The 53,665-nt window shown below is 71.5% G+C and carries 59 protein-coding genes (1 of these 59 only partly in view); 20 read left to right on the forward strand and 39 right to left on the reverse strand.

The annotated features are described in order from the left end of the window. From nudC to BLW78_RS17860, 5 genes are all read right to left on the reverse strand, one after another. Nucleotides 1–143, reverse strand: the 5' end (the start) of a protein-coding gene (nudC, locus tag BLW78_RS17840; protein ID WP_091681149.1) for an NAD(+) diphosphatase. The gene continues 760 nt to the left of window position 1, outside the view; only the first 143 of its 903 coding nucleotides appear in the window; it begins with the start codon at nt 141–143; the stop codon falls past the left edge of the window. 7 nt (nt 144–150) lie between these two features. Then, nucleotides 151–570: an HIT domain-containing protein gene (locus BLW78_RS17845; protein ID WP_091681151.1), complete on the reverse strand. Its 420-nt coding sequence runs from the start codon at nt 568–570 to the stop codon at nt 151–153. A 77-nt stretch (nt 571–647) separates the two neighbouring features. Beyond that, on the reverse strand, nt 648–1,241 hold the full coding sequence (locus tag BLW78_RS17850; protein ID WP_244526974.1) for a hypothetical protein: 594 nt from the start codon (nt 1,239–1,241) through the stop codon (nt 648–650). 145 nt (nt 1,242–1,386) lie between these two features. After that, a complete protein-coding gene (locus BLW78_RS17855) occupies nt 1,387–2,250 on the reverse strand; it encodes a universal stress protein (RefSeq protein WP_091681155.1) in 864 nt (287 codons plus the stop codon). A 27-nt stretch (nt 2,251–2,277) separates the two neighbouring features. Beyond that, nucleotides 2,278–3,426, reverse strand: coding sequence for an acyltransferase family protein (locus BLW78_RS17860; protein WP_091681212.1), 1,149 nt, complete (start codon nt 3,424–3,426; stop codon nt 2,278–2,280). Between the two features lie 322 nt (nt 3,427–3,748). On the opposite strand from BLW78_RS17860, the gene BLW78_RS17865 reads away from it, so the two are divergent. Beyond that, nucleotides 3,749–4,450, forward strand: a complete 702-nt coding sequence (locus BLW78_RS17865) for a DUF4142 domain-containing protein (protein ID WP_020094192.1) — start codon at nt 3,749–3,751, stop codon at nt 4,448–4,450. Nucleotides 4,451–4,664: 214 nt separating this feature from the next. Here the strand turns inward: BLW78_RS17865 and BLW78_RS17870 are convergent, their stop codons facing one another. From BLW78_RS17870 to BLW78_RS17880, 3 genes are all read right to left on the reverse strand, one after another. Then, nucleotides 4,665–5,330 (reverse strand): carbonic anhydrase, encoded by a 666-nt coding sequence (locus BLW78_RS17870; protein WP_020094193.1) that lies wholly within the window; start codon nt 5,328–5,330, stop codon nt 4,665–4,667. Between the two features lie 44 nt (nt 5,331–5,374). Further along, nucleotides 5,375–5,890, reverse strand: a complete 516-nt coding sequence (locus BLW78_RS17875) for an NUDIX hydrolase (RefSeq protein WP_020094194.1) — start codon at nt 5,888–5,890, stop codon at nt 5,375–5,377. 112 nt (nt 5,891–6,002) lie between these two features. Next, on the reverse strand, nt 6,003–6,746 hold the full coding sequence (locus BLW78_RS17880) for a DUF429 domain-containing protein (RefSeq protein WP_091681157.1): 744 nt from the start codon (nt 6,744–6,746) through the stop codon (nt 6,003–6,005). Nucleotides 6,747–6,872: 126 nt separating this feature from the next. Here BLW78_RS17880 and BLW78_RS17885 point away from each other — a divergent pair, with 126 nt between their 5' ends. Together BLW78_RS17885 and dut are read left to right on the forward strand one after the other, a co-directional pair. Further along, entirely contained in the window at nt 6,873–7,754 is an 882-nt protein-coding gene (locus BLW78_RS17885; protein ID WP_091681159.1) for an HpcH/HpaI aldolase/citrate lyase family protein, read from the forward strand. Continuing rightward, nucleotides 7,751–8,221 (forward strand): dUTP diphosphatase, encoded by a 471-nt coding sequence (gene dut / locus BLW78_RS17890; protein ID WP_020094197.1) that lies wholly within the window; start codon nt 7,751–7,753, stop codon nt 8,219–8,221. Before BLW78_RS17885 ends, dut begins: the two co-directional genes overlap by 4 nt. 157 nt (nt 8,222–8,378) lie before the next feature. On the opposite strand, the gene BLW78_RS17895 is transcribed toward dut, so the two are convergent. Next, on the reverse strand, nt 8,379–9,254 hold the full coding sequence (locus BLW78_RS17895; RefSeq protein WP_020094198.1) for an ATP-binding protein: 876 nt from the start codon (nt 9,252–9,254) through the stop codon (nt 8,379–8,381). A gap of 167 nt (nt 9,255–9,421) precedes the next feature. On the opposite strand from BLW78_RS17895, the gene BLW78_RS17900 reads away from it, so the two are divergent. From BLW78_RS17900 to BLW78_RS17920, 5 genes are all read left to right on the forward strand, one after another. Next, nucleotides 9,422–9,865: an OsmC family protein gene (locus BLW78_RS17900; RefSeq protein ID WP_020094199.1), complete on the forward strand. Its 444-nt coding sequence runs from the start codon at nt 9,422–9,424 to the stop codon at nt 9,863–9,865. Nucleotides 9,866–9,962: 97 nt separating this feature from the next. After that, complete coding sequence (locus BLW78_RS17905) at nt 9,963–10,328, forward strand: YybH family protein (RefSeq protein ID WP_091681161.1); 366 nt, start codon at nt 9,963–9,965, stop codon at nt 10,326–10,328. A gap of 100 nt (nt 10,329–10,428) precedes the next feature. Then, nucleotides 10,429–11,775 (forward strand): serine--tRNA ligase, encoded by a 1,347-nt coding sequence (gene serS, locus BLW78_RS17910; protein ID WP_091681214.1) that lies wholly within the window; start codon nt 10,429–10,431, stop codon nt 11,773–11,775. Continuing rightward, nucleotides 11,775–12,539 (forward strand): 5'/3'-nucleotidase SurE, encoded by a 765-nt coding sequence (surE, locus tag BLW78_RS17915; protein WP_091681163.1) that lies wholly within the window; start codon nt 11,775–11,777, stop codon nt 12,537–12,539. The genes serS and surE overlap by 1 nt, the downstream gene beginning before the upstream one ends. 62 nt (nt 12,540–12,601) lie before the next feature. After that, nucleotides 12,602–13,198 carry a protein-L-isoaspartate O-methyltransferase family protein gene (locus tag BLW78_RS17920; RefSeq protein WP_091681216.1) on the forward strand — a complete coding sequence of 199 codons (597 nt, stop codon included), beginning with the start codon at nt 12,602–12,604 and terminating at the stop codon, nt 13,196–13,198. 104 nt (nt 13,199–13,302) lie between these two features. Here the strand turns inward: BLW78_RS17920 and BLW78_RS17925 are convergent, their stop codons facing one another. The 6 genes from BLW78_RS17925 to BLW78_RS17950 all read right to left on the reverse strand — a co-directional run bounded on the left by BLW78_RS17925 (nt 13,303) and on the right by BLW78_RS17950 (nt 18,663). After that, entirely contained in the window at nt 13,303–14,181 is an 879-nt protein-coding gene (locus tag BLW78_RS17925) for a phytoene/squalene synthase family protein (RefSeq protein ID WP_091681165.1), read from the reverse strand. Beyond that, complete coding sequence (locus BLW78_RS17930; RefSeq protein ID WP_091681167.1) at nt 14,181–14,579, reverse strand: Mth938-like domain-containing protein; 399 nt, start codon at nt 14,577–14,579, stop codon at nt 14,181–14,183. The genes BLW78_RS17925 and BLW78_RS17930 overlap by 1 nt, the downstream gene beginning before the upstream one ends. Nucleotides 14,580–14,592: 13 nt before the next feature. Further along, nucleotides 14,593–15,534, reverse strand: a complete 942-nt coding sequence (secF, locus tag BLW78_RS17935; protein WP_012319245.1) for a protein translocase subunit SecF — start codon at nt 15,532–15,534, stop codon at nt 14,593–14,595. 122 nt (nt 15,535–15,656) lie between these two features. Beyond that, complete coding sequence (gene secD, locus BLW78_RS17940) at nt 15,657–17,261, reverse strand: protein translocase subunit SecD (protein WP_020094207.1); 1,605 nt, start codon at nt 17,259–17,261, stop codon at nt 15,657–15,659. A 56-nt stretch (nt 17,262–17,317) separates the two neighbouring features. Further along, a complete protein-coding gene (gene yajC / locus BLW78_RS17945; RefSeq protein WP_020094208.1) occupies nt 17,318–17,650 on the reverse strand; it encodes a preprotein translocase subunit YajC in 333 nt (110 codons plus the stop codon). A 131-nt stretch (nt 17,651–17,781) separates the two neighbouring features. Beyond that, nucleotides 17,782–18,663, reverse strand: a complete 882-nt coding sequence (locus BLW78_RS17950) for an alpha/beta fold hydrolase (RefSeq protein WP_091681169.1) — start codon at nt 18,661–18,663, stop codon at nt 17,782–17,784. A gap of 126 nt (nt 18,664–18,789) precedes the next feature. Here BLW78_RS17950 and BLW78_RS17955 point away from each other — a divergent pair, with 126 nt between their 5' ends. Next, nucleotides 18,790–19,182 (forward strand): YidB family protein, encoded by a 393-nt coding sequence (locus BLW78_RS17955; RefSeq protein WP_091681171.1) that lies wholly within the window; start codon nt 18,790–18,792, stop codon nt 19,180–19,182. A 9-nt stretch (nt 19,183–19,191) separates the two neighbouring features. Here the strand turns inward: BLW78_RS17955 and BLW78_RS17960 are convergent, their stop codons facing one another. Then, the gene (locus tag BLW78_RS17960) at nt 19,192–19,449 is read right to left on the reverse strand and encodes a hypothetical protein (protein WP_091681173.1); all 258 of its coding nucleotides are present in this window, start codon (nt 19,447–19,449) and stop codon (nt 19,192–19,194) included. A 163-nt stretch (nt 19,450–19,612) separates the two neighbouring features. On the opposite strand from BLW78_RS17960, the gene BLW78_RS17965 reads away from it, so the two are divergent. Beyond that, entirely contained in the window at nt 19,613–19,954 is a 342-nt protein-coding gene (locus tag BLW78_RS17965; protein WP_091681175.1) for a YidB family protein, read from the forward strand. 137 nt (nt 19,955–20,091) lie between these two features. On the opposite strand, the gene BLW78_RS17970 is transcribed toward BLW78_RS17965, so the two are convergent. After that, the gene (locus BLW78_RS17970) at nt 20,092–21,585 is read right to left on the reverse strand and encodes a peptidoglycan DD-metalloendopeptidase family protein (protein WP_091681177.1); all 1,494 of its coding nucleotides are present in this window, start codon (nt 21,583–21,585) and stop codon (nt 20,092–20,094) included. A gap of 191 nt (nt 21,586–21,776) precedes the next feature. On the opposite strand from BLW78_RS17970, the gene BLW78_RS17975 reads away from it, so the two are divergent. Further along, nucleotides 21,777–22,316: a GNAT family N-acetyltransferase gene (locus BLW78_RS17975; RefSeq protein WP_091681179.1), complete on the forward strand. Its 540-nt coding sequence runs from the start codon at nt 21,777–21,779 to the stop codon at nt 22,314–22,316. 111 nt (nt 22,317–22,427) lie between these two features. Here BLW78_RS17975 and BLW78_RS17980 read toward each other — a convergent pair whose 3' ends face one another. The 5 genes from BLW78_RS17980 to BLW78_RS18000 form a co-directional block, all read right to left on the reverse strand. Next, entirely contained in the window at nt 22,428–23,705 is a 1,278-nt protein-coding gene (locus tag BLW78_RS17980) for a porin (protein ID WP_020094215.1), read from the reverse strand. 223 nt (nt 23,706–23,928) lie between these two features. Next, the gene (rlmJ, locus tag BLW78_RS17985; protein WP_091681181.1) at nt 23,929–24,777 is read right to left on the reverse strand and encodes a 23S rRNA (adenine(2030)-N(6))-methyltransferase RlmJ; all 849 of its coding nucleotides are present in this window, start codon (nt 24,775–24,777) and stop codon (nt 23,929–23,931) included. Nucleotides 24,778–24,843: 66 nt separating this feature from the next. Then, nucleotides 24,844–25,518, reverse strand: coding sequence for a ribonuclease T2 family protein (locus tag BLW78_RS17990; protein ID WP_091681183.1), 675 nt, complete (start codon nt 25,516–25,518; stop codon nt 24,844–24,846). Between the two features lie 2 nt (nt 25,519–25,520). Beyond that, nucleotides 25,521–25,982 carry a hypothetical protein gene (locus BLW78_RS17995; RefSeq protein ID WP_020094218.1) on the reverse strand — a complete coding sequence of 154 codons (462 nt, stop codon included), beginning with the start codon at nt 25,980–25,982 and terminating at the stop codon, nt 25,521–25,523. Between the two features lie 185 nt (nt 25,983–26,167). Continuing rightward, a complete protein-coding gene (locus BLW78_RS18000) occupies nt 26,168–27,163 on the reverse strand; it encodes an extensin-like domain-containing protein (protein ID WP_091681218.1) in 996 nt (331 codons plus the stop codon). A gap of 111 nt (nt 27,164–27,274) precedes the next feature. Between BLW78_RS18000 and BLW78_RS18005 the strand changes: the two genes are divergently transcribed. Continuing rightward, nucleotides 27,275–28,507: an amidase gene (locus tag BLW78_RS18005; protein WP_091681185.1), complete on the forward strand. Its 1,233-nt coding sequence runs from the start codon at nt 27,275–27,277 to the stop codon at nt 28,505–28,507. 42 nt (nt 28,508–28,549) lie between these two features. On the opposite strand, the gene BLW78_RS18010 is transcribed toward BLW78_RS18005, so the two are convergent. Further along, on the reverse strand, nt 28,550–29,695 hold the full coding sequence (locus tag BLW78_RS18010) for an AI-2E family transporter (RefSeq protein WP_170855180.1): 1,146 nt from the start codon (nt 29,693–29,695) through the stop codon (nt 28,550–28,552). A gap of 209 nt (nt 29,696–29,904) precedes the next feature. Next, complete coding sequence (locus BLW78_RS18015) at nt 29,905–30,372, reverse strand: molybdenum cofactor biosynthesis protein MoaE (RefSeq protein WP_020094223.1); 468 nt, start codon at nt 30,370–30,372, stop codon at nt 29,905–29,907. A gap of 167 nt (nt 30,373–30,539) precedes the next feature. On the opposite strand from BLW78_RS18015, the gene BLW78_RS18020 reads away from it, so the two are divergent. Continuing rightward, on the forward strand, nt 30,540–31,559 hold the full coding sequence (locus BLW78_RS18020; protein WP_020094224.1) for a gamma carbonic anhydrase family protein: 1,020 nt from the start codon (nt 30,540–30,542) through the stop codon (nt 31,557–31,559). Between the two features lie 10 nt (nt 31,560–31,569). Here BLW78_RS18020 and BLW78_RS18025 read toward each other — a convergent pair whose 3' ends face one another. The 10 genes from BLW78_RS18025 to BLW78_RS18070 all read right to left on the reverse strand — a co-directional run bounded on the left by BLW78_RS18025 (nt 31,570) and on the right by BLW78_RS18070 (nt 41,034). Continuing rightward, complete coding sequence (locus tag BLW78_RS18025) at nt 31,570–32,298, reverse strand: amino acid ABC transporter ATP-binding protein (protein ID WP_056534124.1); 729 nt, start codon at nt 32,296–32,298, stop codon at nt 31,570–31,572. Nucleotides 32,299–32,450: 152 nt separating this feature from the next. Continuing rightward, complete coding sequence (locus BLW78_RS18030; RefSeq protein ID WP_091681187.1) at nt 32,451–33,143, reverse strand: amino acid ABC transporter permease; 693 nt, start codon at nt 33,141–33,143, stop codon at nt 32,451–32,453. A gap of 56 nt (nt 33,144–33,199) precedes the next feature. After that, the gene (locus BLW78_RS18035; protein WP_091681188.1) at nt 33,200–33,922 is read right to left on the reverse strand and encodes an amino acid ABC transporter permease; all 723 of its coding nucleotides are present in this window, start codon (nt 33,920–33,922) and stop codon (nt 33,200–33,202) included. Between the two features lie 89 nt (nt 33,923–34,011). Continuing rightward, the gene (locus BLW78_RS18040) at nt 34,012–34,935 is read right to left on the reverse strand and encodes an amino acid ABC transporter substrate-binding protein (protein ID WP_091681189.1); all 924 of its coding nucleotides are present in this window, start codon (nt 34,933–34,935) and stop codon (nt 34,012–34,014) included. A 391-nt stretch (nt 34,936–35,326) separates the two neighbouring features. Further along, nucleotides 35,327–36,448 carry a branched-chain amino acid ABC transporter substrate-binding protein gene (locus tag BLW78_RS18045; RefSeq protein ID WP_091681191.1) on the reverse strand — a complete coding sequence of 374 codons (1,122 nt, stop codon included), beginning with the start codon at nt 36,446–36,448 and terminating at the stop codon, nt 35,327–35,329. A gap of 49 nt (nt 36,449–36,497) precedes the next feature. Further along, nucleotides 36,498–36,866 (reverse strand): DUF6867 family protein, encoded by a 369-nt coding sequence (locus tag BLW78_RS18050; RefSeq protein ID WP_091681222.1) that lies wholly within the window; start codon nt 36,864–36,866, stop codon nt 36,498–36,500. Between the two features lie 172 nt (nt 36,867–37,038). After that, entirely contained in the window at nt 37,039–37,836 is a 798-nt protein-coding gene (locus BLW78_RS18055; RefSeq protein ID WP_091681193.1) for an ABC transporter ATP-binding protein, read from the reverse strand. Beyond that, nucleotides 37,833–38,723 (reverse strand): ABC transporter ATP-binding protein, encoded by an 891-nt coding sequence (locus BLW78_RS18060; protein WP_056533897.1) that lies wholly within the window; start codon nt 38,721–38,723, stop codon nt 37,833–37,835. The genes BLW78_RS18055 and BLW78_RS18060 overlap by 4 nt, the downstream gene beginning before the upstream one ends. Next, nucleotides 38,723–40,117 carry a high-affinity branched-chain amino acid ABC transporter permease LivM gene (livM, locus tag BLW78_RS18065; RefSeq protein WP_020094233.1) on the reverse strand — a complete coding sequence of 465 codons (1,395 nt, stop codon included), beginning with the start codon at nt 40,115–40,117 and terminating at the stop codon, nt 38,723–38,725. Before livM ends, BLW78_RS18060 begins: the two co-directional genes overlap by 1 nt. Continuing rightward, the gene (locus tag BLW78_RS18070; RefSeq protein WP_020094234.1) at nt 40,117–41,034 is read right to left on the reverse strand and encodes a branched-chain amino acid ABC transporter permease; all 918 of its coding nucleotides are present in this window, start codon (nt 41,032–41,034) and stop codon (nt 40,117–40,119) included. The genes livM and BLW78_RS18070 overlap by 1 nt, the downstream gene beginning before the upstream one ends. Nucleotides 41,035–41,276: 242 nt before the next feature. Between BLW78_RS18070 and BLW78_RS18075 the strand changes: the two genes are divergently transcribed. The 5 genes from BLW78_RS18075 (at nt 41,277) to BLW78_RS18095 (ending at nt 46,134) form a co-directional block, all read left to right on the forward strand. Beyond that, nucleotides 41,277–42,557, forward strand: coding sequence for a dicarboxylate/amino acid:cation symporter (locus BLW78_RS18075; RefSeq protein ID WP_026605096.1), 1,281 nt, complete (start codon nt 41,277–41,279; stop codon nt 42,555–42,557). Nucleotides 42,558–42,681: 124 nt separating this feature from the next. Next, nucleotides 42,682–43,587, forward strand: a complete 906-nt coding sequence (locus BLW78_RS18080) for an amino acid ABC transporter substrate-binding protein (protein WP_020094236.1) — start codon at nt 42,682–42,684, stop codon at nt 43,585–43,587. Nucleotides 43,588–43,698: 111 nt separating this feature from the next. Next, on the forward strand, nt 43,699–44,373 hold the full coding sequence (locus tag BLW78_RS18085) for a DUF1007 family protein (protein WP_020094237.1): 675 nt from the start codon (nt 43,699–43,701) through the stop codon (nt 44,371–44,373). Continuing rightward, the gene (locus tag BLW78_RS18090; RefSeq protein WP_091681195.1) at nt 44,364–45,356 is read left to right on the forward strand and encodes a nickel/cobalt transporter; all 993 of its coding nucleotides are present in this window, start codon (nt 44,364–44,366) and stop codon (nt 45,354–45,356) included. Before BLW78_RS18085 ends, BLW78_RS18090 begins: the two co-directional genes overlap by 10 nt. Nucleotides 45,357–45,417: 61 nt before the next feature. After that, complete coding sequence (locus BLW78_RS18095; RefSeq protein WP_091681197.1) at nt 45,418–46,134, forward strand: hypothetical protein; 717 nt, start codon at nt 45,418–45,420, stop codon at nt 46,132–46,134. Here the strand turns inward: BLW78_RS18095 and BLW78_RS18100 are convergent, their stop codons facing one another. Both BLW78_RS18100 and BLW78_RS18105 read right to left on the reverse strand, forming a co-directional pair. Further along, entirely contained in the window at nt 46,135–46,722 is a 588-nt protein-coding gene (locus BLW78_RS18100; RefSeq protein WP_020094240.1) for a histidine phosphatase family protein, read from the reverse strand. Nucleotides 46,723–46,766: 44 nt separating this feature from the next. Beyond that, nucleotides 46,767–47,162 carry a VOC family protein gene (locus BLW78_RS18105; protein WP_020094241.1) on the reverse strand — a complete coding sequence of 132 codons (396 nt, stop codon included), beginning with the start codon at nt 47,160–47,162 and terminating at the stop codon, nt 46,767–46,769. Nucleotides 47,163–47,561: 399 nt separating this feature from the next. On the opposite strand from BLW78_RS18105, the gene BLW78_RS18110 reads away from it, so the two are divergent. Beyond that, nucleotides 47,562–49,253: a methyl-accepting chemotaxis protein gene (locus tag BLW78_RS18110; RefSeq protein WP_091681199.1), complete on the forward strand. Its 1,692-nt coding sequence runs from the start codon at nt 47,562–47,564 to the stop codon at nt 49,251–49,253. A gap of 6 nt (nt 49,254–49,259) precedes the next feature. Here BLW78_RS18110 and recF read toward each other — a convergent pair whose 3' ends face one another. Beyond that, on the reverse strand, nt 49,260–50,414 hold the full coding sequence (gene recF / locus BLW78_RS18115; RefSeq protein ID WP_091681201.1) for a DNA replication/repair protein RecF: 1,155 nt from the start codon (nt 50,412–50,414) through the stop codon (nt 49,260–49,262). Between the two features lie 220 nt (nt 50,415–50,634). Next, nucleotides 50,635–51,756 carry a DNA polymerase III subunit beta gene (gene dnaN / locus BLW78_RS18120; protein ID WP_012319207.1) on the reverse strand — a complete coding sequence of 374 codons (1,122 nt, stop codon included), beginning with the start codon at nt 51,754–51,756 and terminating at the stop codon, nt 50,635–50,637. 218 nt (nt 51,757–51,974) lie between these two features. Between dnaN and BLW78_RS18125 the strand changes: the two genes are divergently transcribed. Then, the gene (locus BLW78_RS18125) at nt 51,975–53,303 is read left to right on the forward strand and encodes an MFS transporter (RefSeq protein ID WP_020094244.1); all 1,329 of its coding nucleotides are present in this window, start codon (nt 51,975–51,977) and stop codon (nt 53,301–53,303) included. A 24-nt stretch (nt 53,304–53,327) separates the two neighbouring features. Here the strand turns inward: BLW78_RS18125 and BLW78_RS18130 are convergent, their stop codons facing one another. Next, entirely contained in the window at nt 53,328–53,564 is a 237-nt protein-coding gene (locus BLW78_RS18130; RefSeq protein WP_020094245.1) for a hypothetical protein, read from the reverse strand. Nucleotides 53,565–53,665 lie beyond the last annotated feature (101 nt).

Below are 53,665 nucleotides of genomic sequence, written 5' to 3' on the forward strand. Positions count from 1 at the left end.
CGCAGCACGATCCGGTCGCCGCAGATCAGCACGAGGCGGGCTTCGGGCGTGTCGAAGGCGGGCACCGCCTCCTCGGGCTGCTCGGCCGAGTGCCGGTCGAGGCGGTTTCGGACGAAGCCGAGGGTGTCGCGGGGATCGGTCATGCGAGGGTCAGGCCGCGGAGAAGAGGGCGCCGGCGCGCTCGAGGAGCTGGGCGCGGGCGTGGGGCGGGTAGTGCTTGCGGGTCTCGAACCCCCAGACCGGCCCCGGCCAGGCGGGATCCGACCGGAAGCGGCCGACCACGTGGACGTGGAGCTGCGACACTACGTTGCCCAGGGCGCCGACATTCACCTTGTCGGGCTTGGACAGGGCCTGCATCACCCCCGTGGTGAGGCGGATCTCCTTCCAGAGCGCCGCGGCATCGGTCTCGGAGAGGTCGGTGATCTCGGTGAGGTTCGGGCAGCGCGGCACTAGGATCAGCCACGGGAACCGGGCATCGTCCATCAGCAGCACGCGGCACAGGGCGAGGTCGCCCACTTCGGCGGTGTCAGCCGACAGGCGCGGGTCGAGGGTGAAGGCGGGCTCGGTCATCGCCGACCGGTGTAGCGCAGCTTCCGCGTCGGCGCGCGGGTTTGCTGCGCCGTCGGTGACGCAGCGGCCCGATCGGCTCAGAGACCCGGCACGACGCCCTGGCGGCCCACCGCGATCGTCCCCGCCATCAGCCCGCCGTCCTCGTCCGGGCGCGCGAAGATCGTCACGGCGGCGCCCCGCTGGAGCATCGCCTTCTCACCAGGCGAGAACTGCGTCACCGGCGTGTCGTCGGGGATCGCGAAGGACGAATGGCCGCCGTTATAGGCGAGGGTCAGACGCATCGGCGCGCCCCGCTGCACGTCGGCCACCCAGCCGGCGGTGAGGCGCGCGCCCTGCGCGGTGTCCCAGGGCTGGCTGCCGGCCTCGAACCCGCGCTCGGACGGAGAGTACAGGGTCACGGCGGTCGCCTGCCGCGGCTCGGAATCGGACGCACCGAGGACGCTGACGTAGCTCTCCGGCTTGATCGCCCGCAGGCTGGCGCCGTTCACCGCGTAGATGCGGGTCCGGGGGCCCATCCGCACGGCCAGGGTGCTGCCGCTGGTGCGGCGGATCTCCACGCGCTCCGAATCGGCCTGGACCACGGTGCCGCGGAACCGGACGGTCGCCGGCTCAGCGCGGGCGGCGGGGATGGTCGCGATCGCCAGAAGGCCGGCGAGGAAGAGACGTCTCACGGGGCTCTTCACGGGGCTCCTTTCCGAGCGTGTGGACAATGGGCGTGCCGTCCGGCTGCGGGACCCGAACGCCGGGGACCGGGCAGGGTTCCCGGCGCCGAAGGACGTGCGGTGCCGCAATCCGTCGGCCGGGCTCGCGGAGCGCTCAATGCGCCATCAGCACCGGCATGTCGGCGTGGGCGAGAACGTGGCTGGTGACGCCGCCGAAGATCATCTGGCGCAGGCGGCTCTGGGTGTAGGCGCCCTTGATGAGAAGATCGCAGCCGAACGCCTTCGCCTCCGCCAGAAAGGTCTCGCCGGGCACGCGCCGGCCGGCCGGCAGGGCCCGGTGCGACGCGTCCACACCCTCGCAGGCCAGGGCCTGGGCGAGGTCCTGCGCGGTCGGGCCCGGCACCATGCCGCCCTCGACGCTGAGCACGAGCACCCGCTCGGCCCGCCGCAGGAACGGCATCGCGAAAGCCACCGCCCGGGCGGTCTCGGTCGACCCGTTCCAGGCGATGACCACGGCGTCACCGAGGCTGGCCGGTGCCGTAGGCGGCGCCAGCAGGATCGGGCGGCCGCTCTCGAACAGGGCCGTCTCGAACGTGGTCATGCGCGGGGCGTTATCGGTGGTGCCGGGACGCCCGACCACCGTTGCCGAGAACAGCCGCGCGTACTGCCCGAGGAACGCGTCGCCGGTGGGGACGTCCTGTCGCCAGCGGTAGCGCGGTCCGGCATCCGGCACCCGGTCCGGTATGCAGAGCCCGTCGCGGGCGTGCCGCGGGATGCCGGCGCCGTCCATGAAGGCCACGAAGCGGCCGCCCGCCTCCTCGGCCTCGGCCCGGTCGGCCTCCTCGTCGCGCAGCCACGTCATGCCGCCGACCATGTCGACCGGCACGTACTCGGCCAGCGCCGGGCGCAGGGACACGCCCTCGATCAGACTGCCGAAGCGCGCGGCCGCCAGCCGGGTCGTCTCGAAGACGGAGGGCAGGGCGTCGTGCATCGCGACGGGAACGAGCAGGGTCTTCATGCTGGCCTTCTCCTCGGGCAGGCGAGGCTAATCCTCCCGGCCGCGCGGTGGAACCGGGGCCGGCACGGCGCGCACACGGTTTTGCGGCGCGCCCGGATCGAGCCACCTCCGGAGGGCCCGGGTCAGGGGCCGCTCGACGAGGCGGTGGACCACGAGCGCGGCCGCGGCGCTGCCCGCGAGCATCAGCGCCATGCTGGCCCAGGGATGCAGGGCGGGGGCAAGGCCGAGCCGGAGCAGCGCCTCGCGCACGAGGCGCAGCGCGAACGGGTGCACGAGGTAGAGGGCGTAGGACGCGTCGCCGAGCGCGACGAGCCCGCGCACGGGGGACGGCAGCCGCGCGACCGCGGCCGCGTCGCGGGGTGGCCCGAGGGCGGCCGCCACCAGCAGGACGGCCGGCCCGCCGACGAGGAGCGGGCGCAGGAACCCGTCGGCCTCGCTGAGACCCGCGAGCACCCGCGCGGCCAGGATCAGCCCCAGCACGCCCAGCACCGCGAGCCCGACCCGCAGGGGGAGGGCCGGCCGGAACCCCGCGCCCCAGGCGAGGGCGAGACCGGCGCCGGCGGCGAATTCGAGTACGATCGGATCCGACCAGAAGCGCAGCGGCACCGGCAGGCCCGGCACGAAGGCGCCGACCGCCACGAGGACGGCCAAGCTCCCGCACAGCCACGCGACGGCGCCGCGCCGCCCGAAGCCGAGACCCGCGGCGAAGAGTGCGTAGAAGGCCGCCTCGTAGTTCAGGGTCCAGCCGAGGCCGTAGAGCGGCTGGACGGTGCCGTCGGGGCGGGCCGCCGGCCAGAACAGGAAGCTCGCCGCGAGGGCGACCGGGTCGCGCACCAGCGCGGCAGCCTCGCCCAGGAGGTCCGGCCGCGCCAGCGCCAGGACGAGGTAGAGCAGGCTCACCAGCCAGTAGAGGGGCACCACCCGGGCGACCCGGTGGGCGAGGAAGCGGGCGCGGCCGCCCGACCGGCCCGCGAGCCGGCCGCCGGCATGGACGATGACGAAGCCGGAGATCACGAAGAACAGGTCGACCCCGCCCCACCAGGGCAGCAGCGTCGCGGGATCGAGCGCCGGGCCGGCGCCCCGGTCAGCGAGGAGGCCCGCCTCGTGCCGCGCGTGGTGCCATGCCACCATGAGGGCGGCGGCGGCGCGGACGATCTGGACGGCGACGACGATCACGGGCTGCCCGCGCGCGTCGCGCTTCGAGCCCTGCCCGGAGGTGCGGCCGGAAGGACCCACCCGCCGAGGCCACCGTCCCGGAGGAGCGCGATCGGCATCCTGCGGGATCCACCGAGAGGGCACGCGCGCCGGATTAGATCCGCTCGGGAACCGTATTGTCCGATGCGAAAACGGCAGGAACCATAAGCCGATAGCCTCGTTGACGGACCAATTCGCGAACCCGCCGGCTCCGAGTTGCCTGCGACGTCGTATGCCGAGGCGTCCGTGCTGCACATGCGGCGTCCTTCCGCGGTTCGCGTGCCCATCTCGAACAGAGGTCCCGATGCTGAAGAACTACGCTGCCGCGTCCGCGCTCGTCCTGGCGCTGTCGACCCCGGCCATGGCCCAGAGCGCCAACGACTTCCGCATGCAGTCGATGCAGGCGAACGCCTTCGAGATCCAGTCTTCGCAGATCGCCCTGTCCAAGTCGCGCAACCCGCGCATCCGCTCCTACGCCCAGGAGGTGCTCCGTGACCACCGCGCCGCCAACGTCGCCCTGGCCGGCGGCCAGATGAACGGCGTCGCCGGCGATCCGGGCCTCGGTGGCCTGGTCACCGCCCCGATCGCGGTGGCGGGCAGCGCCGTGGGCGCCGGCGTCGGCGCGGCGACCGGCGTGGTCGGCGGCACCCTGGCGGGCGGCCCGGTCGGCGGCCTCGAGGGCGCGGGTGCCGGCGCGGCGCGCGGCGCCGCCGCGGGTGGCCAGATCGGCCGCGGCGACGTGATGGCGACCGGCGCCTCGACGATCGTCCCGCCGAACCCGGAGCAGCAGGCGATGCTGGCCCAGCTCTCGGCCGCCCCGGCCGGCGCGCGCTTCGACCGCTTGTACGCGTCGCAGCAGATCCAGGCCCATCAGATGACCATCGCGATGACCCAGGCCTACGCTCAGGGCGGCCCGAACCCGGCCCTGCGCAACTACGCCCAGCAGGCCCTGCCGGCCCTGCAGATGCACCTGCAGCAGGCCGAGCGTCTCCCGGGCGCCATGTAAGCGGCACGGATTTCGGCGGCCCGGCCTCGGCCGGGCCGAACGAGAAGGCGGCGGGCGCGAGCCCGCCGCCTTTCTCATGTCGATGGCTGTTCGAGCCAGGATGATCGCCGGCCGACCGCGGCGAACGACCTTCGCGGACGCGCCGGCGCGTCCCAGCATCATCGGATCCGGGACCGGCCGACCGGTCCCGAATCTCAGCGCCCGCGCCGTGCGCTCACTCGCACGCGATGGCGGCGACGGAACGGACCGACTGGCCGGTCGTGTCGATCGGCGGCTTGAACTCGCCGGACTGCGGATCGCGCACCAGCAGGGAGCCGCTGGCCACGCCGAAATGCGCGCCGTGGATCTCGAGGCGGCCGTCGTCGACCCGCTCCTTCACGAACGGGAAGGTCAGCAGGTTCTCCATGCTCTGGACGACCACGGCATGTTCCAGCTTGGTCAGGTAGTTCGGCGCGGCGGGATCGCCGGCCTTGTCCTCGGCCTGACCCACGAGCGAGACCCACTTGCCGATGAAGTCGCCGGGCGAGAGCGGCTTCGCCTTGTTGGCCCAGGCCTTGATGCCACCGCAGGTGGCATGCCCGAGGACGACGATGTGCTTCACCTCCAGGGCCTGGACGGCGAATTCCAGGGCCGCCGAGGTGCCGTGATACTGGCCGTCCGGCTGGTAGACCGGCACGAGGTTGGCGACGTTGCGGATCGTGAACAGCTCGCCCGGGCCGGCATTGAAGATCGCGCTGGGCGAGACCCGGCTGTCGCAGCAGCTGATGACCAGGATCTCCGGATTCTGCGTCGAGGCGAGCTGCGCGAAGCGCCGACGCTCGGTCGGGAAGCGGTCGAGGAGGAAGGACCGGTAGCCTTCGGTCAGGTAGACGGGGAACATAAAGTCGTCTCCAGTTAGACAAATCCGCGACAGCGGGAGTGAAATCAAAGTCCTCGCCAAGCAAGAACGCGCGGCTGGGCCGGAATAGTCCCGCGCGCGAGGTCCGACGCCAGATCCGCGAGACCGGCCGGCTCGACGTGCTCACCGCTGGCGCGCAACTCGTCGAGCGGCCACCAGCGCGTCCCGATCAGCGGGTTGTCCTCGGTCTCGGCGAGCCGGCTCGTGTCGACCCGGTCGTCGGGCAGGCGGACGAGGAAGTAGCGCTCCCGGGCGTCCCGTGCCTGACGGAACAGGTGGAACGGGCCGTCGCAGGCCGCGACCTGCGGGCCGATCGCGGCGTCGCCCCGGCCGATCTCCTCCTCGAGTTCCCGCCGGCAGGCGGTGACGTGGTCCTCGCCGGGCTCAAGGCCGCCGCCGGGCATGAACCAGAACCGGAGCGGCGCCCCGTCCGGCCCCCTCGCGTGGACCGACGTGTAGGCGATGAGCAGGATCCGGTCCCGCGGATCGAGGACGATCGCGCGGGCGATGTGTCGGACGGGCAGGGGGTTCGCGGCGCTCATGCAGCCAGAGCTAGAGCGCGCGCCGGGGACGGACACCGGCCGCGCGCGGGCCTGCGTGCAAAACAGCACGTTGCGGTCGCCGACGCGCCCGGCGGAGGTGCGGGGCGCCGGTTCAGGACGGCGGGCGGGGCGCCGGTGCCCAGATCACGACGGGGAGCCCGAAGGCGTCGCGCTCGGGCGGATCCGGCAGCGGCACGGCCTGTCTGAGGCTTATGTCGCGGGCCACCACGAGGGCAGCCAGCGCGTCGAGATGGTCGTCCTCCGGAACGCCCTTGACCCGGGACCCGATCAGCGCGTTCGGCAGGCCCGCCGCTGCGAGGAGCGCCCGCCGGAGGTCCAGCCCCTCGCGGGCGCGCCTGCCCTTCTTGGGCAGGCCGAGCGGCCGGCCGCCGTTGAGGGCGTGGAAGGCCACCTCGGGATGCACCTCGTGGACCCGCGCGCGCGCCTCCGGGCGCTCCCGCAGGAGCGTGTCGACCGCGCGGACGTAGCGGAAGATGTTGTAGCCCTGGATCGACGGCGCGAAGGGCGGGTCGCTCGCGGCCCGCGAGGCGGCCTTCGCGGCGGCGTAGTCGGGGGCGTAGACCGCGCTCCGCGGCGGCATCGGGAACACCGAGGCCCGCGCCGGCCCGAGCCGGGCGCGCGCGGCCCGGTCGGCGCCGCGGCCGCCGCCGGTGATCCGGTCGGGCAGCCCGATCGGCACGTCGATCCCGACGATGCCGGGCCGCTCCGGCGCGTCGAGGAGCGCGGCGACGTCGGGGAACAGGGCGCAGCGGTGCCGGTCGGGGTCGTCGAGGTCGAGGAGCGCGCCCGCCCAGGCGCCGCGGCAGCCGTCCAGTCCCGCGATCCAGCGCGCCATGCCGTTTCTCCGCCGCCGTCCGCGCGGCCGCTGTTCTCGCCGGGCGTTCTTGCTCGCGTTCTTGCCGGGATGCGCGCGGAAAGCTATCCGCGTCGCCGAGGGCGCCGCCGGCCCGGGAGAAGCGTGATGAGCGAGATCCGTCCCCGTCGCAGCGTGCTGGCGATGCCGGGCTCCAACGCCCGGGCGCTGGAGAAGGCGCGGTCGCTCCCCGCCGACGTGATCCTGATCGACCTCGAGGACGGCACCGCCCCCGCCGCGAAGGCGGCGGCCCGCGCCCAGGTCGCCACCGCGGTCGCCGCGCGGGGCTTCGGCCCGCGCGAGGTCGTGGTCCGCATCAACCCGCCGGAGACCGAGGACGGCGAGGCCGACCTCGTGGCGCTCGCGCCGGCCGCCCCGGACGCGATCCTGGTACCGAAGGTCCGGACCTCCGACGCGCTGATCGCCGTGGGCTCCCGCCTGCGCCGCCTCGGCGCGCCCCTGGCGACGCGGGTCTGGGCGATGATCGAGACGCCGATGGCGGTGGTGAACGCCGCCGAGATCGCGGGCGCGGCCCGGGACGTGGACGGCCGGCTCGGCGCCCTGGTGATCGGCCCGAACGACCTGCTGAAGGCGTCGCGGATCCGGCCGCCGGGGCGGGCCGCCCTGCTGCCCTGGCTGATGAACGTCCTGGCCGCCGCCCGGGCCTACGAGATCGATGCGATCGACGGCGTGTTCACCGACCTCAAGGACGCGACCGGGTTCGAGGCCGAGTGCGCGCAGGGCCGCGACCTCGGCTTCGACGGCAAGATGCTGATCCACCCGAGCCAGATCGGCCCGGCCAACGCCGCCTTCGGGCCGGATGCCGAGGAGATCGCGCAGGCCCGCCGGCTGATGGACGTGTTCGACGCGCCGGAGAACCGCGAGCGCGGGGTCATCGCGGTGGACGGCAAGATGGTCGAGCGCCTCCACGTCGAGGCCGCCCGGCGGACGCTCGCCATGGCCGAGGCGATCGCGCGGATGACCGCGTGAGCGACCTGCCGGAGGTCGGGCTGCGGCTGCTCGACCCGCGCCTTCCGGGCTGGGGCTTCCCGCGCTGGGGTTCGTCGGCCGCGGCCGGCCTCGACCTGCACGCCTGCCTCGACGCGCCCCTGGAGTTGCAGCCTCAGGGGAAGGCGGTCCTGATCCCGGCGGGGGTCAGCGTGCTGATCCGCGATCCCGCCTGGTGCGGGCTGATCTTCCCGCGCTCGGGCCGCGGACACAGGGACGGTCTGGTGCTCGGCAACGGCACCGGTGTGATCGACGCGGATTACGAGGGTCCGCTGCTGGTCTCCGCCTGGAATCGCGACGCATCCGAGCCCGTGCGGATCGAGCCGGGCGAGCGGATCGCGCAGCTCGTCTTCACGCGGATCACGCGGCCGGCGCTGACCGTGCTGGAGGGCGCGCCCGGCCCCGGCTCGGAGCGGGGCGCGGGCGGGTTCGGGTCGAGCGGGCGCTAGCGCGCCCTCCGTCATCACGAGCGGAGCGAAGCGACCCAGGGCAGCGCGACATTGCCAGGCGTGGCGCTGCCTGGATTGCTTCGCTCCGCTCGCAAAGACGGCGGGGCCGACGCCATCAACCAGGACGCGGATGACGACAGGAGCTCGGCGGCGCCCCTCAGTCCAGCGTCTTGCCGAGCCGCCCGGCCAGGTCCTGGATGAACTGGAACGCGGTCCGGCCCGAGCGCGAGCCGCGGGTGGTGGCCCATTCCAGGGATTCGGCGCGCAGCTGGTCCGGCGCCACGGCGAGGCCGTAGCGGTCGGCGTAGGCGCGGATCATCGCCAGGTACTCGTCCTGGCTGCACTTGTGGAAACCGAGCCAGAGGCCGAACCGGTCCGAGAGCGAGACCTTCTCCTCCACCGCCTCGCCGGGGTTGATGGCGGTCGAGCGCTCGTTCTCCACCATGTCGCGGGCGAGCAGGTGGCGGCGGTTCGATGTCGCGTAGAACAGCACGTTCCCCGGCCGCCCCTCGATGCCCCCGTCGAGCGCCGTCTTGAGCGACTTGTACGAGGTGTCGTCGGCGTCGAAGGAGAGGTCGTCGCAGTAGACGAGCCAGCGGTGCGGGTCCGGCCGCAGCAGGGCCATCAGGTCGGGCAGCGCCTCGATGTCCTCGCGGTGGATCTCGACGAGCTTCATCGGCAGGCTGCCGGCGGGCCGACGGGCGTTGATCTCGGCGTGGGCCGCCTTGACCAGCGAGGACTTGCCCATGCCGCGGGCGCCCCACAGCAGGGCGTTGTTGGCCGGCAGGCCGCGGGCGAAGCGCTCGGTGTTCTCCACCAGGGTGTCGCGCGCCCGGTCGATGCCGGTGAGCAGGCCCATCTCCACCCGGGCCACCTGCGGCACCGGGGTCAGCCGGCGCTCGGGCCCCCACAGGAACGCGTCGGCAGCGCTCGGGTCGAAGGCTGGCGGGACGGCGGGCGCGGTCCGCTCCAGCGCGGTGGCGATGCGCTCCAGGAGCGGCATCAGGGTGTCGAGGGTGGCGGGGCTCGTCATCGGATCGGGGGGTTCGCGTGCGGGTAGGTCAGGCGGCCGGTTCTACGGGGAAGAACCGGGGAAATCATCCGTTTCCGGACGCATGGCGCGGTCCTCCCGAACGCGAACCGGGATCGAGCGTTGGTATACCCGGCCGGTCGCGCCGAAACGTCCTCCGGGGAGTATCGATGGAAGCGGAACCGACGATCCGGATCACCCAGGTCGCGGATTACGTCTTCACGGTCGATTTCAGCGCGGCCCTCCCGGCGCTGCGCACCGACGAGGCGCCCCCGATCGGCGACGGGACCGGGCCGTTTCCCGAGCAGCTCCTGATCTCCGGCGTCGCGAACTGCCTCTGCGCCAGCCTCGTCTTCGCCCTGGGCAAGTTCCGCCAGGACGCGCGCGGCGTCGCGGCCGAGGCGTCCTGCCGGGTGGAGCGCAACGCCGGAGGGCGGCTGCGCCTCACCGGGATCGGCGTCCACATCCAGCTCGGCGCCGCCGCCGCCGACATGCCGCGGATCGACCGGGTGCTGGAGCAGTTCGAGCGGTTCTGCACCGTCTCGGAGAGCGTGAAGGCCGGGATTCCGGTCGCCGTGTCGGTGGCCGACCGCCACGGCACGCGCCTGAAATGACGCGCGTCGGGGAAAGATCGGCCGCCCGGCGCATTGCCGCAGCACCGAACGGCCGCGATGGCCGCAATGGCCGCAATGCCCGGAGTGAGGAGACGCCATGCAGGACCAGACGCGAGAGCCCGCCCGCGCCCCCGAGGCGCTCGCCGCCCTGTTCAATCAGCGCGCCAATGCCGGCGACGTCGAGGGCCTCGTCGCCCTCTACGAGCCCGACGCGGTGCTGGCGGCGGGTCGCGTCGTCGCCACGGGCCACGCCGAGATCCGGACCTTCTACGCCGACCTGCTGGCGCGCAAATCCGACTTCCCGGCGCCGGAAACGCCGCCGCCGCTGCGCAACGGCGCGCTGGCCATGACCTTCGCGCGGCTGTCCAACGGCGCGTTCTCGGTGGAGGTCGCCCGCGAGCAGGCGGACGGCACGTGGCTCTGGGCGATCGACCAGCTGAAGCTCGCGCCGCCGAAGGGCTGACGGCCGGCTCGGACGCTCCCGCGCGCTTGTCCCACCGGACGCGATGCGGCAAAGCGGGACCCGCGCGCTCGACGCCGCGCAGAAGACCCGAGCCGACTCGATGCACGACATCCGCGCCATCCGGGAGAACCCGGACGCCTTCGACCGCGACCTCCAGCGCCGGGGCCTCGCGCCGCTCTCGGCCGAGCTGATCGCCCTCGACGAGGCGCGGAAATCGTCCGTCTCGGCCGCGCAGGCCAACCAGGAGCGGCGCAACGCGCTGGCCAAGGAGATCGGCGGCGCCAAGAAGGCCAAGGACGAAGATCGCGCCGCCGCCCTGATGGCCGAGGTCGCGGCCCTGAAGGGCGCCGAGCCGCAGCTGAAGGCGGCGCAGGACGCGGCCGACAAGACCCTGGCAGACCGCCTCGCCGCGATCCCGAACCGGCCGAAGCCCGACGTCCCCGAGGGCGCGGACGAGCACGGCAACGTCCTCTATCGCAGCCACGCCGCGACCCGCGAGCGGCTGACCGAGGGCAAGGAGCATTTCGAGCTCGGCGAGGCCGCGGGCCTGATGGATTTCGAGGCGGCGGCCAAGCTGTCCGGCTCGCGCTTCGTGGTGCTGAAGGGCCAGCTCGCCCGGCTGGAGCGGGCGCTCGGCCAGTTCATGCTCGACCTGCACACGCAGGAGCACGGCTACCTGGAGGTGGCGCCGCCGGTGCTGGTGCGCGACGCCGCCATGTTCGGCACCGCGCAATTGCCGAAGTTCGAGGACGACCAGTTCTCGGTCTTCAAGGGCCTCGATTACGTCAGGTCGCTGCAGGGGCAGGCGGGCGCGGATGCCGCGCCGGTCAGCGACGAGCATTTCTGGCTCGTGCCCACCGCCGAGGTGCCGCTGACGAACCTCGTGCGCGAGGCGATCCTCCGCGAGGAGGAGCTGCCCCTGCGCTTCACCGCCCTGACGCCCTGCTTCCGGGCCGAGGCCGGGGCGGCGGGGCGCGACACCCGCGGCATGCTGCGCCAGCACCAGTTCAGCAAGGTTGAGCTGGTCTCGATCACGACGCCGGAGGAATCCGCCAACGAGCACGAGCGGATGCTGACCAGCGCCGAGGCGGTGCTGAAGAAGCTCGATCTGCCCTACCGGGTGATGACGCTCTGCACCGGCGACATGGGCTTCGCCAGCCAGAAGACCTACGACATCGAGGTCTGGGTGCCCGGCCAGCGCACCCACCGCGAGATCTCGTCCTGCTCGGTCTGCGGCGACTTCCAGGCCCGGCGGATGAACGCCCGCTACCGGGGCAAGGACGGCAAGCCGGCCTATGTCCACACGCTCAACGGCTCGGGCGTCGCGGTCGGCCGCGCGCTCATCGCCGTGATGGAGAACTACCAGAACCCGGACGGGAGCATCACCATCCCGTCGGTGCTCCACCCCTACATGGGCGGGCTCAACCGGATCGAGGGCACCCGCTGATGCGCATCCTGGTCACCAACGACGACGGCATCCACGCGCCGGGGCTCAGTACCCTGGAGGAGATCGCCAAAGAGCTCTCGGACGACGTCTGGGTCGTGGCGCCGGAGAGCGACCAGTCCGGCGTGTCGCACTCGCTCTCGCTCAACGACCCGCTGCGGCTGCGGCAGGTCTCGGAGCAGCGCTTCGCCGTGAAGGGCACGCCGTCGGACTGCGTGATCCTGGGCGTGCGCCACATCCTGGGCGATCACGGGCCGGACCTCGTCCTGTCGGGGGTCAATCGCGGCCAGAACGTCGCCGAGGACGTGACCTATTCGGGCACGATCGCGGCCGCCATGGAGGGGACGATCCTCGGCATCCGCTCCATCGCCATGAGCCAGGCCTACGGCGCCGGCGGGCGCGGCGCGCTCAAGTGGGACTGCGCCCGGACGCACGGCGCGAAGGTCGTCCGGAAGATCCTGGAGACCGGGATCGAGCCCGGCATCCTGGTCAACGTGAACTTCCCGGACTGCGAGCCGGCCGAGGTGCAGGGCGTCGCGGTGGCGGCGCAGGGCTTCCGCAACCAGGCGCTGCTGTCGATCGACGCGCGTGTCGACGGGCGCGGCAACCCGTACTTCTGGCTGGCCTTCGCCAAGGCCCGGTTCGAGCCGGGCCACGGCTCGGATCTCAAGGCCATCGCCGAGAAGCGGATCTCGGTGACGCCCCTGCGCCTCGACCTCACCGACGAGCCGACGCTGACGCGCTTCGCGCAGGCCTTCGCCGAGTGATCGAAAGGACGTCGATCGATCTGGGAAGCCTGGAGGAGGCTGCCGGCAACGCGGCCTTCGTGATGGCGCTCCGGGGTCGCGGCCTGCGGGACACCGCGGTGCTGCGGGCCATGGAGCAGGTCCCGCGGGACACCTTCGCGCCGCCGCCGCATCGGGAGCACGCGCGGCGCGACATCGCGCTGCCGCTGTCGTGCGGCGCCTCGATGACGGCGCCGTCGACGGTGGCGCTGATGCTGGCGCAGCTGCGGCTCGAGCCCGGCCAGCGCGTCCTGGAGATCGGCACCGGCTCGGGCTACGTGACCGCGCTGCTCGCCCAGCTGGGCGCCGGGGCGGTGCTCAGCCTGGAGCGCTACACATCGCTGGCCGGGGCGGCGACGCGGCGGCTCGCGGCCCTGTCCGAGGTGCATGTGGTCCGGGCGGACGGCCTGGCTCCGGACCTGCCGGACGGCGGCTTCGACCGGATCCTCGTCCACGGCAGCGTCCCAACGATCCCATCGCACTGGCGCGCGGCCCTGGAACCGGGCGGACGGCTGGTGACGGGCCTGCGCGGCGACGGCGGCTGCCGGGTGGCGGTGCTGGCGACGCCGGAGGCCGTGCCGGAACTCGGCGCGCCGGTGCGTCTGGCGCCCCTGGTGCCGGGACTGGCGCAGGTACTCTGACAGCCCTCCGTCATCGCGAGCGCAGCGAAGCGACCCGTGGCCGCGCGCCCTCCGCAAGCGTGGCGCCGCTGGATTGCTTCGCCCCGCTCGCAAAGACGCCGCCGCTATCCGACGCGCCGCGCCGCCCACCACAGCCGCCACAGCCGGCGCCAGCGCGGCAGCTCGACGGGCGTGTTGAGCGGGTCGTAGGAGGCCCGCTCCATGGCGGCGAGGTAGGGCTCCACCAGGGCCGTGGGCAGGAAGGCGGCGCCCGCCGAGGGCGCGATGGTCGGGCGGGCCGCCTCGAAGGCCTTCAGGTGCTGCCGGGCGAGGGCGCGCAGGTCGGCGCAGGCCCGGCGCAAGCCCGGCCCGCCGCGGCCCGTGACGATGTCCTCGCGGGTGACGCCGTAGCGGCCGAGGATGTCGGCCGGCAGGTAGACTTGCCCCGCGCGGGCGTGCCAGGGTACGGCGCGCAGGAGCCCGGTGATGCCGTACGCCACGCCGGCATGCCCGGCCGCGCCCGCACCGCCCGGTTCGGTGCCGTTGCCGATCACGAGGCTCGCCAGCCGGAACAGCGCCGAGGCGGTCTCGCCGCAATAGCCCTCGAGGTCGTTCACCCGGGGCATCGGGTCCTCGTAGAGGTCGAAGACGCGGGCGTCGATCAGGTCGACGAAAGGCTGGCGGCCGAGGCGGTTCACCCGGATCGCCTCCTCCAGGGCCGCCGCCACCGGGTTGGCGCGCACGTCGCCGCGCGCCTCGCCCTGCAGGGCGTCGCGCCACCATTGCAGGCGGATCTCGCCGGCCATCGGGTTCGAGACGGCCTCGCGCACCCGCGCGATGGTCAACGAGAAGGCGTAGAGGGCGAAGAGGTGCGGGCGGGCGGCGGCCGGGGCGAACAGGGTCGCGTAGTAGCGGTCCGGGTCGCCGGCCCGCACGAGGCCCTCGCAGTGGGACTGCGCGAAGGCGAGCCCGGTCTCGGCGGTCTGGCCGTCGACCTCCGGCATCAGGCCACCGCGATCAGCGCGGCGGCGACCTTGCGGTTCTCGGCCACCAGGATGTTGTAGGTCCGCGCCGCGGCCCCGGTCTGCATCACGTCGAGGCCGACGCCGAGATCCTTCAGCCAGCCACGGAGCGCGGGATCGATCGCCGCGATGTCGAGGCCGGTCCCGACGAGCAGCAGCTCGATGCCGCCGGCCTCGGCCTGAACCGGGCGCAGGGCCGTGCGGTCGATGGCTCGCGGCTCCGTCACCTCCCAGGCGCGGACCCCGGAGGGCAGCAGCAAGATCGAGCCGCGATGCGACATCCCGGCGAAGCGGAAGCCGCCGTTGCCGTAGGTGTCGATGATGTGCCGCCCCGGCACGAAGCCGGAGTCGAAGCTCTTCGGACTTGGCTGATCGGCCATCTGGGAAAAGGGACTACTCCGCCGGTTGCGGGACGCCGGACCGCTCCGAGGCCGCGCGGGCGCCCGAGAGCATCAGGCCCAGATAGATCAACACCGGCGTCGAGACGAAGATCGCCGAGTAGGTGCAGATCAGGACGCCACAGAGCATCACCACGGCGAAGCCCTTGATCGCCTCGCCGCCGAACAGCACCAGCGCCAGCAGCGACAGCGCCGACGAGATCGACGTCATCACCGTGCGCGACATGGTCGAGTTGATCGACAGGTTGAGCAGGTCGACGGTCGGAATGGTCTTGTAGCGGCGCATGAGCTCGCGGGTCCGGTCAAACACCACCACGGTCTCGTTCAGCGAGTAACCGACGATCGTCAGGATCGCGGCGATCGAGGTCATGTTGAACTCGATGCGGCTGATGATGAACACGCCGACGGTCAGCACGATGTCGTGGAGGGTGCCCACGATGGCGCCGAGCGCCAGCTCCCGCTCGAACCGGAACCAGAGGTAGAGCAGCACCGCCACGACGGAGAGCACGACGCCGAGCGTGCCCGACTGGACGAGCTCGCCGGAGACGCGCGGACCGACGGTCTCGGTGCGGCGGAAATCGTAATCCTTGTCGAAGGCGGCGTGCGCCTTGTTCATCACCGCGGTCTGGCCCTGCTCGCCGGGCTGGAGCGGCAGGCGGACCAGCACGGTGCCCTGGTTGCCGAGCTCCTGCACCTCCGGCTCGCCGAAGCCGAAGCCCGCGGCCGTGTGCCGGATCGACGCCACGTCCGCGGTGCCGGACTTCGCCTGCAGCTCCACCAGGGTGCCACCCTTGAAGTCGATGCCGAAATTCAGGCCGATCGTCAGGAACAGCGCCACGGTCGCGAGCGACAGCACCGCCGAGAGCGGGAAGGTGAAGCGCCGGAATCGCATGAAGTCGAAATGCGATTCATCGGGCCAGAGGCGGAGCAGGCGCATGGTCGGTACTCTATTCGCGGACATCGCGATGGAGGACGGTCGAGGCGCGGGTCCCCTCTCCCGTGCGGGACAGGGGGGTCACGTCGCGCCGTCCGCGCTCCTTCGATGGCCTCCCAGACTAATCAGAACGGCAGGGTCTTCGGCCGGAACGTATTGTACCACACCGCGATCATCATCCGGGTCAGCGTCACCGCGGTGATGACCGTGGTGAGGATGCCGAGGATGAAGACCACGGCGAAGCCCTTCACCGGGCCCGAGCCGAGGAAGAACAGGATCAGGGCAGCGATCGCCATGGTCGAGTTCGAGTCGATGATGGTGGCGAAGGCCCGGTCGAAGCCCGCCTGCAGCGCCGAGATCAGCGAGCGGCCGGCCCGCTGCTCCTCGCGCATGCGCTCGTAGATCAGCACGTTCGAATCCACCGCGGTGCCGATGGTGAGCACGATGCCGGCGATGCCCGGGAGCGTCATGGTCGCTTCCAGCACCGACATCAGGCCGAGGATCAGCCCGACGTGGACGATCAGGGCGATGTTGGCGATGAAGCCGAAGGTCCCGTAGGTCGCGAACATGAAGGTCACGACGAGGGCCGCCGCCACCAGGGTCGCGAGCTTCCCGGCCTCGATGGAGTCGCGGCCGAGGCCCGGGCCGACGACGCGGCGCTCGACCACGGTGAACTTCGCGGGCAGCGCGCCGGCGCGCAGCAGGACCGCCAGATCGTTGGCCTGCTGCACGGTGAAGTTGCCGGTGATCTGACCCGAGCCGCCGGTGATCGCCGAGCGGATCACCGGGGCCGACACGACCTCGTTGTCGAGCACGATTGCCATGCGCCGGCCGATATTCTCCGAGGTCGCCTGTCCGAAGCGCTGCGCGCCGCGCAGGTTGAACTTGAAGCTCACCATCGGCTCGTGGGACTGCTGGTCGAAGGACGGCTGCGCGTCGGTCAGCTCGCCGCCGTCGGCCATGACCCGGCGCTCCACCGGAACCTTGGCGCCCTTCTCGTCCTTGGAGGGCAGCATGTCGACGTCGCCCGAGGGGCTGTCGGCGAGCATGCGGAACTCGAGCTTGGCGGTGGAGCCGAGCAGCTTCTCGAGCCGCTCCGGGTTCTGCTCGCCGGGCACCTGGATCAGGATCCGGTCCGCGCCCTGCTGCTGGATCGACGGCTCGGTGGTTCCGGTCGAGTCGAGGCGGCGCCGGATGACCTCGATGCCCTGGCTCACGGCCCGGCGGGTGCGGTCGGTGATGCCGGCATCGGTGAGGGTCAGGCGGATCACCCCGCCCGGCTGCTCGGCGATGTCGAGGGTGCGGGCCGCCGTCTGGCCGATCGAGGTGGTGATCGGCTGCGACAGCTCCTGGAGCTTCGGCAGGACCTTGGCCCGGGCGGCGGCGTCGTCGATCTTCACCTGCACGCCGCGCGGCAGCAGGCCGATGCCGCCGTCGGCGCGGACGTTCTCCTGCTGGAGCACGCGGCGCACGTCGTCGCGCAGGGCCTTCGCCTGCGAGGCGATCAGTTCGTTCTGGTCCACCTCGAGCAGGAGCTGCGAGCCGCCCTGCAGGTCGAGGCCGAGCACGATCGCGCGCGTCGGCACCACCCAGCTGGGGAACCAGGGGGGCAGGCTGGCGACGAAGCTCTTGCGCTGCTCGGGCGAGAAGAAGCTCGGCACGGCGAGCATCAGCCCCACCAGGATCAGGCCCAGTGTCGCGATGATCTTCGCACGGGAGAAGCGCAGCATCGGCCGTCTTTTTCTCTTTTGGGCCGGCGCGCGGCGCCGGCCGGTTCAACCGGGAATCAGGCGGCCTTCACCGTGCCCTTGGCGCGGACCTCGGAGATCATCGACCGGACCACCCGCACGCGCACGTTCGGGGCGATCTCGACCTCGATCTCGGCCTGGTCGTCCGAAGCCTTGGTCACACGGCCGACGAGGCCGCCGTTGGTGACGACCGTGTCGTCCCGGCGCACGGACTTGAGCAGCGCCTGGTGGTCCTTGACCCGCTTCTGCTGCGGTCGCAGGATCAGGAAGTACATGATCACGAAGATCAGGACGAACGGGACCACCTGAAAGGCGATCTCCGCTCCGCCAGCGGCCGCACCGGCCCCTTGCGCGAAGGCGGGGGTGATCAACGAGCGTCTCCTGCGAATGGCGCGCAGGCCTGCCGCCGGATGTGGCGCCCGCAGACCTGTCGAAAAGCGCGCGGACTATAGCCAGGGGCTTCCCGAAAGCAACGCCGAACCGCCGGGCATCGGCGGCGCGCTCATAGCAGGGCGCGGATGGCCGCCGCGAAGGCGTCCGGCGCCTCCTGGGGAAAGTTGTGACCGACCCCCGCGACGATCTCACGCCGGTACGGGCCGGTGAAACGGCGGGCGTCGGTATCCGTGGCGGGCGGCGGCCCGACGCCGTCATCGCCGCCGAGCAGGACGATCGACGGCACGGCGATCGCCGGCTGGGCCGCCAGCCGCGCCTCGATCGCCACCAGCGCCGGATCGCTCGGAACGAGGCCGAAGCGGTGGCGGTAGGAATGCACCACCACGTCGACGAAGTCGGGATTGTCGAAGGCGCGGGCGGTCCGCGCGAAAGTCTCCGCGTCGAAAGCCCAGGTCGGCGACCAGAGCTGCCAGAGCAGGCGGCAGAAGGCGTCCCGGTTCTCCGCGAGGCCGGCGCGGCCGCGCTCGCCGTGGAGATAGTACTGGTACCAGAGGCGGTGCTCGGTCTCCGGCGCGGCCGGCCGCCTGGCGGCCGGGATGTTCTGGATGTTGTAGCCGACGCCGCAGCTGACGAGGCCCCGGGCCCGGTCCGGCCAGAGCGCCGCCACCACGCAGGCGGCCCGGCCGCCCCAATCGTAGCCGGCGAGCACGGCGCTCCCGACGCCGAGGGCGTCGAGGAAGGCGAGCAGGTCGGCCCCGAGTGCCGCCTGCTCGCCTGAGCGCGGCGTGGCGGCATCCAGGAAGCGCGTCGGCCCGTAGCCGCGCAGGTACGGCACGAGACAGCGCACGCCGTCGGCGGCGAGCTGCGCGGCCGCGGCCGCACAGGCGTGAACGTCGTAGGGGAAGCCGTGGAGCAGCACCGCCGTCGGCCCGCCGGCCGGACCGGACTCGAGATAGGCGACCTCCAGGACGCCGGCCCGCACGCGCTTCATCGATGGCTCCCGGGTTCGCGATGCCGGGATCCTAGCCGGTTCGCCGCGCAATTGCCGCACGCGCTTGCCGTCGCCGGTTGGCGCCCGACTTCACCCTGCGACGAAGAAGCGCGACGGTGGAGAACCATGGGCCTGCTCGACGGTGCGAAGACCCTGATCGGCGATGTGGTTGCGGCGGCCGACCGGGCCCTGGAGGAGACCGGCAGCGGCAAGCTCGCCCTGTCGCTGGCGAAGTTCTATCCCGGCGGCCTCCCGGCCTTCCTCGAACGCCTGCGGGAGACCGGGCACGGGGAGGCGGTGACATCCTGGCTCGGCTCGGGCGCGCGGCAGTCGGTGCCGGAGAGCGCCATCGCGGCCTGCCTGCCGCAGGGCGTGACCGAGCGCCTCGCGTACGATCTCGGCGTTCCGGAGGCGCGGGTCCCCACAGTGCTGGCGGAGTTCCTGCCCGCGGCGGTCGCCGACCAGAGCGAGAACGGCACGCTGAAGCCGCAGCCGAATTTCAGTACCCAGGTCCGCTGATCGCCCACCTCACGGGGCGGCGCACTTCATCTGCGGCGGCGCGGTCGCGCAGCTCAGGTGGCAGCTCTGCCTGGCGAAGCAGAACCACGACAGTTCGCCGCTCTTCAGGCAGGAGCCGCCACAATGGCGGTACGTCCCGTAGAGCGGCCGAACGAAGACGGCATCCGCCAGCGGGCGCTCTTGGGCCGGGCGCGCCGTCTCCGCGTCGGACGACGCCGCGAAGACGGACGCGAGCGCGAGCACACATGACAGCGCCAGGGATTTCATGAGAGCCGACCGCGGACCGATGTCCCGGACGGCATTCCGGGCCAGAGGCCGATCGCTGTCGACTAAATTGCGGTTCACACCGGCGCGTCGCGGACCACCGGCCTCTCCCGCTTCGCGGAGATTGCTCTAGCCTCGCGCCACTGACCATTCGACGGGGGTCCACATGAGTCTGCTCAACACTCTCGGCGGCTCGCTGGGGCAGATCGTGCTGAAGGCATTGCCGGGCGTGATCCAGCAGGTGCTGCCCGGCGGACTGAACGCGCTGCTCGATCAGCTCCGGCGCTCCGGCTACGAGAGCCAGGTCAATTCCTGGCTCGGCCGCGGCCCGAACGAGCCGATCACGGCCGAGGATCTGCGCAAGGTCCTCGACAACGAGCAGGTGCGCCAGATGGCGGAGAAGCTCGGCGTTCCGATGGATCAGCTGTTCCCGACCCTGGCGCAGGCCCTGCCCGAGACCGTCGACCGTCACAGCCCCGAGGGGACGCTGCAGGCGCCGAAGGCTTAGGACAGCCGGCGCGGGTCGCGAGCCGGGGCGGCCGGACGGCGGACGACGCGAAACGGCGGCCCCGTCCGGGACCGCCGCCGCATCTTGCCGTCTCGTTCGGTGCCGCGCGGGCCGGCCTCGGCCCCGCGCGGTCCGTCTCAGTTGCTGGCGAGCTGGGACATCGGATCCACGGGCGCGCCGCCCTTGCGGATCTCGAAGTGCAGCTGCGGCGAGGTCACGTTTCCGGAGGCGCCGGACTTCGCGATGGTCTGGCCGCGCTTGACCTTCTCGCCGGGCTTCACGTCGATCTCGCCGTTATGGGCGTAGGCCGAGACGTAGCCGTTGGCGTGGCGCACGAGGACCAGCTTGCCGTAGCCCTTCACGTCGGAGCCGGCATAGGCGACCGTGCCCTCCTCGGCGGCCTTGACCGGAGTACCCTCCGGCACGGCGATGTTGATGCCCTCGTTGCCGGAGGTGCCGTAGCCGGAGATTACCCGGCCCTTGGCGGGCCAGCGGAAGTTCTCCGTCGCCTCGGCCACCGAGCCGGTGGCGGCGGGCTCGGGCTTGGCCGGCGCGGCAGCGACCGGGGCCGCCTTCGGCGCCTCCTTGGCGGCGACCTTCTCGACCTTCTCGGCGGCGGCAGCCTCCTTGGCGGCCTTCTGGGCGGCTTCCTTGGCGGACTTCGCCTCGGCGAGCTTCTGGGCGGCCTCCGCCTTCGCGGCGGCCTTCGCCTCGGCCTTGGCCTCCTGAGCCTTCGCCTCGGCCTTCGCCTTGGCCTCGGCCTTCGGATCCGCCTTCTTCTCGTCGGCCTTCTTCTCGTCCGCCTTGGCGACCTGTCCCGGGCGCACGTGCTTCGGCTTCTCGCCCTCCTTCAGGGCGACGTCCTTGCGGGTCTTGGCGTCGGCGACCTTGCGGGCGGCGGCGTCGCGGGCGAGTGCCTCCTTGCGCTCCGCCTCCTTCTCGGCGGCGGCGGCCTTCTGGGCTGCCTCCTTGGCGGCCTTCGCCTCGGCCAGCTTCTGGGCGGCCTCTTTGGCGGCCTCCTTGGCCTCCTCGCGCTTGGTCGCGATCTTGTTCTCGACCTGCTTGGCGTCCTCGCGCTTCTCCTCAGCGGCCCGGGCCGGCCGGGCGGTCATCGGGGACGCGGCGGGGTTCAGCCCGGAGGCGTTGTAGACCGGGATCACGATCTGGCGGCCGGGCGTGATCTGGTTCGCGTTGCTCAGGCCGTTGGCGGCCAGGATCGCCGAAGCGGGCACGCCGAAGCGGGTCGACATCTGGTTCAGGCTGTCGTTGCGCGACACGGTGATCTGCGTGCCACCCTCGGCGCTCCAGCCGACCTTGCCGGTCGATGCGACGCGGGTCGCGGGGGCGACGGCGTTGGTCTGAACCGGCGTCGCGGCGGCGGACGGCCGCGCGGCGGCGGGGGCGCCGAGCGCCTCCGACTGGATGCGGCCCGTCCGGACCGGCGGGACGGACTTGAGGCTCCCGTCCGGCAGGCTGCCGGTCGCGGAGGGTTCCGAGTCGAACGGGTTCGAGAACGGGTTCGTCAGACGCGACGCGTCCGACGAACAGGCGGCAGCCGCACCGCCGATGATGCCGATGAGCGCGACGCGCGACAGCGTCCGCAACATCTGACCCGTACCGCGCACCCGCATCGACGCACCCGTTTGCCTGACGCAACCTGATGCGCCAATGAAGACGGATTCAGGTTAAGCAACCGTTCCCGTTCCGGCGGTCTGCGACCCTGGAGCGAAGGTAGGTGCAAGGTTTTCGCGCGGCCCCGAGGATGATTCCCGCTCGCGGGATCGTCCCTTTTCGTAACCGGCCGGCACCCCACATCGCATCCATGTTTACCATCCGCGGCGCGCGCGACACCCTGGCCGACCTGCCGGCGCTCGAGACGGCGCGCCTCGCGATCGCCGCCCTCCGGCCTGCCGACGCGCCGGCCGTCCGCGCGCTCACCGACGATCCGGCCATCACCGCAGCGGTGGATTTCCTGCCGACGCCGTTCACCCTGCAGGATGCCGAGGACCTGATTCGCAGCTGCGCCCGGGGCCGGGACTGCTTCCTCGGCGCCTGGACGCGGGACGGCGCGCCCGATCCGGCCGGGCGCGCGCTCGTCGGCGTCTTCGGCACCCATCTGCGCGGCGCCGGCACGATCGAGATCGGGTACTGGGTCGGCGGCGCCGCCCGCGGGCGCGGCTACGCCTACGAGGCCGTGTCGGCGATCCTCGATCTCCTCGGGGGGCGCTTCCCGGCGCGCGTCGTCGTGGCCGAGTGCCGCCCCGCCAACGTCGCCTCCTGGGGCCTGCTGGAGAAGCTCGGCTTCCGCGACACCGGCGAGGAGGGCCACCGGCCGGGCCGGCGCCTGCTCAGGAGAGCCTAACCCCGGGAGGGCGTGCCGGGCCGGGACCGATGGCGCGCGGCCACGAAAAAGCCCCCGGCCTGAGGCCGGGGGCTCGCTGACAGGCGTCCTGAGCCGGACCGGGCGGTCCGATCAGAAGGTGATGCCGGTCTCGACCATGTAGCGGTCCTGCGAGGTCCGGTTGCCGGTGCGGCCGAAGCCTGTGCCGAGCGTGCCCTCCGCGAGGTTGCCGCGGGTGATCCCGCCGAGTTCGACGTGGGCGTACTCCACCCGGAAGAAGTAGCGGTCGAAGGTGAAGGTCGGCGTGACGGTCACCGAGAAGGCGTTGCTGCCGGCGCCGAAGCCCAGCAGGTTGGTGCCGCCCGACCCGCGGACGCCCGTCTGCTCGGTGTACTCGACGCGGCCGGCCAGGGCGAAGTTGTCGGTGAAGGAGTAGGCCGCCAGCAGCGCGCCGCCGTAGGTCGAGGCCGAGTTGGCGATGCCGACGCGCAGGTCACGCTCGACGTTGGTGAACTGGAAGTACGGCGAGATGATCCACGGGCCGTTCGCGTAGGTGTAGTTGATGTTGAAGATGCCGCTGTTCTGCTGGAGGTTCGGCGTCGCGAACTGGTAGCGCGGGCTGCGGTCGAGGGCGTTGGTCCGGCCGAGGTTCAGACCGCCGTTGACGCCGATCGTGTTGTAGTCGTCGAGCTTGTAGGCGACGTTGCCGGTGAACCACGAGATCTCGTTGGAGAAGAACCCGTCCGTGCCGGCGACCGACACCGAGAGCGGCCCGCTGCTGTAGTTGACCTGCACGCCCTGGTTGATGAAGTTCTCCTGCACGAACAGGAGGCCGCGGTTGATATTCAGGTTCTGGTAGGTGAACAGCAGCTCGGTGCCGATCATGGTGAACATCCGGCCGCCCTGGACCGACCATTCATCGTTGATCTGGATCTTGCCGTAGGCGACCGGGACCGGGCCGAACAGGAGGTCGGTCTGGGTGAAGGTGCTGAGGGTGGGGAAGCCGAGCTGCGGGATCGAGTAGCCGCCGGCCTGGATGTAGAACTGGAACGCGCCCTCGGGCTTCTGGATGATGCCCTGCACGTTCGAGAAGTCGAACCGGGCCGCGCGGTCGCGGTCGTTGGGCGCCGCCGGGGTCGAGAACGACGCGAACGGGTTCGACTGAGTGTAGCCGTAGCCGGTGATGGCGCCGCCCACGTAGAGGTCGCCGAGCGGTCCGGCCGAGAAGCAGCTCGGATTGGGGTTGGCCTTGATCACGCCGCCGTAGGCCGGGCCGAGGAGCGTTGCCTTGCAGGGCTCGGCGGGGGGCGCGACCGGAACCGGCGCCGGAGCCGACAGGTCGGCCGCGAGGATGCTGGTCGAGGACAGCAGCACGGTGGCCAGTCCGGCCAGGGTGGATCGCTTCAGCATGGTGTCGCAGCTCGTTCGGGTTCGTCGACGGCCAAGCTGACATCGCAGTGCGATTGACACAAAATCAAACATAGAGCAGTTGCATAATTTTTGGGCAGTTCCGTATCGCTGATCACGTTCGATGCGGAAATGTGACTTTGCCGCCACAATTGTATCGGAACCCCGGCCTTTTCCTTCCGCGCAGGCCCGGAGGTCTTCCGCGCGGCGCCCCAATTCTACCGAGTCAGGCGGCCGGGCCGATCAGATCGCAGCGAAACCCTCCGAAGTCCTGCCGGGCCAGACGTTCTGCGAGCGCCGGCAGGAACAGCATCGCCTCATCGGCGAGGCGCCAGGGTGGGTTGACGACGATCAGGCCGCTTCCGGTCAGCCGCGTCGGGTCGTCCGGCCGGTCGATCAGCAGGTCGAGGCGCAGCGCGGGGCGGGGCAGGGCGGCCCCGAGATCGCGGACCATCCGGTCGAGGGCCGCAACGTCCTTGATCGGGTACCAGGCCAGGAACAGGCCGGTCGGCCACTTCGCCACCGCGCGGGCGAGATGGGCGCCGAGGCGCTCGATCTCGCCGGGCACCTCGTAGGGCGGGTCGATCAGCACGAGGCCGCGCCGCTCCGGCGGCGGGATCTGCGCGTTGATCGCGGTCCAGCCGTCGAGGTTCATCACCTTGGTGCGGGGATCGCGGGCGTAGCGGTCCTGCAGGGTCGCGGCGTCCGCCGGATGCAGCTCGACGAACACGCCCTTGTCGCCGGGGCGGAGCGCCTCGCGGATCACGGCCGGCGAGCCCGGATAGGCGGTGGTGCCGTGTCGAGCGCGCACCGCCGCCACCGCGGCCCGGTAGGACTCCAGCAGCGCTTCCACCTCCGGCGCGAAGGGCGCCGCCAGCCGGCCCCAGCCGTCCCGCCACTCGCCGGTCCGGGCCGCCTCGTCGGCCTCGAGATCGTAGACGCCGAGGCCCGCGAAGGCGTCCAGCGCCCGGAACGGCTTGTCCTTGAGGCGCAGGTGGTCGAGCACCCGCGCCAGGACGAGGTGCTTGAGGACGTCGGCGTGGTTGCCGGCGTGGAAGGCGTGCCGATAGTTCATGGCAGCGCGCTGAAGCCGATCCCGGGCGCCGGGTCCAGGGGCCGGCGCGCGAAAGGCGGAAAAAACTCAGCGCGCGGCGTCGAGGCTCACCTCGGGCGCCCGGCAATTGCCGCGGGCGACCTCGGGGCAGGGGGTGAAGCCGCGCAGGTCCTTGCCGAAGCAGATCCGGACCTCCTGCAGCTGCCCGCGGGTGCAGGTGACCGCCATCATGTCGGGGCGCAGGCCGCGATTGGCCGCCACGAACTGCCGCGCGATCTCGATCGGCGCGAGGGTCTGCGGCGGGGCGCTGCCCTTGAGCCCGTCAGGGATCGTCACCGCGAGCCGCGCCGCGCGGGCGGCCGCGAAGTAGGCGGCGGGATCGAGGCCCGAGCAGGTGCCGTGCTTGCGCCACTCGTACCGGGCGAGACCCTCGCTCGGGTAGACCTGCCCGGCGACCTCCATGGCCTGTCGGGTCGGCGCGCGGTTCACCGCCGAGCAGTTCTGCGGGTACCCGCTCGCGTATTGCGGCCACAGGCCGTGGACGACGAAGCCGAGGCCGCGCCCGGGGGCGCACTGGACGTCGTCCCGGCGGGCGCCCGGCCCCGCACAGTAGGTCGGCGACCACGACAGGGCGAGGACGTAGAAATCGAAGTCGCCGGGCGTACCGCGGCGGCCGAAGCCGCCGTAATCCTGGGCGGCGCCCGGGCCGGCGACGGACGCGGCGAGGAGCAGGCCGGCGAGGCCGGCGGCGCGCCCGCGCATGGTCAGGGACGCGCCATCCGGCAGGCGGTGGCGTAGGCGTAGGAGAGGTCCCGGTCGAGGCCGTGGATGCAGAACTCGACGCCCCAGGTCGCGCCGATGATGCCGAGGCTCTCGCGCACCGAGTAGTCGACCTTGCGGCGGACCCCGTCGGAGGTGGTCACGGTCGCGGTGCAGAACCGGCGCGGATAGGTGTCGAGGCCCCAGGGCCGCCACGCCGTGCGCTCGATCGTGTCGAAGGACAGGATCGTCATCGACGAGTTCCAGAACTTCGCCTCCTTCTCGGCGAAGTTGGTCGAGACCCGCTCCAGCACCGACGGGTCCTGGCAGCCCGGGATCTGCGCGTCGAACGGGAAGATCCGCTCCTCGGCGGGCTCGATGTCCTCCCGGGCCGACCGGGCGAGCGCCGGCTGGGCCAGGGCGAGAAGGGCCAGCCCGAGGGCGAAGCCGTGAAGAACCGGGCGCATGGCGCGTGCCTCGACGGATGTGCGATCCTGCATCCGCGAACGATGGCTTCGCCGCGCCGCCAGTCAAGCTCCGGCAGTCCCGCCCCGGCGCTTTGCCAGCCTGTGCGGCGCGGCCGCTACAGTCCCGCTTGGGGCGCGGCGCGGGAGCGGCGCCCGGCGCGAGTGCCGCGGGTCGCGCCCGTCTCTCAGTAGATCGGCTCCGCGCTCGGCGGCGCGCCGAGCTGCAGCGGCTCGTCGTACTCCTGCGCGGGCTCGTCGTGGGCGGCGGCGACCCGCGGTGCCGGCCGCACGGGCGCCGTCGCGGTGTAGGCCGAGGCCGCGGCCGGACGGTCGAGGGGCCGGGCGGGCGCACGGGCGACCTGGGTCGCGCTCCCGGCCTTCGACATCGGCGACACGCCGTAGGGATCGTCCTCCTCGACGTCCACCGGCGCCTGAGGGCCGGCGGGCTGGCGCTGCGGCGGGATCGGGCGGCTCAGCGGCCGCTCGGCCCCGGTGCCGAGCTGCGGCGTGAACTTGATCAGCGGCTTGCAGATCCGGCGCAGACCGCGCGGGTCGTGCCGTGCGAGATCGACGTGGATGTGATCGTAGTGGAACACGTTCGAGCCGGGCGCCAGCACGGTGGTGAAGCGCTGGCAGGCGCCCAGGAAGATCTCGCGCAGGAAGCCCTGCTCGGCCTCCGTGCCGCGCCAGCCGCCCTTGACGGTGATCACGTGGCCGTCGGCGAGCTTGATCGACATGACGTCGATCGCGTTCCCGAAGCCGTGCTCGGAGAGCTTGGCGCCGGGCTGGTTGTTGCGGCCGCGGCAGGAATAGGAGCCGGCGTTGATCTCGGCCACCGGCACGCCGAAGTAGAGGTTGGCGGCCGGCTGGATCGTGTCGGCGAGCCACGCCTCGGCCTCGGCCAGCGCCGGGCAGCCCAGCGTCATCCGCTGCTTCAGCAGGACGGAGCCGCCGCCGAGCCGCGTCACCCGGAAGGGCTGCTGCATGCCGCACGGCCCCGGGCCATCCATCGCCGCGATGGGCGTGATGTACTCCGAGGGCTCGACGAGCTTCTTGGCCAGGCAGACCTGCTCCGCCTGATCGCGCCACGGTTCACGTCGCTCGAAATGATTGATCGAGCACGCGGTGAGGCCCGCACCGAACAGCGCCAGGGCCGAGAACAGGGATACGCCACGCCACATGACCCGGACGATGCGCACGGTCGCGTAAAGCGTTCGTCAACGGCGTTTCGGGAATGCCGTCGGCTGTGGCGTCTCGGTTGACAGCGCCGCGGACCGCGGACTGAATGCATTATGCTCTCGCTTCTCGACCTCCGCGCCCGCATCGAAGCCGGCACCCTGACGCCCGCGGGCGCGATCGACCTGAGCCGCGCCGCGATCGCCGCGCGGGAGCCGGACCTGCGCGCGCTGGTCACCCTCGACGCGGCGCCGGCGATCCCCGAGGCCGGGCCGCTCGCCGGCATCGCGGTCGGCGTGAAGGACATCATCGACAGCGCGGGCCTGCCGACCCAGATGGGCTCGCCGATCTACGCGGGCTGGAAGCCCCGGGGCGACGCCGCGGTCGTGAGCCGGCTGAAGCAGCTCGGTGCCGTCGCCCTCGCCAAAACCACCACCACGGCCTTCGCCAGCAGCGATCCGACCGAGACGGTCAACCCGCACGATCCCGGCCACACGCCGGGGGGCTCCTCGGCGGGCTCGGCCGCCGCCGTCGGCGCCGGGATGCTGCCGCTGGCCCTGGGCACGCAGACGGCGGGCTCGGTGATCCGGCCCGCGAGCTTCTGCGGCTGCGCGGCGGTGAAGCCGTCGTTCCGGCTGATCCCCACGGTCGGCGTGAAGACCTACTCGTGGGCCCTCGACACGGTCGGGCTGTTCGCCGCCGGGGTCGCGGACGTCGCCCACGCCCTCGCGCTCGTCACCGGGCGGCCGGAGATCGAGCGGGCGGAGGGGGGCTCGGCGCCGCGCATCGCCGTGGTGCGGCAGGATTTCGCCGGCGCCCCCGAGCCGGAGGCCGAGGCGGCGCTCACCCGCGCCCGGCAGGCGGCCGAGCGGTCCGGGGCGCGGGTGAGCGACCTCGCCCTGCCGACCGAGCTGGCGCAGGCCTGGGAACGCCACCGCCTCATCCAGAACTACGAGGGTCGGCTGGCGCTGGCCTGGGAGTACGACACGCAGGCCGACGCGCTGCCGCCGCGCACCCGCGCCCATCTCGATGACGGGGCGACGATCAGCCCGGCCCAGTACGATGACGGGCGCCGCCACGGCCATCACGCCCGCCGGGTGCTGAAGGGCCTCTTCGCCGATTACGACGCGATCCTGACCTTCTCGGCGCCGGGCCCGGCGCCCGCGACCCTGGCCTCGACGGGCGACCCGCGCTTCAACCAGCTGTGGACGCTGATGGGCGTGCCCTGCGTGAACGTGCCGGTGCCCGGCCACCGCCTGCCGGTGGGCGTCCAGGTGATCGGCCGCTTCGGCGACGACGGCCGGGCCCTGGCGGTCGCCCGGATGATCGAGGCCGCGCTGCGCGGCTGACCGGCCGCCCGCGCCCGTCGACGGCGCGGGCGCCCGGGGCGCTCAGCTGCTCGGTTGCTCGTGGAGCGTGTCCTCCACGTAGAGCTGCTCCAGCAGGACCTTGATCACCGCCATCAGCGGCAGGGCGAGGGCGATGCCCCAGAGCCCGAAGATCACGCCCAGGATCAGCTGGCCGGCGAAGATCGTGGCCGGCGGGATGTCGAGCGCCCGCTTCTGGATGAACGGCGTCAGGCCGTAGCTCTCCAGGCACTGGACCGCGAGATAGACGCCGATCGCGCCGATCACCGCCTTCGTGCCCGAGGCCAGGGCGGCCAGGACGATGACGAGGCCCGCCACCAGCGGCCCGACCGTCGGCACGAAGGCGAGCAGGCCCGCCTGCAGGCCGAGGATCAGCGCGCCGCCGATGCCCAGGAAGGCGAGGCCGGCCCAGGTGCACAGGAAGATCACCGCCATGATGATCAGCTGGCCGAACAGCCAGTGGCGGAGGGTCTCGCCGGCCCCGTCGAGGACCTGGCTGGCCCGCCAGCGCTTCGCCGGCGGCACGAACCGAACCACCCCGTCCCGGTAGGCCTTCGGGTCGGCCGCGAAGGCGAGCCCCAGGAAGGCGATCACCAGGAGGTTGCCGAGGGCGTCGAACAGGCCGAGGATCACGGCCGCGGCCGGTCCGAGGACGCTGCCGGCATCCGAGACGATCGAGCTGCTGCCCTTCAGCAGGCCGTTGGCGAGGCCGCCGAGCCCCCCCTCTCTCTGGCCCGCATCCGTCGAGCCGTCCTTGCCACCGCCCTGCGGCGCGAGGCTCGGCACGTCGATGCCCCGCTCCGACAGCCAGCCCGTGACGGTTCCGGCCTGATCCTTGATCGTCGTCCCGAGGTCGCGGCCCTGCTGGACGATGGTGGCGCCGCCGTAGCTCCCGAAGCCGATCACCGCGGCGGCGACCGCGAGGCTGGCGATGGACAGCCGCAATCCTCGCCGGAGGGGCAGGACGCGGCCGAGCCCGCGGGTCAGGCCGTCGAGGAACACGCCGAGGAGCACCCCGGCGAAGATCAAGAGGAGCGTGCCGGCCGACATCCAGGCCAGGGCCAGCGCCACCACGAAGCACACCACGGCGATCCCCGAGGCCGCCAGCGGTGCGGCCCCGCGCCAGGGCCCGACGGGACCGTCCAGTTCCTGAAGGCTGCTGTCCGACATCGTCGCTCCTAAACCGCGGGCTCACGAACGCCGCGGGCTCTCAGGGGTCAAGTCCGGCGGCCGGCTTCTGTGCAATCCGGGGTGGGGATGCGCGTCCGCGCGTCGTCCGCGCACGTCGCCGGACCGCAGGCTCCGGCCGTCAGGAGCCGGGAGCCGCACCGATCGTCGAGCGCCCTGGGGCAGCCTGAGCGCGACCCCGGGCACGGCCATCAGGCCCAGCGGCCGGCCGCGGCCTCGTCGTGGGCCGCCGCCTCGACCCAGCCGCCGGTCGTGCCGTCGGCGAGGTGCTCCCGCTTCCAGAACGGGGCGCGGGTCTTGAGGTAGTCCATCAGGAAGTCCGCGGCCTCGAACGCCGCGACCCGGTGGCTGGCGGCGGTGACCACCAGCACGATGCCGTCGCCCGGACGGACCAGGCCGTGCCGGTGGATCACCCGCAGGGCCTGGAGCGGCCAGCGCGCCATCGCCTCGTCGGCGACGCGCCGGATCTCGGCCTCGGCCATGCCGGGGTAGTGCTCCAGCTCGAGGGCGGTCAGCCGCCCGCCCTCGTCGCGGCACAGGCCGGTGAAGGTCACGACGGCGCCGGCCCGGCCGCCCAGCGCGGCGCTCAGGCCGGCGATCTCGGCCGCGGTGTCGAAGGGCTCGGCCTGGATGCCGACGCTCGGGACGGGGGCGCTCATGGCCCGATCCATAGGAGTCCCCGGCTTCGCGGACCAGCCCCGTCCCTGTCACACCCGGTCCCGCCTCTATATGACACGGTCCGTCGCGCCCTGCCGGCCCGGCGCGCGGCCCGCCATCGTCCGGATGTCCCCGCGCGCTCCGGACGGCGCTGGAGAAGGATACCCGCGTGACCCCCGACCTGATCCTGCCCTACGACGGCGAGCAGCCGGACTTCGCCAGTCGCCCCGTCTGGTGCGGCCGCGGCAGCACGGTGATCGGCGCCGCCCGGATCGGCGCGCAGGCCTGGATCGGCGACGAGGCGGTGATTCGCGCGGACGGCCAGACCGTCACCCTCGGCGACCGCTTCTGGCTCGGCCACCGCTCGACGGTGCACATCGCCACCGCGACGCACGGCACCCGGTGCGGCGACCGGGTCACGGTCGGGCGCAACAGCGTGGTCCACGCCTGCACGCTCGGCTCCGACGTCGTCGTCGAGGACGACGTGGTGATCCTCGACGGCGCCGAGGTCGGCGACGGCGCGGTCCTCGAGGCCGGCGCGACGGTCTTCCCCCGGGCGACGCTGCCCGGCGGCTTCGCCTACGCGGGCAGCCCGGCCCGCCCCAGCCGCGCGATCGGATCCGACGAGGTCGCCGAGCGGGCCGAGCGGTTGCGCGAGCGGATGGGCGACGGGCCGGCGCTCCCGGCCGGGGAGGCGCTGGAGGTCGAGGACAGCGTCTTCGTGGCGCGCACCGCCCGCCTGCGCGGGCGGGTGAGCCTCGGCGCCGGCGCGAGCGTGCTGTTCTGCTGCGACCTCAACGCGGAAGTCGGACCGATCGTGGTCGGCGCGGACACCAACATCCAGGACAACACGGTGATCCGCACCCGGGCGGACGGGGTGGTGATCGGGCGGGACACGACCATCGCCCACAATGTCCGGATCGCCGATTGCCGGATCGGGGCGCGGGCGCTGATCGGCATCGGCGCGACGATCGCGGCCGGCACCCTCATCGCCGACGACGTCATGCTGGCGGCCGGGGCCACCACCGATCCCGGGCAGATCCTGGAGGCCGGCTACCTCTGGGGCGGCCGCCCCGCCCGCATCCTGGGGCCCCTCGACGCCGAGAAGCGGGCCATGATGATCCGCATCGTCGAGGGCTACTGCCGGCACGGCCGGGAATACCGGGCCGCGCAGGAGGCGCTGGCCTGACGGCTCGCCGTCAGTGCTGCAGGATCTTCGACAGGAAGGTCTGCGCGCGCTCGGAGCGGGGGCTGCCGAAGAACTCGTCCTTCCGGGCGTCCTCGACGATCTCGCCGCGATCCATGAAGATCACCCGGTCGGCGACCTTGCGGGCGAAGCCCATCTCGTGGGTCACGACCATCATGGTCATGCCCTCCTTGGCAAGCTCCACCATCACGTCGAGCACCTCGCCGACCATCTCGGGGTCCAGCGCCGAGGTCGGCTCGTCGAACAGCATCACCACCGGGTTCATGGCGAGGGCCCGGGCGATGGCGACGCGCTGCTGCTGCCCGCCCGAGAGCTGGCCCGGGAACTTGTTCGCGTGGGCTCCCAGGCCGACGCGGGCGAGCAGGTCGAGGCCGCGCTTCTTCGCGTCCTCGCCGCTGCGGCCCAGCACCTTGCGCTGGGCGATGGTCAGGTTCTCGGTGATCGACAGGTGCGGGAACAGCTCGAAGTGCTGGAACACCATGCCGACCCGCGAGCGGAGCTTCGGCAGGTTGGTGGCTTTGTCGGCGACCTTCGTGCCGGCCACCGTGATCTGGCCCTTCTGGAAGGGCTCCAGGGCGTTGACGCACTTGATCAGGGTCGACTTGCCCGAGCCCGAGGGACCGCAGACGACCACGACCTCGCCCTTGGCAACCTGGGTGCTGCAGTTCGTCAGCACCTGGAAGTCGCCGTACCATTTGCTGATGTTGTCGATGGCGATCATCGTCTCGCCGGGGGCCACCGCCTGGGCGCCGGAGATCAGGCTGCCCGGCTGCAGGCCGGCATCCTTCGGCGCGTGGCTGGCATCGGCGACGGGTTCGGCGGCGGTGGGGGCCGGCATCGGGGACGAGGTCATGACACGGTCTCCAGTGTCGGTCAGCGGATGATGGCCACGCGGCGCTGCAGGCGGCGCACGAGGTACGAGGCCGAGAAGCAGATCGCAAAATAGACCACGGCGGCGAAGACATACATCTCGACGAGACGGCCGTCGCGCTGGGCGACCTTCGACGCGGCACCCATGAAGTCGGTGAGCGAGAGCACGTAGACCAGCGACGTGTCCTGGAACAGGATGATGGTCTGGGTCAGCAGCAGCGGCAGCATGTTGCGGAAGGCCTGGGGCAGGATCACGTTGCCCATGGTCTGCCAGTAGTTCATCCCGAGGGCCTGGGCGGCGGCCGTCTGACCCTTCGGGATCGACTGGATGCCGGCGCGCATGATCTCCGAGAAGTAGGCCGCCTCGAAGGCCATGAAGGTGATCAGGGCCGACGGGAAGGCGCCGACCTGGATCGGCGTCGAGGATCCGGTCAGGTAGGCGCCGATATACGGCACCAGGAAGTAGAACCAGAAGATCACCAGAACCAGCGGCAGCGAGCGGCAGAGCTCGACGTAGGCCTTGGCGACGTGCCACAGGCCGGGAATGCCCGACAGGCGCGCCATCGCCAGCAGCGTGCCGATGATGACGCCGCCCACGGCGGCCATGGCGGTGAGCGTCACGGTGAAGACCATGCCCTGACCGAACAGGTAGGGCAGGGACGAGACGATGACGGAGAAGTCGAAATTCGAGAGCATCGGGGCCTGTTACCGGTGGCCGTCGGGCGGGGTGGCGGAGCGGAAGCGGGCGGCCCTCAGCGCTGGCCGGGGATGGCGACCGCCTTCTCCAGGAAGGTCGCCGCCGTGACGACCACGAGGTTGATGATCACGTAGAGGATCGTCGCGGCCGTGAAGGCCTCGAACACCTGGAACGAGAATTCCTGCATCGAGCGGGCCCGGGCGGTCAGTTCCAGCAGGCCGATGGTCAGCGCCACCGACGTGTTCTTGAGATTGTTGAGGAATTCCGAGGTCATCGGCGGCAGGATGATCCGGTAGGCGTTGGGCAGCAGCACGTAGCGGTAGGTCTGATAGGTCGTGAAGCCCATGGCGGTGCCGGCCATGCGCTGGCCCCGCGGCAGCGACTGGATGCCGGCGCGGACCTGCTCGGCCACGCGCGACGCGGTGAAGAAGCCGAGGCAGACCACCGCCGTGTAGAACGGCGCGTCCGGCAATTGCTTGATCGCGTCGCCGATCCGGGTCGGGACCACTTCGGGCAGCACGAAGTACCAGAGGAACATCTGCACCAGCAGCGGCACGTTGCGGAACAGCTCGACATAGGCCGTGCCGATCGCGTTCGCGGGCTTCGACGGCAGGGTGCGCATCACGCCGACCAGGGAGCCCAGGAAGAAGGCGATCACCCAGGAGCAGAGCGCGGTCGTGATCGTCCACATGAGCCCCGAGAGCAGCATGTCGAGATACGTGCCGTTGCCCTCCGGCGAGGCGTCGAAGAAGATCCGCCAGTTCCAGTTGTAGTTCATCGCGCCGCTTCTACTGTGAGCTTATAGAGACGCACCGCGGGCCGGAGCCCGCGGTGCGCATCTTGGCATGAAACCGGACCGAACGGGTCTCAGTAGGCCGCCGGATCGGGGCTCGAGATCGGGGTCGTGAACTGCTTCTTCATCTCCGCGCTCATCGGCAGGTTGAGATTGATGTTGCGCGGCGGGATCGACTGGGTGAACCACTTCTCGTAGAGGGCCTTGCCCTCGGGGCTCGTGTAGAGCTTGGCGGTGGCGTCGTCCGCGACCTTCTTGAACTCCGTGTCGTCCTTGCGGAGCATGATGCCGTAGGGCTCGGGCTTCGACAGGGCCTCGGTGGAGATCTCGTAGGCGGAGGGGTCCTTCGACGAGGCGGCGAGCGAGGCGAGCAGCACGTCATCCATCACGAAGGCGGCGGCGCGGCCGGTCTCGACCATCAGGAACGCCTCGGCGTGGTCCTTGGCCGGCAGGATCGTCAGGCCGAGCTTGCGCTCCGTGTTGGCCTCGTTGATCTGCTTGATGTTCGTGGTGCCCGAGGTCGACACGACGGTCTTGCCCTTCAGGTCCTCGATCGTGTGAAGGTTGGCCGACTTCTTCGAGACGTAGCGGGTCGCGGTCAGGAAGTGCGAGTTGGTGAACCACACCTGCTTCTCGCGCTCGGCGTTGTTGGTGGTCGAGCCGCACTCGAGATCGATCGTGCCGTTCGCCATCAGCGGGATGCGGGTGGCGGAGGTGACCGGGTTGAGCTTCACCTCGAGGTTCGGGAGGTTGAGCTTGGCCTTCACCGCGTCGGCGATCTTGTAGCAGATGTCCATCGCGTAGCCGATCGGCTTCTGATCGGCGCCGAGATACGAGAACGGCACGGAGGCGTCGCGGTAGCCGATGACGATGGCGTTGGCGTCCTTCACCTTCTTGAGGGTGCCGGTCAGCTCCTGCGCCCCGACGCTCATCGGAGCGAGGACGAGGGTCAGGCCCAGCGCCGCGGCGGCGCCGCGGCGAGCGATATCAGACTGCATCGGTACGGAACTCCTGGATCGGGCCGAACGACATCGGCCGGCGGCGGGGTACGCGGGCCCGCCCGCTCGGGCGACGCCTTTGCAATGATGGTGCCGGGAGAAGGGGCGAAGCGCCGCGCGAGCCTGCGGCTGAGTACGGACAAGTTGCGGCCAAGCCTCTGCGCACGTCCGCAGATGCGGTCCCTGCCGTCCTCATGGCCTCCTCCCAAGCGCTGAGCCGGCCTCACGCTCGCGCCGGCGGCATCATGCACACTTCTTAGGCGTACGCACGCGGTGCGGAGGACGGATCCGCCCGGAAAGCTGACGAATCCACGGTATAGAAAACGACGACGCCGCCCCCCGCGGTATCGGGAGACGGCGTCGGACTGAAATCCCGGTTCGTGACCGCGGCTTACTTCGTCAGCTCATTGCCGCTGTAGTCGATCTTGCCGTCGGGTCCCTTCTTCCACTCGTACATGACGTAGTCGGGCCGGGTGATGTCGCCCTTCTTGTCGTAGGCGATCGGGCCGACCACCGTGTCCACCGGCTTGCCCTGGTGCAGCCATTCGGCGAGCTTCTTGCCATCGCTGGAGCCGGTCTCGGCCATCGCCTTCGCGAGGACCTGCACGGCCGCGTAGGAGTAGAGCGTGTAGCCCTCGGGATCGATGTTCTTGGCCTTGAAGGCGGCGAGCGCCGCCTTGGCGTTCGGGTTCTTTCGGGCGTCCGGCGGGAAGGTGGTCAGCGTGCCCTCGGCCGCGGGACCGGCGATCGCCACCAGCTCGCGGTCGACCATGCCGTCGCCGCCCATCATGGGCGCCTTCAGGCCCTGATCGCGCATCTGGCGCAGGATCAGCCCGGCCTCGGTGTAGTAGCCACCGAAATAGACGACGTCGACGTTGGCGGACTTCAGCTTGGAGACGAGCGCCGAGTAGTCCTTCTCGCCCGGGTTGATGCCCTCGGACATGACCTCCTTGCCGCCCTTGGCCTTGAAGGCCTTCAGCGTCTCGTCGGCCAACCCCTTGCCGTAGGGGGTCTTGTCGTGGACGAAGGCGACCTTCTTGCCCTTGAAGTGATCGGCCAGGTAGTTGCCGGCGACGGCACCCTGTTGGTCGTCGCGGCCGCAGGTGCGGAACGTGTTCCACATGCCGCGCTCGGTGAACTTCACGTTCGTGGAGGCCGGCGTGACCTGGATGATGCCGGCGTCCAGGTAGACGTCGGAGGCCGGGATCGACACGCCCGAGTTGTAGTCGCCGACGACCATCTTCACGCCGTCGCTGGCGAACTTGTTGGCCACCGAGACGCCCTGCTTCGGGTCGGAGGCGTCGTCGCCGACCGTCACGGTCAGCGTCGTGCCCTTCAGCGTGCCGGCCTTGTTGAGGTCCTCGACCGCCTGGCTCGCGCCGTTCTTGAGCTGCGCGCCGATGGCGGCGCTGTTGCCGGTGATCGGCGCGGCGACGCCGAGCTTGACCTCGGCCGCCTGCGCGGCCGCCACCATCGCGCCGAGGGCGAGCCCGGCCAGCAGAATCGATCTCATCGCGTACTTCCCCTCAATGTCAGGACCGCACGTGCGGATCCGGCCGCACTCATCGGACCTCGCCCGCGTCGGGCGCCCGCGCGCGCCACGTCAGCGGTGAGGTCTTCTCGTAGAGCCAGCGGTACTGGCTCGTCATCTGGCGCGTCCGCGTGTAGCGGAAGCCCGCCGCGCCGATGATCATGACGACGACCGCGTCGACCGCATAGTAGTGCAGCGACAGCAGCGTGCCCGAAAACAGGGCGTAGTGGATGAAGCGCACGGCGGCCGCCACCAGAAGCAGCGCCAGGGCGCAGTGCGAGAACGGCCGCCAGCCCCGCGCGATGCCGCGGGCCGCCATCCATCCGGCCCACCCGCCCATCACGACGGTCACCAGCAGGAACAGCCAGGCCGACGGCTCCTCGTACAGGATCCCCTGCAGCACGCTCATGTGATGTCCGGTCGATTGCTTCGGTTAACGCGCCCCTCGCCGTCATCGCGAGCGCAGCGAGGTGACCCAGGGCAGCGCAGCCTCGAAAGGTGGGGCGCCGCCCTGGATTGCTTCGCTCCGCTCGCAAAGACGGGGATGCCAATGGCATCAACCGAGAACGGCATCATGCCCCGACCGGGCCGGAATGGCCCCCCTCCAGGTAGGCGGCCTGGACGTTCGGATCGTCGAGCAGCGTTCGACCCGTCCCGCTCATCGTGACCCGCCCGTTGACCAGCACGTAGCCGCGATGGGCGAGCTTGAGGGCGTGGTAGGCGTTCTGCTCGACGAGGAAGATCGTCATGCCGTCAGTCCGGTTCAGCTCCCGGATCGCGTCGAAGATGCCCTTCACCACGAGCGGCGCGAGGCCGAGCGACGGCTCGTCGAGCAGCAGCAGCCGCGGGCGGCTCATCAGCGCCCGGGCGATGGCCAGCATCTGCTGCTCGCCGCCCGACATGGTGCCGGCGCGCTGGTTGAGGCGCTCCTTGACCCGCGGGAACAGGGTGCAGACCTTCTCCAGATCCTCGGCGAAGAAGCGCCCGTCATGGAGCGCGGCGCCCATCTGGAGGTTCTCGTAGACGGTCATGCGCGGGAAGACCCGGCGCCCCTCCGGCGACTGGGCGATGCCGAGCCGGGCGATCGCGTGGGTCGGCAGCCGGGTGATGTCGCGGCCGTCGTAGGTGATCGTCCCCGAGCGCGCCTGGGGGCTGCCGAAGATCGTCATCATCAGGGTCGACTTGCCGGCGCCGTTGGCGCCGATCAGCGTGACGATCTCGCCCTCGGCCACGTCGAGGTCGACCCCGCGCAGGGCCGCGACGCTGCCGTAATAGGTCGAGACGTCGCGCACCGCGAGGAGCGGCGGCTTCCGTCCCGCCTGGATCGCCCGCGTCTCCTCGACGAGGACGTTGATGCCGGCGACGCTCATGCCGACGCTCCCGTGTGCGCCGCGTCCCCGTGCGGCACGGTGATCCCGACCTCGGCCTCCACGGCCTCGACCTCCTCGTCCTCGACGCCGAGATAGGCGGCGATCACCTTCGGGTCGGCCCGCACATCGGCGGGGGAGCCGTCGGCGATCTTCACGCCGTAATCGAGCACGACCACGTGGTCGGAGATCTCCATCACCACCGACATGTCGTGCTCGATCAGCAGCACCGAGGTGTCGTGCTCGTCGCGGATGTGGCGCAGGAGGCCGTTCAGCTCGGCCGATTCCCGCGGGTTGAGGCCGGCCGCCGGCTCGTCGAGGCAGAGCAGCACCGGGTCGGTGCACATCGCCCGGGCGATCTCCAGGCGCCGCTGCGCGCCGTAGGGCAGGGCGCCCGCCGGATCATCCGCCCGCTTCATCAGGTCGATGCGCTCGAGCCAGGCCTTGGCCCGCTCGATCGCCGCGGCCTGCGCGTCCCGGTAGGTCTTGAGGCCGAGCAGCCCGAGGATCGTGTAGCCCGAGGCCCGCATCAGCGGCGCGTGCTGGGCGACGAGCAGGTTCTCCAGAACGGTCATGCCCTGGAACAGGCGGATGTTCTGGAAGGTGCGGGCGACCCGCGCGGTGCGGTTCACCTTGTGGTTCGGAAGCCGCTCCAGCAGGTGCGCCGTGCCGTCGGCGTGCGCCAGCGTCAGCATGCCCTCGGTGGGCTTGTAGAAGCCGGTGATGCAGTTGAACACCGTGGTCTTGCCGGCCCCGTTCGGGCCGATCAGCGCGGTGATGTCGCCGCGGCGCGCCTCGAAGGACAGGTCGGAGACGGCGGTGAGGCCGCCGAACCGCATGGTCAGGTGCTCGACCGTGAGCACCGGCGGGGGGAGGGGGGACGTCGCCATCAGCCGTGCCCCTCGCTGACATGGGCGCCCGAGACCGCGCGCCGCTGGCCGAGCGACACGGACGGCATCCGCTCCGAGATCAGTCCGCGCGGCCGCCAGACCATCATGGCGACCATGGCGAGCCCGAACAGCAGCAGCCGGTACTCGCTGGGGTCGAAGCCCTCGCCGAACACGGCCTTCAGGAACCCGAGGTTGCGCAGCATCTCCGGCCCGCCGACCATCGCCACCGCGGCGATCGCGACGCCGACCTGGCTGCCCATGCCGCCGAGGACGACGATCGCCAGGATGATGGCGCTCTCCAGGAAGTTGAAGCTCTCCGGGCTGATGAAGCCCTGGCGCACGGCGAAGAACGAGCCGGCGAAGCCCCCGAAGGCCGCGCCCAGCGCGAAGGCCGTGAGCTTCGTGGCGGTGGTGTCGATGCCGAGCGAGCGGCAGGCGATCTCGTCCTCGCGCAGGGCCTCCCAGGCCCGCCCGATGGGCAGGCGGCGCAGGCGCAGGGTGACGAAGTTGGTGATCAGGGCCAGCCCGAGGATCAGGTAGTACAGGAAGATCAGCCGGTGCATCGAATCGTACGGGATGCCGAAGGTGGCGGCGAACCCGCCCTCGCCCGCCGTGAACGGGATGCCGAAGAAGGTCGCCCGCGGGATCGACGAGATGCCGGCCCCGCCGCCGGTGACGTCGGTCCAGTTGATCAGGACCAGGCGGATGATCTCGCCGAAGGCCAGGGTGACGATGGCGAGGTAGTCGCCGCGCAGGCGCAGCACCGGGAAGCCGAGGATCATGCCCCAGAGGCCGGCGAACAGGCCCGCCAGCGGCAGGCAGACCCAGAACGACAGGCCGAAGGTCGTCGACAGCAGCGCGTAGGAATAGGCCCCGACCGCGTAGAAGGCGACGTAGCCGAGGTCGAGCAGGCCCGCGAGGCCGACCACGATGTTCAGGCCCCAGCCGAGCATGACGTAGGTCAGGATCAGGATGCCGAGATCGATCCAGTAGCGGGCCGAGGACAGGCCGCCGGTCGCCAGCGCGGAGATCATCGGCAGGGTCAGCGCGACGAAGATGAACAGCCAGAGACCGACCTTCGAGGTCTTCTGCCCGGCATCGGGCTCGCCGTGCACCGCCTCGGTGGCCTGGGCCGGGGAGGGGGTCAGCGCCCGCCGCGCGTCGCGGCGCAGCAGCACGAGGCGCTGGACGAGGCGCAGCACGAAGATCGCCGCGCAGAGCGCCGCCACCAGCCCCCAGCGCGGCACGAGCACCAGCTCGCTCCCGGGCCCGGGATCGGTCCGGTAGGCGATGATCGGGACGCAGAGGCCGAAGGTGACGAGGGCGTAGAGGGCGGCGTCGCGCAGGATGCCGGCCATCGCGGAGCCGGGGAGAGCGTTCTGCGAGGCGGCCATCAGACTTTCTCGACCTCGGGCCGGCCCAGGATGCCCGACGGCATGAAGATCAGCACGATCGCCAGGATCGAGAAGGCGGCGACGTCCTTGTACTCGATGGAGAAATAGGCCGACCAGAAGGTCTCGATCAGGCCGATGATCAGGCCGCCGAGCACGGCGCCGGGCAGCGAGCCGATGCCGCCGAGCACCGCCGCCGTGAACGCCTTCACGCCGGGCACGAACCCGTCCGAGAAGGACACGACGCCGTAGTACATGAGGTAGAGGACGCCCGCGACGGCCGCGAGCGCGGCGCCGAGCACGAAGGTCAGCGAGATCGTGCGGTCCACGTCGATGCCGAGCAGCGCCGCCATCTTGCGGTCCTGCTCGCAGGCGCGCTGCGCCCGGCCGAAGGGCGTGCGCTGCACGAGGTACCAGAAGCCGGTGAGCAGCACGGCGGTCACCGCCATGATCAGCACCTGCTTCCAGGCCAGGAACACCGCGTAGCCGTCGCGCTCGAACAGCGTGATGCCGCCCGACAGCATCGGCGGGGTCGGCTTGTTGCGCGCGCCCTGCACGACCTGCACGAAGTTCGACAGGAAGATCGAGACGCCGATCGCCGAGATCAGCGGCGCGAGGCGGAACGAGCCGCGCAGCGGCCGGTAGGCCACCCGCTCGATCGCCCAGCCCCACAGGGCGGTCAGCACCATGGCGACCACCAGCACCACCAGGAAGGCCAGCGCGATGGAGCTGACCCCGAGCCAGACCGTCAGCAGCAGGAAGGTGATGAGCGCGATGAAGCAGGAGACCATGAAGACGTCGCCGTGGGCGAAGTTCACCATGCCGATGATGCCGAACACCATCGTGTAGCCGATCGCGATCAGGCCGTAGATCGAGCCGAGCGTCAGCCCGTTGATGAGCTGCTGTACGAAGACGTCCATGAACTCTCGCGCGCAGGTTGCTTGGGCCGCCTACGGAGAGCGCAGGCAGCTTGGCGGGGCAAGTCTCGTACCGCAGCCGTAGCACACCGGCCACCGGTTTCATCGCCGCCCGAGCGTCGCGTGAAAACAGTCGACCACGCCAGTAACGCCCCCTGGCCGGGCTTGCGTGTGGCGCAGTTCCTGCGACACGTTAACGAATTGCAATGCTCGATCATCCCGGGCCCAGGCGAGGAGCAGTACCGATGGCAGGGTCGCGACTCACGACGATGATCTTCATCGGCATGCTCCTCGGCATCGCCGTCGGCTACGCCTGCAGCATCACCTGGCCCGATCCGCAGACCGCCAAGGAGATCGCCGGCTACATCGCGCTGGTCTCCGACGTGTTCCTCCGCCTGATCAAGATGATCATCGCGCCGCTGGTGTTCTCGACGCTGGTCGTCGGCATCGCCCATCTCGGGGATACCGCCTCGGTCGGCCGGGTCGGCGGCAAGGCGCTGCTCTGGTTCGTCGGCGCCTCCTTCTGCTCTCTGATGCTCGGCCTCATCATGGTCAACCTGATGCAGCCCGGCCACAACCTGAACCTGCCGCTGCCCGATGCCGGGGCCGGCACCGGGCTCAAGGCGGCCTCGCTCTCGCTCAAGGAGTTCGTCACGCACCTCGTCCCGAAGAGCGCTGTCGAGGCGATGGCCAACAACGAGATCCTGCAGATCGTGGTCTTCTCGATCTTCTTCGGCGTGGGCCTCGCCGCCCTCGGCGAGAAGGGCCGCCTGCTCGCGCAGGGCATCGAGGGCATCGCCGACGTCATGCTCAAGGTGACGGGCTACGTGATGATGTTCGCCCCCGTTGCGGTGTTCGCCGCCATCGCGGCGACGATCACCACGCAGGGCATCGGCGTGCTCGTGACCTACGGCAAGTTCCTCGTGGAGTTCTACATCAGCCTCGGCGTGCTCTGGACGCTGCTGATGGGCGTCGGCTTCCTGCTGCTCGGGGGCGGCGGCATCATGCGCCTGTTCAACCTGATCAAGGAGCCCTTCGTGCTGGCCTTCTCGACGGCGTCGAGCGAGGCCGCCTACCCCAAGATGCTCTCGAACCTGGAGAAGTTCGGGGTGCCGAACCGGATCACCTCGTTCGTGCTTCCGATGGGCTACTCGTTCAATCTCGACGGCTCGATGATGTACTGCACCTTCGCGGTGATGTTCATCGCGCAGGCCTACAACATCCCGCTGAGCTGGGGCCAGCAGCTCACGATGCTGCTCCTGCTGATGGTGACCTCGAAGGGCATGGCCGGCGTGCCGCGCGCCTCGCTGGTGGTGATCTCGGCGACGCTGTCGCACTTCAACATCCCGGAGGCCGGGTTGCTGCTGATCATCGGGATCGACCAGTTCCTCGACATGGGCCGGTCGGCCACCAACGTGCTCGGCAACAGCGTCGCCACCGTGGCGGTCGCCAAGTGGGAGGGCCAGCTCAGCACCACCGACCAGCGCCTCGACCATGTCGGCACGGTGGCCTCGCCCGCGGAGTAGGGGCCGGTCCGGGGAAATCTGCGCGCGCCGCGATGGCGGGCGCAGGACGGCCGCTCTGATGAGCGCTCTCACGGGTGCCCTGAATCGCGGCGTGGCTTGTTCGGTGCCCTTCGGAGGCGGAGTGATGACGATGCGGCTCGTCGCGGTTCTGGCGCTGGCGCTGGCGGCGACGCCCGCCTCCGCCGTCGAGGTGCTCACCGGGACGCTCAGGAGCGTCGCCGAGCGCGGGGAGATCGTCCTCGGCTACCGGGAGAGCTCGGTGCCGTTCTCCTTCGTGGAGGGCAAGCAGTCGGACGGGAGCCCCCGACCGATCGGCTACGCCATCGACCTCTGCGGCGAGATCGCGGACGACATCCAGGCGGCGATCGGCCGGCCGGTGAAGATCCGCTACGCACCGGTCACGGCCGAGAGCCGCATCGAGGCGGTGACCTCCGGCAAGATCGACCTCGAATGCGGCTCGACCACCGCCAATGCCGAGCGCCGCAAGCAGGTCGCCTTCTCGCCGGTGGACTACATCAGCGCGACGCAGCTGCTGGTGAAGCGCGGATCGGGCATCGCCTCCTACCGGGATCTCGGCGGAAAGACCGTGGTGGTCACGGCCGGCACCACCAACGAGAAGGCCGTGCGCGACCAGTTCGCCCGCCTGAAGATCGACGCGCAGGTGGTGACGGCGCCCGACCACGCCGCCTCCTACGCGATGGTCAAGGCCGGCAAGGCCGACGCCTTCGCCACCGACGACGTGCTGCTCTACGGGCTGATCGCCACGGACGCGAAGGACGGGGCGAACTACACGGTGCTGCCCGACAAGCTCTCCTACGAGCCCTACGGCATCATGTTCCGCAAGGACGATCCGGAACTCGCCGGCCTCGTGCAGCAGACCTTCACGCGGCTCGCCGAGTCGCGGGCGTTGCGCTGGACCTACGAGCGCTGGTTCCTCAAGCGCCTGCCCAACGGCGAACGCCTCGACATCCCGATGTCGAACGACCTGCGGGTCAGCTTCCAGTTGATGGGCCTCGACGGGGGCGAGTGATCGGCGCGGGGACAGGCGCGACGACCGGACGGCGCCTCGCTTTCGCCCAACCGGCACGCGAGGAAGACGCGACCTGATCGCTTCCCTCCCGCCGCGAGCGTGCCACCGTCCATGCTGATCGCCGCGCCCTGTCCGAAACCGCTCGCCCTGGCGCTGGCCGCCGCCCTCGGCTGCGCCGCCTCGGCGGCCACCGCCCACCCGCACGTCTGGGTGACCGCCAAGGCGCAGCTCGTCTACGCGGACGGCAAGCTCGTCGGCGTCCGCGACACGTGGAGCTTCGATCCCGAGTACACGGCCTTCGTCACGCAGGGCCTCGACACCAACAAGGACGGCAAGCTCAGCCCGGAGGAACTCGCCGGGCTCGCCGCCGAGAACACCGCCAACCTCGCCGAGTTCGGCTACTTCACGAAGCTGAAGGTCGGCGGCAAGGAGCAGGCCTTCGGCGATCCGAAGGAGCCGGCGGCGCACATGGACGACCGGGCGCTGGTCATGACCTTCCTGCTGCCCCTGAAGACCCCGGTCCAGCAGGGGCGGGGGGTCGCCGCGCTGGAGGTCTACGACCCGACCTACTTCGTCGCCTTCTCGTTCGCCGAGGGCGCGGACGCCGCCACCCTCGCGGGTGCGCCCCAGGGCTGCGCCGCCACGGTCACCCGGCCGAAGACCGAGCAGCCGAAGACGGCCGATGCCGGGTCGCCGGGCATGACCGAGGCCTTCTTCGAGGCGCTCACCGCCGCCTCGACCTACGGGGTGCAGTTCGCCAGCCGGGTTCTCGTGGCATGTCCGTAGGCATCGGGATCGTCGCCCCCGCCGGGGCGGGACGGCTGGGGCTGAGGCTCGGCCTCATGGCCGCGGCCATCGCGCTGGCCGCGCTTCTCGCGGCCGCGATCGCGTGGCTGGTCGCGCCCGGCCTCGCCGCGCCGCCGCCGCGCTCGCCCTTCGGGATCGGCTTCCGCGAGGCCGCGCCGGCCGCCACGGGTCTCGGCGGCGTCATCCTGGCGCTGCAGGCGAGCTTCTCCCGCAGCCTCAACGCCGCGGTGAGCGCGCTGCGGGGCGGCGGCAGCTGGACCCCTCTGATCGGCCTCGCCTTCGCGTACGGCGTGTTCCACGCCGCCGGCCCGGGCCACGGCAAGGCGGTGATCGCCGGCTACATCCTGGCGGGGGAGCGGGCGCTCCGGCGCGGCGCCGCGCTGAGCGTGTGCGCCGCGCTGCTCCAGGCCTGCGTGGCCGGGGCGATCGTCGGCCTCGGCACGCTGGTCCTCAACGCCACGGCGGCGGGCATCACCCGGGCCGGCACCCTGATCGAGACCGTGAGCTTCGCCCTCGTCGCCCTGATCGGGCTGGTCCTGACGTGGCGCAAAGCCGGTCGCCTCGCCAATCTCGGCGCGGGTTGCGGCCCGGGCTGCAGCCACCTGCCGGAACCGCGGGCCCTCGACACCCTCGACACGTGGCGCGAGCGGGCCGGGGTGGTGCTGGCGGCCGGGACACGCCCCTGCGCCGGCGCCGTGCTGGTCCTCGTCTTCGCGGTGTCGCAGGGCGTGCCCGGCGCGGGCGTGCTGGCGGTCCTGGCGATGGCGCTCGGCACCGCGCTGACCACGACGGCCCTGGCCTGCCTCGCGGTCTTCGCCAAGCGGATGGCGCTGCGCCTCGCGGGCGGACGGGGACAGGCCGGCCTCCTGGCGCTCGGTGGCCTCGAACTCGTCGCCGCCGCCTTCGTGCTGGTCCTGGGCGCCGCGATGCTCTCGGGCCTCGCCCCGAGCCTCGGCGGCTGAAGGGCCTCGCCTTCCGGGGCGCGGCGTGCCACGCTGCGCGACCGAGACGGAGCGCGCGCCGATGCATCCCGACTTCGCGACGATCCTGAACTGGCGTCTGCTCGCCGGATCGCATCCCTTCCCCGGGCCAGACGGCGGGACCTGCATCAACGAGGCCGCGATGGTGGCCGCGGGCCTGCCCTACCGGGCGATCCGCTCCAGCGCGGACTGCCCACCCTGCTTCTCGCGGCCGGCCGCCGCCTACGCCCTCGGGCTCAACGACGCCATGCCGGACGAGGTGCGGCCGCAGCTGATGGCCTTCGTCCTGCGCCTGTCGGGCAGCGCCGACACGGCGGAGATCGAGGCCGCCCGCACCCGGCAGCTGGCGCTGGAGAGCGTCCGCCGCATTCTGGCGCCGCTCTGCGCGGTCGCCGGGATGGTCGAGGACGCGGAAGCCTGCTCCGGCGCGCCGGACTGGCCCGCGGCCCTGGCGGCGGCCCGCGCGGCCGCGTGGCGGGGCGGGGCGCGCGCGCAGGCGGCGGCCCAGGCGCGGCGCTGGCGGGAAGGCGCGCTGACCGCGGCGGTGTCCCGCACCGCGACGGCGGCGGAACGCGCCGGCGAGGACGCGCGCTGCGCCGCCGAGGTGGCCGAGGGGGCGGCGCCGTTCCTGACCGGAACCTGGGCCGAGGCCTGCACGATCCTCGCGGAGACCCTCGCCATCGGCCGGCAGGCGCCGGAGATCGCCGTCGCCGGCGCCCGACAGCGCATGGACGCGGCGCGCGCCCGGGTGCCGGCCTGATCAGGCCGCCGCGGGCGCGGCGTCGAGATCGAAATCGATGGTGCCGCAATTCTCCAGGAACGTGCCGGTGAGGTGGTAGAAGAACGTCCCGTGGCCGACCACCGCTATGGTGGTCTCAGGCCGGGCCCGCAGCCAGTCGCGGAACGCCGCGACCCGGGCGTCGAACAGGGGGCGGGGCTCCACCGGGTAGCCGCCGACCTCGCAGCCCGGCTCCGCGTGCCACCAGACCTCGGGCAGGTGCCCGACATCGAGGTGGGGGAAGTCCGCGGCGATCTCCGAGGCGGCCCGGCCGACATCGCAGCTGCTCTCCTGGCACTCGCGGTGCAGCACCTCGACCAGCACCCGCGGCCGGCTCGGATGCTCGCCGAACAGGATCGCCGCGGTCTCGATGGCGCGGGTCAGGGGCGAGACCACCACGAGATCGAAGGGGATCGGCCGGAGCCGCTCCCGCGCCGCCCGGGCCTGGGCTTGGCCCAGCTCGGTCAGGCGGGCGTCGGGCAGGCCGGGATCGCCGCCCCCGTGCCGGTGGGCGGCGTTGAAGGTCGACTGCCCGTGGCGGATGCAGACGATGCGGGTCTTGTCCTGCATGGATCTCGAAGACGTTCCGGAGAGGGAATGGCGGACCGGACCGGTCACGCGAAGCGGCCGCCGCGCTGGATGACCTCGATCTTGTAGCCGTCCGGGTCGGTGGCGAAGAAGAACCGCGCGAGCACGTCGTCCCCGTGCTTGAGGGTCTTGACGTCGGTGGCCGTGAAGCCCTCGCGCCGGTGCCGGGCGTGCTCGGCCTCCACGTCGTCGACCACGAAGGCGATGTGCCCGTAGCCGTCGCCGAGATCGTAGGGCTTGTCGCGGCCCTTGTTCACCGTGAGCTCCAGCTCGAACGGCGAGTCCGGATCCCGCATGTAGACGAGGGTGAAGTCCGGGAAGTCGAACCGGCCGGACACCGCGAGACCGAAGGCACGGGCATAGTAGTCGCGCGCGCGCTCTTCCTCGAGGACGCGGATCATGGCGTGGACGGGCTTGGACATGCGCGCGGAGTTCCGTGGGCACGCCGGCGGCGTGCAGCGCCCCCTATGTGGCGCGATCCGCAGCCGCGAAAAGGCCGGTGGCGCGGCGCCGGGGTCGCGCCCCGGGACGTCGGCCACGAGCTGTCGAAGAACCCGGCCCGTATAGACCGATCCCATATTGCATATCCTAGATCAATATCTGTTCTTTAAATCGTTCTAAGGAGTGTATTGGAGTCAATATATGATGAGCCATGCTGATATAAGATATCGCAAAAGGTTCGGAGACACAAAATCAAACCGCAAAATGATATTTCTCATTGACACAATCGCACTTCCAACGCTTTATCGACCTCGACGACCAAAGTGAATCCCATGAGATCATGAGGCCGATCATCGATCGAGTGAAGGGATTTCAAGACAGTGATGCGCTTATCCAATATCAATATACTTCCAAAAATTGCTGCCGTTATCGCGCTGATAAGCGTGATTGTCGGCGGATGTATCTGGTACGCTCAGGCGCGGATGACGGTCATCGACGACCGCTACAGCGAGTTCCTCGCCCGCGAGGCGACGGCGGTGGCGGAGGCACGCAGGCTGAACCGCCTGGTGATCGAGTTGAACTACTGGGTCTACCGGATCATCGCGGAGACCGATCAGGGCCAGATGCAGGCCGCCAACGGGGGCTTCGAGGCCGCGCTGCCCGCGGTGAGGGCGCTCCTTCCGAGCCTCCGATCGCACGCGCCGACCTTCGCCGCGCGCATCGATGAGCAGGCCGCGCGGATCGAGCGCTATCTCAGGGACGTGAGCGAGGTCCGCCGGCTGGGCACCGCCAATCAGAACGAGCAAGCCATCGCGCTGATCCACACGGCGATCGACCCGACGTTCTCCGGCTTGCTGACCGACGGCAACCGGATGGCCGAGGACATCGATACGTACATGCAGAAGGGCTCGGGCGACCTGACCGATCAGACCAACGAGACCCGCCGGACGCTGATGATCGTCAGCGGTCTCGGCATGCTGGCGGGGCTGCTGGCGGCGGTGTTCATCGCCACGGTCGGGATCACGCGGCCGCTCGACCGGCTGGTCAAGGTCCTGCAGCGGATGGCGCAGGGCGAGGTCGAGGCCGAGATCACCGAGGCCGCCCGAAGGGACGAGGTGGGCGCCGTCGGCAAGGCCGTCGAGGGCATCAAGGTCATGGTCGCCCGCAACGCCGCCGAGGAAGCCGAGATGAAGCGCCGCGCCGACGAGGCGGCAGCGGCCGCGCGCAGGCGGACCATGGTGGAACTCGCGGACGGGTTCGAGCGGGCCGTGGGGAGCATCGTCGGGATGGTCTCGTCCTCGGCCACCGAGTTGCAGGCCACGGCCCAGACCATGACGTCGAGCGCGACCGAGACGGCCAGCCAGTCCACCACGGTGGCGGCCGCCGCCGAGCAGGCCTCCGCCAACGTCCAGACCGTGGCGGCCGCCGCCGAGGAGCTGGGCACCTCCGTGCAGGAGATCGGCCGGCAGGTCCTCGGCTCGGCCAACCTCGCGCAGGCGGCGGTCGGCGAGGCGGACGAGACCCAGCACCTCGTTCAGGCGCTCAGCCAGGCGGCGACGCGCATCGGCGACATGGTCGGGCTCATCGCGAACATCGCCGGGCAGACCAACCTGCTGGCGCTGAACGCCACGATCGAGGCGGCCCGGGCCGGCGAGGCCGGCCGCGGATTCGCGGTCGTCGCCGCCGAGGTCAAGGAGCTCGCCGGCCAGACCGCCCGGGCCACCGAGGAGATCAGCCAGCAGATCGGCCAGATCCAGGGTGTAACCGGCCAGGCGGTCTCGGCCATCGACACGATCGCCGCCCGTATCCGCGAGATCGACGCGGTCGCCGCCACCATCGCGGCGGCGGTCGAGGAGCAGGGCGCGGCCACGCAGGAGATCGTCCGCAACGTCTCGCAGGCGGCGGCCGGCACCGACGAGGTGACGAGCAACATCGCCGGCGTGGCGCGGGCCTCGGAAGAGACCGGCGCCGCGGCAGCCCAGGTTCTGGGGGCAGCCGGCGAGCTGTCGCGCCAGTCCGAGCATCTGGGCGTCGAGGTCTCCCGCTTCCTCGGGTCGGTCCGGGCGGCCTGAGGCCGATCAGCCGCCGACCCGCAGGACCTGCGTGCGGGTGCCGGCCTGCGCGAAGGCGTCCGGGTCGGCGCCGGTCATCCAGACCTGCCCCGGCAGGGCCTCGAGGGCCTCGAACAGGCCGGCCCGGCGGCGGGGATCCAGGTGGGCCGCCACCTCGTCCAGGAGGATCAGCGGGGCGATGCCGCTCATGGCCCGCACCAGCCGCGCGTGGGCGAGGACGAGGCCGATGAGCAGCGCCTTCTGCTCGCCCGTGGACGCCGTCCCGGCCGGCACGTCCTTCGGGCCGTGGCGGACCACGAGGTCGCTGCTCTGCGGCCCGATCAGCGTGCGGCCGGCGGCCCGGTCCCGGTTGCGGCCGTTGCGGAGCGCCATGCGGTAGCGGTCCTCGGCCTCGAGGGCCGGCCAGACCGCGACCAGATCGTCGAGGTCGCCCTCGAGGCGGATGGCCGCCCAGGGGAAGGGCTGCGCGTCGTCCCGGGTCTCGGCGATCAGCCGGTCGAGGCGCTCGGCGGTCTCGCGCCGGGCGAGCGCCACGGCGACGCCGAGCTCCGCGACCTCCCGCTCCACCGCGTCGAGCCAGCGGTCGTCGTCGGGCCGCTCCTCCAGCAGGCGGTTGCGCGAGCGCAGGGCCCGCTCCAGCGCGGAGACCCGGGCGCCGTGGGCGGCGTCGACCGCCAGCACGAGACGGTCGAGGAACCGTCGCCGGTCTCCGGCCGCCCCGCGGAACAGGCCGTCGAGGTCGGGGGTCAGCCAGACGACCCGCAGGAACTCGCTGAACGCCACCGGCGAGGCCGCGGTGGCGCCGTCGATCCGGCACAGCCGGCTCGCGCGCCCGTCGGGACCCGGCGGCTCGAGCCCGGTGCCGAGCCGGTGCTCGGCGCCGTCGCGGTCGAGGGTGAGCGAGACCGCGAATCCGCCCGGGCCGCCGCTGCGCGCCATGGCGGCGAACTCCGCCCGGCGCAGGCCCCGGCCCGGTACGAACAGCGAGAGCGCCTCGAGCAGGTTGGTCTTGCCCGCGCCGTTCTCCCCGACCAGCGCGACGAAGCGGGCCTCGGGCGTCAGTTCGAGGTCCGCGTGGTTGCGGAAATCGCGGGCGATCAGGCGGGTGACGCGCAGGCTCGACCCGTCGAGCTCGTCCCGCGGATCGCGGATGTCGCTCATCGGTGAACCGAGGGGTGAACCGAGGGGCCGAGACGCGCCGCGCTCAACCGTCCCTTGCTGTCTGACATCCCATCCAACCACCTCGCCCCGTGGCGCCCGCGTCAGCGGGCCGCGCGGGCGGGCTCCAGAAACCACATCGCCGTCCGGGGACCTCCCGCGCGGCCCCCGCTGCGCTCCGGCACCTCGGGACGAGGGCGGGACCGGGATCCGCGCGGCCGCCTCACACCCGCATCGGCATCAGCACGTACAGCGCCGGCGCGCCCTCGCGGTCCTGGATCAGGGTCGGCGAGCCGGGATCCGCGAGCTTGAACAGGGCGGTGTCGCCCTCGAGCTGCGCGGTGATGTCGAGGAGGTAGCGGGCGTTGAAGCCGATATCGAGGCCGGCCGCCTCGTAGTCGACGTCGAGTTCCTCGGTGGCACTACCGGAATCCGGGTTGTTCACCGAGAGCGCGAGGCGCCCTTCGGCGAGCCCGAGCTTCACCGCGCGCCCGCGCTCCGACGAGATCGTCGAGACCCGGTCCACGGCCTTCGCGAAGGCGTCGCGCTCGACGGTCAGCCGCTTGTCGTTGTTGGCCGGGATCACCCGCTGGTAATCCGGGAAGGTGCCGTCGATCAGCTTGGAGATCAGCGTCAGGCCGCCGGCGAAGCGCAGGCGGATCTTCGCGGGCGACAGGTCGACCGCGACGGTCTCGCCGCCATCGTCGAGGAGCTTCTGAATCTCGGCGACCGCCTTGCGCGGCACGATCACGCCCGGCATGCCGACGCTGCCCTGCGGGGCCGGGATCTCGACGCGGGCGAGCCGGTGGCCGTCCGTTGCCACCGCCCGCATCGCCGGGCCGTTCTCGGTCTCCAGCGTGTGCAGGTAGATGCCGTTCAGGTAGTAGCGGGTCTCCTCGGTGGAGATCGCGAACTGGGTCTTCTCGATCAGCCGCTTCAGGTCGGCGGCGGCGATCTCGAAGCCGTGCGGCATCTCGCCGGCGGCGAGGTCCGGGAAGTCGCCCTCCGGCAGGGCGCCCAGGGCGAAGCGCGAGCGTCCGGACCGGATCGTCATCTGGCCGGACTCGCCGCCGGTCTCCAGGGAAACCTGCGCGCCGTCGGGGAGCTTGCGCACGATGTCGTAGATCACGTGCGCCGGCACGGTCGTGGCGCCCGCATCCGCCACGTCCGCCGGCACGCTCTCGGTCACCTCGATGTCGAGATCCGTCGCCCGGAGCTGGAGACCCGACCCTTCCGCGCGCAGGAGCACGTTCGACAGGATCGGGATCGTGTTGCGGCGCTCGACGACCCGGTGCACGTGGCCGAGCGACCTGAGCAGGGCCGCGCGCTCGACAGTGACTCTCATCGCAATACTCAAGTGATAGGGACGGCGCCGCGGCCGGCGACCGTCGCGGAATATGGCCGTTCAGCTTGGCGAAGGGGACAGGGGAACGCAAGGCCGCCGTCGGTGCACCGCACAGCGACCTCCGCGTCCAGGGCGGATGCCCATGTCCGGAGCGGGGTATCGGCCCCCGGCGGCCCGTGCGAAAGCGCCGCGACCGACCCGGACCCCCCATCCCGATCATGCTGCAGACCATCGACCCCGCGGGCAACACCGCAGACCCCTCGCAGGCCACCCCGAGCGCCCCCCCGAGTGCTCGGCGGATCCTCGCCGCGAGCTTCGTCGGGACGGCGATCGAGTTCTTCGACTTCTACATCTACGCCACCGCCACCGCCCTGGTGATCGGCCCGGTCTTCTTCCCCGCCGGCGCGCCCGGCGTGCAGCAGCTCAGCGCCTTCGCGACCTTCGCCATCGCGTTCATCGCGCGGCCCGTCGGCGCGGCCCTGTTCGGGCATTTCGGCGACCGGGTCGGCCGCAAGGCGACGCTGGTGGCGTCGCTGCTGATCATGGGCATCTCCACGGTGCTGATCGGCTGCCTGCCGACCTACGCGTCGGTCGGCTGGTGGGCGCCAGCGGCGCTGTGCATCCTGCGCTGCGGGCAGGGGATCGGGTTCGGCGGCGAGTGGGGCGGCGCGGCGCTGCTGGCGGTCGAGAACGCGCCGCCGGGCCGGCGCGCGTGGTACGGCATCTTCCCGCAACTCGGGGCGCCGGTCGGCTTCGTCCTGGCCAATCTCGGCTTCCTCGCCCTCAGCTTCGGCCTGACGCCCGAGAGCTTCCAGGCCTGGGGCTGGCGCCTGCCGTTCCTGGCCTCAGCGGCGCTCGTCGGCGTCGGGCTCTACGTGCGCCTGAAACTCACCGAGACGCCGGCCTTCAAGGCGGCGCTCAGCCAGGCGCGGCCGGAGCGCGTGCCCTTCGCCACCATGCTGACCCAGCACGGACACGCCGTCCTGGTCGGCACCTTCGCGATGGTGGCGGTCTACGCGGTCTTCTATCTCTCCACCGTCTTCGCCCTGGGCTACGGCACCGGCACCCTCGGCTACAGCCGGCCGACCTTCCTGCTGTTCGAGTGCATCGCGGTCTGCTTCATGGCGCTCGGCACCGTCGTGTCGGGGGCCGCAGCCGACCGCTTCGGCCGCCGGCCTGTGCTGCTCTCCGGCATGGCTGTGACGTTCCTGCTGGGCTTCCTCATGGGGCCGATGCTGGGCCACGCCGCCGGCACCGGCACCTGGCCGCCGGTTCTCGGCTTCCTGTGCCTCAGCCTCCTGACAATGGGGTGGGTGTTCGGACCGATGGGCGCCGTCCTGCCCGAGCTGTTCCCGACGCGGGTGCGCTACACGGGCGCCTCGGTGACCTACAACCTCGCGGGGATCCTGGGGGCCTCGGGGGCGCCCTACATCGCGCAGCAGCTCGCGGCCTACGGCGGCATCGGCTTCGTCGGGTTCTACCTAGCGGGGGCCGCGATCCTCAGCTTCCTCGCCGTGCTGGCCATGCCGGAGACTGCCGGCCGCTGACGGGACGGGCGGGCGCCGCCGGCCTCAGCGGCCGGCGCGATCCTGAGCCGCCGCCACGGTGGGCTCGAAGCGCCCGAGGAAGCGCGTCCGCTCCCACAGCTCGATCGCGTCGCGCCCGACCATCGCCCGGGCGCGGCGGCGCGCCTGCGTGTCGTCCTCGGCCGACAGGATCTCGGCCGCGCGGACGCGGCCCGCCCGGTCGAGCCGGAAGGCCCTGTAAGCGCGGCTCCGGTGAGCCGTTCCAGCATCCAGCGCGAGCATAGCGACGTCCTCCGGGCCGGAACGTCCCGGAAGATGGTTAACCGTCGGTAAACCGCGGTTCTCGCGATCGAGGACGCGGTCCCGACGCGCCCGCTCGGCGG

It is taken from the genome of Methylobacterium sp. 275MFSha3.1 (assembly GCF_900108435.1).
In the GTDB taxonomy this organism is placed as follows: Bacteria; Pseudomonadota; Alphaproteobacteria; order Rhizobiales; family Beijerinckiaceae; genus Methylobacterium.

Coding starts and splice junctions, on each gene's coding strand:
- BLW78_RS17845 (WP_091681151.1), bottom strand. CDS start 570: ATGACCGAGCCCGCCTTCACCCTCGACCCGCGCCTGTCGGCTGACACC.
- BLW78_RS17855 (WP_091681155.1), bottom strand. CDS start 2,250: ATGAAGACCCTGCTCGTTCCCGTCGCGATGCACGACGCCCTGCCCTCC.
- BLW78_RS17865 (WP_020094192.1), top strand. CDS start 3,749: ATGCTGAAGAACTACGCTGCCGCGTCCGCGCTCGTCCTGGCGCTGTCG.
- BLW78_RS17870 (WP_020094193.1), bottom strand. CDS start 5,330: ATGTTCCCCGTCTACCTGACCGAAGGCTACCGGTCCTTCCTCCTCGAC.
- BLW78_RS17875 (WP_020094194.1), bottom strand. CDS start 5,890: ATGAGCGCCGCGAACCCCCTGCCCGTCCGACACATCGCCCGCGCGATC.
- BLW78_RS17880 (WP_091681157.1), bottom strand. CDS start 6,746: ATGGCGCGCTGGATCGCGGGACTGGACGGCTGCCGCGGCGCCTGGGCG.
- BLW78_RS17885 (WP_091681159.1), top strand. CDS start 6,873: ATGAGCGAGATCCGTCCCCGTCGCAGCGTGCTGGCGATGCCGGGCTCC.
- BLW78_RS17895 (WP_020094198.1), bottom strand. CDS start 9,254: ATGACGAGCCCCGCCACCCTCGACACCCTGATGCCGCTCCTGGAGCGC.
- BLW78_RS17900 (WP_020094199.1), top strand. CDS start 9,422: ATGGAAGCGGAACCGACGATCCGGATCACCCAGGTCGCGGATTACGTC.
- BLW78_RS17905 (WP_091681161.1), top strand. CDS start 9,963: ATGCAGGACCAGACGCGAGAGCCCGCCCGCGCCCCCGAGGCGCTCGCC.
- serS (WP_091681214.1), top strand. CDS start 10,429: ATGCACGACATCCGCGCCATCCGGGAGAACCCGGACGCCTTCGACCGC.
- surE (WP_091681163.1), top strand. CDS start 11,775: ATGCGCATCCTGGTCACCAACGACGACGGCATCCACGCGCCGGGGCTC.
- BLW78_RS17920 (WP_091681216.1), top strand. CDS start 12,602: ATGGCGCTCCGGGGTCGCGGCCTGCGGGACACCGCGGTGCTGCGGGCC.
- BLW78_RS17925 (WP_091681165.1), bottom strand. CDS start 14,181: ATGCCGGAGGTCGACGGCCAGACCGCCGAGACCGGGCTCGCCTTCGCG.
- BLW78_RS17930 (WP_091681167.1), bottom strand. CDS start 14,579: ATGGCCGATCAGCCAAGTCCGAAGAGCTTCGACTCCGGCTTCGTGCCG.
- secF (WP_012319245.1), bottom strand. CDS start 15,534: ATGCGCCTGCTCCGCCTCTGGCCCGATGAATCGCATTTCGACTTCATG.
- secD (WP_020094207.1), bottom strand. CDS start 17,261: ATGCTGCGCTTCTCCCGTGCGAAGATCATCGCGACACTGGGCCTGATC.
- BLW78_RS17950 (WP_091681169.1), bottom strand. CDS start 18,663: ATGAAGCGCGTGCGGGCCGGCGTCCTGGAGGTCGCCTATCTCGAGTCC.
- BLW78_RS17955 (WP_091681171.1), top strand. CDS start 18,790: ATGGGCCTGCTCGACGGTGCGAAGACCCTGATCGGCGATGTGGTTGCG.
- BLW78_RS17960 (WP_091681173.1), bottom strand. CDS start 19,449: ATGAAATCCCTGGCGCTGTCATGTGTGCTCGCGCTCGCGTCCGTCTTC.
- BLW78_RS17965 (WP_091681175.1), top strand. CDS start 19,613: ATGAGTCTGCTCAACACTCTCGGCGGCTCGCTGGGGCAGATCGTGCTG.
- BLW78_RS17970 (WP_091681177.1), bottom strand. CDS start 21,585: ATGCGGGTGCGCGGTACGGGTCAGATGTTGCGGACGCTGTCGCGCGTC.
- BLW78_RS17975 (WP_091681179.1), top strand. CDS start 21,777: ATGTTTACCATCCGCGGCGCGCGCGACACCCTGGCCGACCTGCCGGCG.
- BLW78_RS17980 (WP_020094215.1), bottom strand. CDS start 23,705: ATGCTGAAGCGATCCACCCTGGCCGGACTGGCCACCGTGCTGCTGTCC.
- rlmJ (WP_091681181.1), bottom strand. CDS start 24,777: ATGAACTATCGGCACGCCTTCCACGCCGGCAACCACGCCGACGTCCTC.
- BLW78_RS17990 (WP_091681183.1), bottom strand. CDS start 25,518: ATGCGCGGGCGCGCCGCCGGCCTCGCCGGCCTGCTCCTCGCCGCGTCC.
- BLW78_RS17995 (WP_020094218.1), bottom strand. CDS start 25,982: ATGCGCCCGGTTCTTCACGGCTTCGCCCTCGGGCTGGCCCTTCTCGCC.
- BLW78_RS18000 (WP_091681218.1), bottom strand. CDS start 27,163: ATGTGGCGTGGCGTATCCCTGTTCTCGGCCCTGGCGCTGTTCGGTGCG.
- BLW78_RS18005 (WP_091681185.1), top strand. CDS start 27,275: ATGCTCTCGCTTCTCGACCTCCGCGCCCGCATCGAAGCCGGCACCCTG.
- BLW78_RS18010 (WP_170855180.1), bottom strand. CDS start 29,695: ATGTCGGACAGCAGCCTTCAGGAACTGGACGGTCCCGTCGGGCCCTGG.
- BLW78_RS18015 (WP_020094223.1), bottom strand. CDS start 30,372: ATGAGCGCCCCCGTCCCGAGCGTCGGCATCCAGGCCGAGCCCTTCGAC.
- BLW78_RS18025 (WP_056534124.1), bottom strand. CDS start 32,298: ATGATCGCCATCGACAACATCAGCAAATGGTACGGCGACTTCCAGGTG.
- BLW78_RS18030 (WP_091681187.1), bottom strand. CDS start 33,143: ATGCTCTCGAATTTCGACTTCTCCGTCATCGTCTCGTCCCTGCCCTAC.
- BLW78_RS18035 (WP_091681188.1), bottom strand. CDS start 33,922: ATGAACTACAACTGGAACTGGCGGATCTTCTTCGACGCCTCGCCGGAG.
- BLW78_RS18040 (WP_091681189.1), bottom strand. CDS start 34,935: ATGCAGTCTGATATCGCTCGCCGCGGCGCCGCCGCGGCGCTGGGCCTG.
- BLW78_RS18045 (WP_091681191.1), bottom strand. CDS start 36,448: ATGAGATCGATTCTGCTGGCCGGGCTCGCCCTCGGCGCGATGGTGGCG.
- BLW78_RS18055 (WP_091681193.1), bottom strand. CDS start 37,836: ATGAGCGTCGCCGGCATCAACGTCCTCGTCGAGGAGACGCGGGCGATC.
- BLW78_RS18060 (WP_056533897.1), bottom strand. CDS start 38,723: ATGGCGACGTCCCCCCTCCCCCCGCCGGTGCTCACGGTCGAGCACCTG.
- livM (WP_020094233.1), bottom strand. CDS start 40,117: ATGGCCGCCTCGCAGAACGCTCTCCCCGGCTCCGCGATGGCCGGCATC.
- BLW78_RS18070 (WP_020094234.1), bottom strand. CDS start 41,034: ATGGACGTCTTCGTACAGCAGCTCATCAACGGGCTGACGCTCGGCTCG.
- BLW78_RS18075 (WP_026605096.1), top strand. CDS start 41,277: ATGGCAGGGTCGCGACTCACGACGATGATCTTCATCGGCATGCTCCTC.
- BLW78_RS18080 (WP_020094236.1), top strand. CDS start 42,682: ATGACGATGCGGCTCGTCGCGGTTCTGGCGCTGGCGCTGGCGGCGACG.
- BLW78_RS18085 (WP_020094237.1), top strand. CDS start 43,699: ATGCTGATCGCCGCGCCCTGTCCGAAACCGCTCGCCCTGGCGCTGGCC.
- BLW78_RS18090 (WP_091681195.1), top strand. CDS start 44,364: ATGTCCGTAGGCATCGGGATCGTCGCCCCCGCCGGGGCGGGACGGCTG.
- BLW78_RS18095 (WP_091681197.1), top strand. CDS start 45,418: ATGCATCCCGACTTCGCGACGATCCTGAACTGGCGTCTGCTCGCCGGA.
- BLW78_RS18100 (WP_020094240.1), bottom strand. CDS start 46,722: ATGCAGGACAAGACCCGCATCGTCTGCATCCGCCACGGGCAGTCGACC.
- BLW78_RS18105 (WP_020094241.1), bottom strand. CDS start 47,162: ATGTCCAAGCCCGTCCACGCCATGATCCGCGTCCTCGAGGAAGAGCGC.
- recF (WP_091681201.1), bottom strand. CDS start 50,414: ATGAGCGACATCCGCGATCCGCGGGACGAGCTCGACGGGTCGAGCCTG.
- dnaN (WP_012319207.1), bottom strand. CDS start 51,756: ATGAGAGTCACTGTCGAGCGCGCGGCCCTGCTCAGGTCGCTCGGCCAC.
- BLW78_RS18125 (WP_020094244.1), top strand. CDS start 51,975: ATGCTGCAGACCATCGACCCCGCGGGCAACACCGCAGACCCCTCGCAG.
- BLW78_RS18130 (WP_020094245.1), bottom strand. CDS start 53,564: ATGCTCGCGCTGGATGCTGGAACGGCTCACCGGAGCCGCGCTTACAGG.